The sequence below is a fragment of the Streptomyces sp. 378 genome (assembly GCF_030124145.1).
Classification (GTDB): Bacteria; Actinomycetota; Actinomycetes; order Streptomycetales; family Streptomycetaceae; genus Streptomyces.
Map to the genome: position 1 here is coordinate 57,672 of NZ_JASKMS010000008.1, position 57,671 is coordinate 115,342.

The following is a 57,671-nucleotide window of genomic DNA, read 5'->3' on the forward strand; positions in this document are numbered from 1 at the left end:
AGGGCCGACTCGGCCTGCGCGCCTGGTTCTACGAGGTGCACACCGGAATCGTGCGCGAACACCGTGCGGACACCGACTCCTTCGAGAAGTTGTGAGGAACTCCATGACCAAGTTCCCGCATCTCAGGCAGGATTTCACCGCTTCGCTCGTCGTGTTCCTGGTCGCGCTCCCGCTGTGCGTGGGCGTGGCCGTCGCCTCCGGTGTCCCGGCCGAACTCGGCCTGGTCACCGGCATCGTGGGCGGCCTGGTCACCGGACTCCTGCCGGGCAGCAGCCTTCAGGTGTCCGGGCCGGCCGCCGGTCTGACCGTGCTCGTCTTCGAGGCCGTCCAGGAGTACGGACTGCCCGCGCTCGGCATCATCGTGCTGGCGGCCGGCCTGCTCCAGCTGATCATGGGCGCGCTGAAGCTCGGCCGCTGGTTCCGCGCGATATCCGTCTCGGTCGTCGAGGGCATGCTGGCCGGAATCGGTCTGGTACTCATCGCCGGTCAGCTGTACGCGACGGCCGGGCTGAAGGCACCCGCCTCCGGCATCGACAAGATCCTCGGCCTGCCCGGTGCCGCCGTCGACGCGGTCGGCAGCACGGCGGCGCTCACCTCCCTCGCGCTCGGCACGGCCACCATCGCGGTGATGGTGCTGTGGAAGAAGCTGCCCCAGCGGGCGCAGGCCGTTCCCGGCGCGCTCGCCGCGGTGATCCTGGCCATCGCGGCCACCGCCCTGTTCGACCTGCCGGTCGCCACCGTGGAGGTGAAGGGCCTGCTGGGCTCCATCCAGCCGCCCGGCCTGGACACCTTCGGCGGCGTCGGCATCGGCATCATCGGCACGATCATCGCCTTCACCCTGATCGCGTCCGCCGAGAGCCTCTTCAGCGCCGCGGCGGTGGACCGGCTGCACGACGGCCCGCGCACGCGGTACGACAAGGAACTGATGGCGCAGGGCGCGGGCAACACGCTCTGCGGTGTGCTCGGCGCTCTGCCGATGACCGCGGTCATCGTCCGCAGCTCCGCCAACGTCAGCGCTGGCGCGAAGACCAAGGCGTCCCGGGTGCTGCACGGGGTGTGGCTGCTGCTGTTCGCCGCGCTGCTGCCGGGCACGCTGGCCCTGATCCCGCTGCCCGCGCTCGCCGGCATCCTGGTCCACGCGGGCTTCAAGCTGATCCCCTTCCAGAAGATGGTCCCGCTGTGGAAGGAGCACCGGGGTGAGGCGCTCATCCTGGTCGTCACCGCGGTGTCGATCGTCGCGGTGAACATGTTCGAGGGTGTGCTCATCGGTCTGGCCCTGTCGGTCGTGAAGACCGCCTGGGAGGCCTCGCACATCAAGCTCGAGATCATCGACAAGGGCGCCGGCCCGATCCAGGCGTACCTGTCCGGCAACGCGACGTTCCTGCGGCTGCCGAAGATCCTCGGCGACCTGGAGGGCCTGCCGCAGGACCGCCCGGTCGAGCTGGACCTCTCGGGTCTGCACCACCTCGACCACGCCTGCCGAACGGCCCTGGAGAACTGGGCCGCACGCCACAGCGCGACGGGTATCGAGCCGGTGAAGGTCACGGAGGCCGTCGGGGCCCCGGCGGAGAAGCTCACCGCCGCCTGACGGGCGTCCGACCCACCCGTCCCTGGTCCGGGGCGCGCCGGCTGCGCGCCCCGGACCACTCGCGTCCGCCCCCGCCCCGCCCCGGCCCGCAGGGCGTGGCCCCGCACCGCTTTCCGGGCATATCGTGACAGAAGGCGAAGATTTCGGACCTCTGGACGGGGAGGTCGGCATGGTCGAAGAGCTGGTCGGTGCGGTGGCCGCGGTCGGAGCCGGGGCACTGGTCTATCTGGCCTCCGCGGCGCGGGTCGTCAAGCAGTACGAGCGCGGCGTCGTCTTCCGGCTCGGACGGCTGCACGGGCAGGCGCGAAGGCCCGGGTTCACCCTCGTCGTCCCCGCGGTGGACCGGATGCGCAAGGTCAACCTGCAGATCGTGACCATGCCGATCCCCGCCCAGGAAGGCATCACCCGCGACAACGTGACCGTGCGGGTCGACGCGGTGGTGTACTTCAAGGTCGTGGACCCGGCGGCCGCGATCGTCAACGTCGAGGACTACCGCTTCGCCGTCTCGCAGATGGCGCAGACCTCGCTGCGCTCGATCATCGGCAAGAGCGAGCTGGACGATCTGCTGTCCAACCGCGAGAAGCTCAACCAGGGCCTGGAGCTGATGATCGACAGCCCGGCCGTGGAGTGGGGTGTGACCATCGACCGCGTGGAGATCAAGGACGTCTCCCTGCCGGACACCATGAAGCGTTCCATGGCCCGGCAGGCGGAGGCCGACCGGGAGCGGCGGGCCCGGCTGATCAACGCCGACGCCGAGTACCAGGCCTCGAAGAAGCTGTCCCAGGCCGCCCAGCAGATGGCCGACACGCCCTCGGCGCTCCAGCTCCGGTTGCTGCAGACCGTCATGGCGGTGGCGGCGGAGAAGAACTCCACGCTGGTTCTGCCCATTCCGGTGGAACTGCTGCGGTTCCTGGAACGGGGCGGTGGGCAGCCCTCCGCGACGGCCGCGGAGCACGCCGACGAGGCGGTGGACCGGGCGGAGCCGGCGGAGCTGGCGGAGGGCGCTGCCGACCGCGTGGAAGAGGCCGAAGACGCCATGGAGCGGCTGCGGCGCGCGGTCGAGCAGTGACCCGTGCTACGCGCGTGGTTCCCGCCGCCCGCACCAAGTGATAGACACAGCGGGATCACAGTTCCTGTCCGCCAGCAGGAAGGTTTCCCCATGACCGCGTCCGGTCGCTCCGCCACACGACGTCAGATGCTCGCCGGAACGGGCGCCCTGGGCGTCGGAATCGCGTTCTCCGGCGCCCTGTCCGAACTCTTCACCGGCACCGCCGCCGCACAGGGCCTCGGCCGCACCGGCTACGGCCCGCTCGTCCCCGACCCCGAGGGCGTACTCGACCTGCCGGAGGGCTTCGGCTACCGGATCCTCTCCCGCGAGGGAGACGAACTCCGCTCCGGCGAGGGCGAGGTCCCCTCCAACCACGACGGCATGTCGGCCTTCCCCGGCAAGGGCGGCCGCGTCCACCTGGTCCGCAACCACGAGAACCGCGCCAACAGCAGGGTGCCGGTCCCGACGGCCGAGGGTCTCACCTACGACCCGGCCGCCGAGGGCGGCTGTACGGCGCTGACGCTGGACTCCCACGACCGGGTCCGGTCGGAACGCGTCGCGATCGCCGGTACGGCCGTGAACTGCGCCGGTGGTCCCACCCCGTGGAACACCTGGCTGACCTGCGAGGAGACCGAGGACAAGGCCGGTGACAACGGTTACACCAAGGACCACGGCTTCATCTTCGAGGTCGATCCGGCCGACCCGCACCGCACCGGGGCCGTGCCGCTGACCGCGATGGGCCGCTTCGCGCACGAGGCGATCGCCGTCGATCCCCGACGGGGCGTGGTGTACGAGACCGAGGACGCCTTCGAGAAGCCCTTCGGCCTCTTCTACCGCTTCCTGCCACAACGCCCGCTGGGCGGACGGGGTTCGCTGCGCGCGGGCGGCCGGCTCCAGGCCATGCGCGTGCCGGGGGTGCCGGACCTGTCCTCCGTCCAGGACGTCGGCGCCGAGTTCGACCGCGTCGAGTGGGTGGACGTCCCGGACCCGCAGGCCGCGCGTACGCCGATCCGGTTCCAGGACTTCGGCCGCGGGGGCATCACACACGCGCAGAAACTGGAGGGCTGCTACTGGGGCGGCCGGTCGGTGTACTTCGTGTCGTCCTTCGCCCGCCGCTCGGACGGTTCGGCCGCCGACCACTTCGGGCAGGTCTGGCGCTACGACCCGGAGTGCCGCCGGCTCACCCTGGTGATCGTGTTCGGCCCGGACACCGATGTGCGGTTGCCGGGCGAGTCGCCGGACAACATCTGCCTGGCGCCCAGCGGCGGACTCATGGTGTGCGAGGACGGCAACGGCGCCCAGCACGTCTACGGCGTCACCAGGCGGGGCGAGGTCTACGCGATGGCCCGCAACCGGCAGAACATCGGCACCGAGCAGGAGCCCGAGTGGGGCGAGTTCGCCGGGGTGTGCTTCTCGCCCGACGGCGACACGATGTACGTCAACTGCTACACGCCCGGCACCACGTTCGCGGTGACGGGCCCCTGGCGCCGCTAGCCGGGGCCCGGTTGCCGGACGGGGCGCCGGCGAGACCCGTCGTCCCGCTTGACCGGCCAGGCACAAGGACCGCGAGGGGGTCCCATGACACACGAGGACAGCACCCCGCTGCGGGACCGGCTCCGCCTCCCGCCGGGGGAGCCGGTCGACCTGCCCCGTTACGACGCCGCCGCCACCCCCGCCGGACCGGACGGCAAGGCGGCGGGCAGGGCCGCCATGGCCCGCGTCGGCGAGCGGCTGGCCGTCCTCCAGGAGCGGCTGTGGGCGTCGAGCACCAAGGGCGACCGGCGCCGGGTCCTGCTGGTCCTGCAAGGCATGGACACCAGCGGCAAGGGCGGCACGGTCAAGCACGTCATCGGCCTGCTCAACCCGTCCGGCTGCCGGATCACCGCGTTCAAGGCGCCCACCGTCGAGGAGCGCGCGCACCCCTTCCTGTGGCGGGTGGAGCAGGCGCTCCCGGCCCACGGCGAGCTGGGCATCTTCGACCGCTCCCACTACGAGGACGTGCTGATCGCGCGCGTCCGGGAGCTCGCACCCGCCACCGAGCTGGCCCGGCGCTACGAGCAGATCAACCGCTTCGAGCGGTCTCTCGCCGACGACGGCGTCACCCTGGTCAAGTGCTTCCTGCACCTCTCCTACGGCGAGCAGCGCCGCCGGCTGCTCAAACGTCTCGACAGGCCGGAGAAGCGCTGGAAGTTCGCCCCTTCCGACATCGACGACCGTGCCCTGTGGCCCGTGTTCCAGAAGGCCTACGAGATCGCCCTGGGGCGCTGCGGCACCTCGTACGCGCCCTGGTACCTGATCCCTGCCGATCACAAGTGGTACCGCAACTGGGCGGTCAGCACCCTGCTCCTGGAGCACCTCGAGGAGCTGGATCCGCGGTACCCGAAGGCGGACTTCGACGTGGACGAGTGCCGCAGACGGCTGCTGGAGCAGACCTGACCCCTCCGGTCAGGCGGCGAGCAGGGCCTCGATCTGGCCGACGGCCTCCTTCAGGCCCTCCTCCATGCCCATGGTGACCATCTGGTCCATCTGCTCGCGGGAGTCGAACAGGGAGCGCATCTCCATGCGGGTGCCGCCCGCGTGCTCGCTGAGCCGCACCCGCACGGAGATGGTCGGCATGTCGTCCTTGGGCTTGCCGTCGTCGTCGGCGAAGCCGTCGGTGAACTCCAGGGCGGTCGGCTCGCTGACCGAGGTGATACGCCACCAGCCGCGATGCCGGTCGCCCTCCGGGCCGGTCATGAAGTAGGCGACCTCTCCGCCGGGGGTCAGGTCGTGCTCCTCCACGGTCGCCGGGTAGGTCGGCGGGCCCCACCAGCGCTCCAGCTGCCGGGGGTCGGCCCACAGCCGCCACACCCGCTCGACCGGGGCGGCGAAGTCGGCGATCAGGGTGAGGGTGAGGTGGTCGAGGTCCTTGTCGACTCGGGTGACGCTCATCGTCCGGGTCCTTCCGTCGGATCGTTCTCTTCGGTTCCGGTGTCCTCGGCGAGCAGCCGGGCCATGCGGTCGACCCGCCCGCGCCACGCCGACTCGAGTGCGTCCAGGGCCTGTCGCGCGCGGCCCACCGCGTCGGGGTCGGTGCGCACGAGCTGCTCCCGTCCGCTGCGCTGCTTGGTGACCAGACCCGCCCGTTCCAGCACCGCGACGTGCTTCTGCACGGCGGCGAAGCTCATCGGGTAGGACGCGGCCAGCCGGGACACCGACAGCTCGCCGCGCACGCAGCGGCGCAGTATGTCCCGGCGCGTGGTGTCGGCCAGGGCGTGGAACAGCCGGTCCACCGTCTCGTCGCTCAGCTCATCTACAACCATTTGGTTGTACGTTAGTCCTGCTCGTCCCTTCTGTGAAGCGACCCGCCCGACACTGAAGCGGACGCACGGGGGTACTCGCTGCTCCATGGGCGAAAAGCGACAGGTCAGCAGCTCGTACTGGCTCGAGACCGCGCCGGACGGTCACCACCCGCCGCTGACGGAGGACCTGGACGTCGACGTGGCGGTGATCGGTGCCGGGATCGCCGGGCTGTCAACGGCGTGGGAGCTGACACGGGCCGGGCGCAGCGTGGCCGTGCTGGAGGCCGGCCGGGTCGCGGCCGGCGTCACCGGGCACACCACCGCCAAGGTCACGGCGCTGCACACACTCGTCTACGACAAGCTGCGGCGCACCCGGGGCCCCGAGGGCGCGCGGCTGTACGCGCGGTCCCAGTCCGAGGCCATCGAGCACGCGGCCCGGACCGCCCGGGAACTGGGCGTCGACTGCGAGTGGGAGACGAGGACCGCCTACACCTACGCCCGCGACGCGAGCCGAGTCGAGGAGCTGCGCGCGGAGGCCCGGGCCGCGGCCGAGGCCGGGCTGCCCGCCTCGTTCGTCACGGAGACCGGGCTGCCCTTCCCGGTGGCGGGCGCGGTCCAGGTCACCGGACAGGCCCAGTTCCACCCGCGCAAGTACCTGCTGGCCCTCGCCGCCGACCTGGTCGAGCACGGCGGACGGATCTACGAGGACACCACCGTTCTCGGCCTGGACGAGGGTGAGCCGTGCCGGGTGTCCACCGCGACGGGGGCGACCGTGCGGGCCCGGGACGTCGTCGTCGCGACGCACTACCCGATCTTCGACCGGGCCCTGCTCTTCGCGCGCCTCTCCACGCGCCGTGAGCTGGTGGTCGCCGGGACGATCCCCGCGGAGCAGGACCCGGACGGCATGTTCATCACCCCCGACGAGGAGACCCGCTCGGTGCGCACCGCGCCCTACGAGGGCGACCGTCGGCTGCTCATCGTCACGGGTGAGCACTTCACACCGGGCACGGGCGACCCGCGGGCCCGTTTCGAACGCCTCACCGCCTGGGCCACCGGCCACTTCCCGGACCTGGAGGTCACCCACCGCTGGGCCACCCAGGACACCGAACCCACGGACACCGTGCCGATGGTCGGCCCGCTGCACCAGGGGGCCCGGCACACCTATGTGGCCACCGGCTTCGGCGGCTGGGGCATGACCGGCGGCATCATGGCGGGGCGGCTGCTGACCGCGCAGATCACGGGCGAGGAGTGCGCGTGGAGCGCGCTGTACGACCCGCGCCGGGTGAAGGCCGCGGTGCGCGAGGCGCCGACGTTCCTCAAGACCCAGGCCAAGGTCGCCGGGCACTTCGTGGGCGACCGGCTGCGACCTTCGCCGCCGGTGGAGTCCCTGCCGCCCGGCGAGGGCGCCGTGGTCCGCGCCGACGGCGGGCGACTCGCGGTGTACCGGGACGACGACGGCCGGCTCCACGCCGTCTCCGCCCGCTGCACCCACCTGGGGTGCCTGGTCGACTTCAACGCAGCCGAACGCGCCTGGGAGTGCCCCTGCCACGGCTCCCGTTTCGACACGGACGGCAAGGTGATCCAGGGACCGGCGACCAAGCCGTTGGAGCAGCGCGACCTCTGACGACACCCGGGCCTACGCTGGGCGTATGAGCGAGGACGACTACTGCCTGATCGACGCGACCAGGCCGCCCCGGGCGGACGGGCCGCCGTACGCGGACTGCGTGCTGTGCCGGGAGCCGACGGAGTACCCCGAGTCGTACAAGGGCATCACGCTCTGCCCCGTCTGCGAGTGGCAGGAGGCGCAGCGCACCGCCTGCTCAGGGTGATCTGCGGGAGGCGAGCGCACCGGCGAGGGCCAGCGCCGCGGCAGCGATCAGGGCCGCCGCGGTCAGGGGCAGCAGCGGCAACGGTACGGTGCCCCGCCGCGAGCCGGTCACCAGGTCCCGCACGGCCGCCTGGGCCGGTGAGCCGGTGGCGACCAGCGACAGCAGCGCCGCGAGCAGCAGGGCGAGGACGGCCCGGCCCGGCGACCGCAGCAGGGGCCGGCTGGTGAGCGCGCCGACGGCCGTGCCGAGCAGGGCGCAGGCCAGGGCGGCGAGCAGCCCGGCCCCGCAGGCGGCGGCGAGCGGCACCCGGGTGCGGTGGTCGGAGGCGACCGGATCGCTGAGCAGCGTCACCGCGAGGACCGCGAGCGTGCCGAGCGCCGTCGCGCCGGCCAGGGCCACCAGCAGACAGGCCACATGAGCCCGCGCGGGTCCGGCGGCCGCCGCCACACAGCCCCGCGCCGCGTCCGGTTCGCCCGTGACGCAGATCCGGGCCAGCCAGGCGGCCACGGGCAGCGACGCGGCGGCCGTGCAGCCGAGCGAGTCGAGCACGGGCTGCCCGGCCTGGATGCTGACCGCCAGGAAGGCCGCGTACAGCAGGAACGGTGGCAGCCAGCGCTGCGAGCGCATCAGCAGGGCGGCGTGGTAGCGCATCAGGGCGCTCACCCCTGCCTCCCCGGAGCCGTCGTCCGCGGGGACACGCTCACCACGTGCCAGGGCGGGCGGGCCGTCAGCAGGGTGCGGAGCAGGACGTCGGAGTGCGGGGCGGGGACGGTGAGGCGGTAACGGCCCCGGGCGGTCGCGTCGGCGGAGGTGACGATCCGTCGTATGTCGCCGGGGAGCCGTCCGTCCGGCGGGCCCTGTACGTCCACGGTGACCTGCGGGCCGGAGGGGCCCGGCTCCGGTGACGCGTCCTCGACGAGGCGGCCGTCGCGCACGGCGTACGTCGCGTCCGGCAGGCCCGCCAGGCGGCGCGGGTCGTGGTCGACGAAGACCACGGACGCACCGGCCGCCGTGCGTGCGGCGACCGCGCGCTCCAACTCGGCGCGGGCCTCGGTGTCCAGCCCGGTCCACGCCTCGTCCAGCACCAGCAGCTCCGGCTCCGCCACCAGGGCCTGCGCGACCGCGAGCTTCTGGCTGCTGCCCTTCGACAGCCGGGCCATCGGCGTCCCGGCGTACGCGGCGGCGCCGAGGCGCTCCAGCCACTCCCCGGCGGCCCGAGCGGCAGCCGAGCGGGTCAGGCCGTGCACGGCGCCGAGGTGGGTGAGATAGCCGGCGGCGGTGAAGGGCAGGGCCGGCGGGAACCGCTCGGGGACGTACGCGGTGCGCGGCCGGCCGGTGACGCGGCCCTCGCTGGGGGCGTCGATGCCGGCGAGCAGCCGCAGCAGCGTGGACTTGCCGCTGCCGTTGGCGCCCTCGACACGGACGAGCCGGCCCGGGGCCACCGTCAGGTCGACACCGCGCAACACCCAGGGGCCGCGCAGACCGTACCGTCGGCCCGCGTTCCGCAGGCACAGGTCGGGGCGCATGGGCCCATCCTGCACGATCTTCGGACTGGCACACTGGGTTTCGTGAGTGAAGACCCGACGCCCGTGAGCGACAGTCCCTTCCGGTCCGAGCCCTCTTCGCGCGACGAGGCACCGCAGTTCGTGCTGCCCCTGGTCGTGCGGATCGAGCGGGCGGACCCGCCGGCGCGCACGGACGCGCTGGAGACGGCCGCGCGAGCCGTGCTGACGATCCTGGCCGACGAGCGGTCAACCGGCGAGGGCGAGTGGGCCGGGGTGATGCGGGACTGGCAGGACGCCCGGATCCGCAAGGTGGTGCGGCGGGCGCGCGGCGCGGAGTGGCGGCGGGCCGAGGCGCTGGACGGCATCACGGTCACCGGCAAGTCGGCCCAGGTGCGGGTCTTCCCGCCCGTCCCCCTGGACGGCTGGCCCAAGGACCTGGCCAGGCTCCAGGTGTCCGGCACCGACCTGGACGACCCGGAGCCGCCGGTGGACGCGGACCCGGCCGCTCCCGTGCTGTGGCTGAACCCGGATCTAGGCATGTCGGCCGGGAAGGCGATGGCGCAGGCGGGCCACGCCGCCCAACTGGCCTGGTGGGAGTTGTCCGACGGGGAGCGGACGGCCTGGCGGGACGCGGGTTTCCCGCTCGCCGTCCGTACGGCCGACGCGGACCGCTGGCCCGGACTGACCGGCAGCGGGCTGCCGTTGGTGCGCGACGCGGGATTCACGGAGATCGCGCCCGGCTCGTGCACGGTGGTGGCGGACCACCCGGCGCTGCGCGGGGAGCCGCGCGGGACGGGCGGTCTGGCGTCCACCCGTTCGGAGTAGCCGCGGACGCGGCGGCCGTGGACGAGTGCTCCAGTGGAGTTACCACTCGACCCGACCCAGGAGGCAGCCATGTCCAGCGCCGCGCCCCCTCCCCCCGCCCCGCCCGCCTCCGACGACCGGATGCCCGGCGGCCCCGGCCCGGGCGACTCCGGTGACCCGTGGGCGGCGGGGGGTCTCGCTCTCGGCGGCATCCTGATGGTCGTCTACGGCCTCTTCGCGGTACTCCAGGGCATCGCGGCGATCGCCGGCGACGAGGTGTACACGAGCTTCGGCCAGTACTCCTTCGCGTTCGACCTGACCGCGTGGGGCTGGATCCATCTGATCGTCGGTGTGCTCGTGGTGGCCGCCGGGTGCGGCCTGTTCACCGGGGCCGCCTGGGCGCGGGTCGTGAGCGCGGTCGTGGTCGGTCTGGCGCTGATCGCGAACTTCCTCTGGCTGCCGTACCAGCCCTTCTGGTCGATCATCATGATCGTGACCGGCCTGTTCGTCCTGTGGTCGGTGTTCAACTACCGCTCCTCCCGCCCGCCGGTGTAGGGCCCCGGTCAGGAAGAAGGCGGCGGGCGCCGCTCGCGCTCCGCGACCACCGCGTGCATCCGGCGGGACAGCGCGGTGGCCGCCGCCGTGAGGAAGACGAACGTGTAGACGATCTGCACGACGGCCACCAGGCGGGCCTCCTGCCCGCGCGGGGTGATGTCGCCGTAGCCGACGGTCGCGAGCGTGACGACGGTGAAGTACAGCGCGTCGACGCGGGTGCGCAGACCGGTGAACTGGCCCGGCTGCTGGGCGAGGGCGTAGTACCCGGACGAGAAGACCAGCACGGCCAGGCACATCAGCAGCGAGATCATGATGCCCGACCGGGCCTGCGGCCTCTCCAGCACGATGTCGCGCACATGGCGCAGCAGCAGTGTGGCGACGAGCGTCAGGCACAGCACGAACAGCGACCCGCCCAGCCAGGGGCGGTCGGCGCCGAGCCCTTCCAACGGCAGCAGGAAGTAGGCCGTGCCGACTGCCAGGAGCAGGGCTCCGGCCCCGATCCTCAGCCGGCGGACGGCGGCCGCCCCGGACTCCGGTTCGTGCCGACGCGCGGGGCGCTGCGGCTGCTCGCGGCCTTCGGACATGGCTCCGGTCTACGACCTGTCAGCGGGTGGCGCGATCCTTGCGCCTCCGTCAGGGGCGAGGAGGAGGCGCCGAACCTCAAATGTTGCTCTGAAGGCGGGCCCGGTGGGGTTCGGGCGCGGACGGCTGGGCCATACCCCCCTCACGTTCGAGGAACGGGCCGGGTGGAGGAGGGGACGATGGAGCGACTGGGGACGGGCATCGGGTGGCGGCCGGAGATCGCGGACGCCGTGGAGCGGATGCCGGGGATCGACTGGGTCGAGGCCGTGGCCGAGAACGTCTGCCCCGGGCACCTGCCCGACTCGCTGCGGCGGCTGCGCCAGCGCGGCGTCACCGTGGTGCCGCACGGCGTCTCCCTCGGCCTCGGGGGCGCCAACCGGCCCGACGCGGGCCGGCTGACCGCACTGGCCGAGCGTGCGGAGGCGCTGGGCTCGCCGCTGGTCACCGAGCACGTCGCGTTCGTACGGGCGGGCGGATCGCTGACGGCGTCCCCGCACCTGGAGGCGGGCCACCTGCTGCCCGTCCCGCGGACCCGGGACGCCCTGGACGTGCTCTGCGAGAACGTGCGCATCGCGCAGGACGCACTGCCGGTGCCGCTGGCGGTGGAGAACATCGCCGCGCTGATCCGCTGGCCGGGCGAGGAGATGACGGAGGGCCAGTTCCTCTACGACCTCGCCGACCGCACCGGCGTCCGTCTCCTGATCGACGTGGCCAACCTGCACACCAACCACGTCAACCGCGGTGAGGACCCGGCCGAGGCCCTCGCCGAGCTCCCCCTGGAGGCCATCGCCTACGTCCACGTCGCCGGTGGTTTCGCACGCGACGGCGTCTGGCACGACAGCCACGCCCATCCCGTTCCCCGGCCGGTCCTCGACATCCTCACGGACCTCGCCTCCCGCGTCCGTCCTCCGGGTGTCCTCCTGGAACGGGACGAGAACTTCCCGGAACCGGCGGAACTGGAAGGCGAGTTGACCTCGATCCGCCGGGCGCTGGACGCAGGGGCCGTCGAGCTCGTGAAGACGCAGTTCCGCGCGACGGTCCTGGCGACCGCGGGGCGGGCGGAGGCCGGACCGCGCGACGGGACACCGGTGCGAGCCGGCTCCGGGCGGCGTGACGAGGCACTGGTGGGAGCCGGCTCCGGGAAGCGCGAGGAAGCCGGGCGCGTCGACGGTGGTCTGCCCGCAGCCGCCGACGCCGGACCGCGGGAAGGGACCCGGGGCGACGGCGCCGGACCGCGGGCCCATGAGACCGGGGCGGCCGAGGCGACACGGGGCGCCTTCGGCCTGCCCCACCAACAGGGCGTCGGCGGCGCTCGGCAGCGGCTCGGGCTGGCGCAGGCGGCGCTGCTGTCGGCGCTGGTCGCGGGAACGCCCGTGCCCGAGGGGTTCGACCGGCCGCGGATCGGCGTACAGGCGCGGGCGCTCGCCGCGAAGCGAGCGGATGTCGTGGCGCACGTCGCTCCGGAGTTGCCGGCGATCCTCGGGGGCGAGTACCGCACGGCGTTCCTCGGCTACGCCCAGACCCGCCCGATGACCGCCGGCTACCGGCGCGACGCCCTCACCTTCGCCGAGCACCTGCTGTCCACCGGGCGGCCCGGGGACGTGCGGGCGCGGCGAGAACTGCGGGAGTGGTGGCTCGAGAGGTCGGGGCCCAGGCCGCGCTCCCGCCGCCCGGCCCACCGGCTCGCTCGCGCCACGCGCAGCGTCCTGCTGCGGCGCTGAGCGGAGCACACCCGGCCCGCGCCCTCGACTCGACTTCAACGCCGTCGCCCGCGATCCGGTCGGCGACAGCGCTCCCCCGGCCGCCGCCCCCGGGCGGGCCGTACCGCCGTCCGCGTCCCCGTCGCCGGGCCACACGCTCCCGCCCCCGCCCACGGCCCGCCTCGGGACCAAAACGGAACGTCACGTACCGACAACACTCCGTCCGGATCGTGAACGAGGCATGGTGCCCCGGGACCGTGTCACATACAAACAACATATGCTCTGGGTTCTTTTCCTGCTGGCGGCCTGGGCCGTGGCCGGCACGGCGTGCACGCGTCTGTGCCTGGCCGCCGTGCGCGCCGCGGCCGTGGACACGGACACCGGCCGGGGGCGTGAACTCACGCTGTACGAGGCCGCGTTCCTCTCCGGCGGCCCCCGGCGGGTCGCCGACGTCACCCTGGTCGCCATGGCTCGCCAGCGCCGTCTGCTCCTCGCCCACACCGGCTGGGCCACGGTCGTCGACCCACGGGGGCGGGACGAGATGGAGCGGTCGGTGATAGGGGCCATCGGCCCCGAGGGGCAGTCCCGCATCGCGCCGGTGCGGGCCACGGCCGCTACGGCGGACGCGGTGCGCGGAATCGCCGAAGGGCTGGTGCGGGCGGGGCTCGCGGTGCCGGACAGCGCCCGCACCACCGTCGCGAGCGCCGTCCGGCGGGTGCGCGGGGCAGCCGCCGCCGTCCTCGGACTGGGCGTGGCCGCACTGCTGACACCCGCCCCGCCGGATATGCCGCGGCACCTGGTCGCCCTGTGGTTCGCGCTGCCGCTCGCCCTGACCCTGAGCTGCCTGGCCGTCGCGCGGGTCGAGATCCACCCCTACTCGCGCTGGGCCTCCCCGGCCGGTCAGCGGCTGCTCGGCGCGCTGACCCGGACCGCGGACGGCGCCGCCGACGACCGTACGTACCTCACCTCGGTGGCCGTACGCGGCGTCCGCGCGATCGGCGAACCGGACCTGCGGGCCGCGTTCACGCACCGCGAGTCGCACGACTGACCGACCGGGGGCGCACACGGGGCATTGGGCCCGACACCGGCGGACAGTGCTTGCCTTCCCGCCGCTCCGAACGAAACATCCCTCTCGTCGCCACCGTGCACCGAAGGGATACGCGATGAGAGCCGCCCTCGTCTGCTCGGCCGCCGGGTCCTTGCTGCTGAGCACCCTCACCGCGGCCCCGGCCACCGAGGACCGGACGGGGGCGGCCGAGATGCGGGGCACCGCCGTGGCCGCCGCCCGCGCGAAGGCGGCCGGTGTCGACTTCGGCCCGTGCCCCGACGCGCAGGACCTGCCCGGCAGCATGCAGTGCGGCACGGTGAGCGTCCCGCTGGACTACGCCCGCCCGGACGGCGAGCGGATCGAACTCTCCGTCAGCAGGGCCCGTGCCACACGGAAGGACCCGCACCACGGCACGCACACGGTCCGCAGGCAGGGCGCCCTGCTCCACAACCCGGGCGGGCCGGGCGCCACCGGCCTGTACTTCCCGCTCATCGGCCTGCTCCCCGAGTGGAAGCGGATCGCGGCCGCCTATGACCTCGTCGGCTACGCCCCGCGCGGGGTCGGCTCTTCGGCGCCGCTGTCGTGCGAGGACCCGAAGCAGTTCCTCAAGGGGCCCTCGCAGGCGCCGACGCACCCCTCGGAGTCGTACAAGCGGGAGCGCGTCGCGCAGGCGAAGGCGTACGCGCGCGGCTGCGCCGAGCGGTCCGGCGACGCCCTGCGGCACTACCACTCACTGAACAACGCCCGGGACCTCGACGTGCTGCGCGCCGCGCTCGGCGAGGAACGGCTGACGTTCATGGGCTCCTCGTACGGCACCTATTTCGGTGCCCTGTACGCGACGCTGTTCCCGGCGCACGTACGGCGGATGGTGTTCGACTCGGTGGTCCACCCCGGCCCGGCGCGGATCTGGTACCGCAACAGCCTCGTCCAGTCGGCGGCGTTCGAGCGTCGCTGGGCGGACTTCCGGGCGTGGATCGCCCGGCACGACGACGTGTACGGGCTGGGCGGGACGGCTCGGGAGGTGCTGCGCGGCTACGAGCGGGCGAGCGCGAGGCTGGCCGCCGAGCCGGCGGGCGGGAAGGTCGGACCGGGTCAGCTGCAGGGCGCGTTCCTCCAGGCCGGGTACTACGACGACCAGTGGCCGCACCGCGCGCACGCGCTCTCCGCCTATCTCAAGGGCGATGCGAAGCCGCTGGTCGAGCAGATGGAGCAACACCCGCAGGCAGCCGCCGAGGCGGAGAACTCGCGCGCGGTCTACCTGGCCGTCGAGTGCAACGACGCTCCCTGGCCCACCGACTTCAGGGTGTGGGACCGGGACAACACCCGGCTCGCGCGGGTGGCGCCCTTCGAGACCTGGCACAACGTGTGGACGAACCTGCCGTGCGCGTACTGGCGGGCACCCCGGCAGCAGCCGCTCGATGTGGCGGCCGGGCCGGGCGAACTGCCCCCGACGCTGATCCTGGCCGCCGAGCGGGACGCCGCCACGCCCTACGACGGCGCCCTCGAACTCCACGACCGCCTCGCGGGTTCGGTCCTGGTGACGGAGCGGGACGCCGGCGCCCACGGCCTGGCCGGCGGCCCGAACGCCTGCGTCAACGGGCACATGGAGGCGTATCTGCTCGAGGGCCGGCTGCCGGGACGGCGCGCGGAGTGCGCCCCGCACGCCGAGCCGAAGCCGACGGCCCCGGACCGCAGGGCCGTCGGGCGCAGCCGCTGATCAGGCCAGACCGGCGACCAGCTCGGCGATGTCCTTGCGGCGGCCCGTGTAGAACGGCACCTCCTCGCGGACGTGCATACGGGCCTCTGAGGCGCGCAGGTGACGCATGAGGTCGACGATGCGGTACAGCTCGTCGGCCTCGAAGGCGAGGATCCACTCGTAGTCGCCGAGGGAGAACGAGGCGACGGTGTTGGCGCGGACGTCCGGGTAGCCGCGGGCCATCTTGCCGTGGTCGGCCAGCATGCGGCGGCGGTCCTCGTCGGGCAGCAGGTACCAGTCGTAGGAGCGCACGAAGGGGTAGACGCTCACGTAGTCGCGGGGCGTCTCGTCGGCGAGGAACGCCGGGATGTGCGCGCGGTTGAACTCGGCGGGGCGGTGCAGCGCCATGTTCGACCAGACGGGCTCCAGGGCGCGGCCCAGCTTCGTACGGCGGAAGAGGTTGTACGCCTCCTGCAACGCGTCGCTGGTCTCCGCGTGCCACCAGATCATGAGGTCGGCGTCGGCGCGCAGACCCGACACGTCGTAGGTGCCGCGGATCGTCACGTCCTTGGCGGCGAGCTGGTCGAACAGCTCCTGGACCTCGTCGGCGTACCCGGCGCGGTCCTCGGGGAGGACGTCCTTCAGCTTGAAGACGGACCAGAGCGTGTAGCGGATGACCTCGTTGAGGTCCTTGGCCAGCTTGCCCTTGTTCGGGATGCGCTCGGGCGCGGTGCTGGAGGCCGGGGTGGAGGCGTCGTCACTCATGCTCCTCATTCTCCCGCTCCGCCGTGCAGACTCTGCACCGGGTGGGCGGTGAGCTCCTGCACACCGCGCGGGTCACCGTGGATCCCGTCGACGGCGGCGTACGCACCGGCGATGCACGCCGGGATGCCGACGCCGTCGTACGCGGCGCCGCAGACGGCGAGGCCGGGGAGGCGGGCGATGTGCTCGCGGACGCGGGCCACGCGCGCGTGGTGGCCGACGGGGTACTGGGGCAGGCCGTCGTCCCAGCGGGTGACGAGGGCGGCGACGGGTGCGGCGTCGAGGCCGGTGGCGGCCTTCAGGTCGTGCCGGGAGACGTCGACGAGTTCGCTGTCGTCGCGCCCGAGGATCTGCGTCTCGCCGTGGCGTCCGACGGAGGTGCGCAGGACGACCAGGTCCGGGTTCTCGTCGGCGATCCAGCCCCACTTCTGCGAGGCGAACGTGGACGCCTTGATGGTGTGCCCGTCGACGGGCGGCACGAGGAAGCCGCTGCCGTCGGGGAGGGCCGCCCCGTCGCGGCGGTAGGCGAGGGTGACCAGGGCCATGGAGGCGTACTCGACACCGTCGAGCTCCGCGGCGGCGCCGGGGGCCTCGGCGCGCAGCAGCCGGGCGGCGACGGGGGCGGGGGCGGCGACGACCACGGCGTCCGCGAGCCACTCGCGCCCGGCGGAGGCGATGTGCCAGCGGCCCTCGGGGGTGCGACGCAGATCCGTCACCGGTGTCCGCGTGAGGATCTCGCCCCCGCGGGCCCTGACCGAGTCCGCCACCGCGAGGGGCAGGGTGCCGACGCCGCCCCGGATCCCCATGAAGACCGGGCCGGTCTGCCGGGCCGCGGCCGCCTTCGCCTGGAGCTCGCGGACCCCCGCCGTCAGGGAGGTGTGGCTGCGGGCCGCCTGGAAGAGCTGCGGGACGGCCGAGCGCATGGAGATGCGGTACGCGTCGCCCGCGTACACCCCGCCCAGCATGGGCTCCAGCAGGCGGTCGACGACCTCGCGGCCGAGGCGCTCCGCCACGTACTCCCCCACCGCCACGTCGTCGCCGACCTCGGTGCGGGGCAGCTCGGCGTCCCGCTCGATGCGGGCGAGGCCCTCCTCGGACACCACCCCGGCCAGGGCGGACGCGGTGCCGGGCACTCCCATCACATGCCCCTTGGGGAAGGGGCGCAGGGCGCCGCGGGTCCACAGTGAGGCCGTCGCGGTGGCCGGGGGCTGGAGGTTCTCGGCGAGGCCGACCTCGCGCGCGAGTGCCACCGCCTCGGGGCGGCGGGCCAGCATCGACTCGGCGCCCAGGTCCACGCGCGCGCCCGCGATCTCCCCGGGAAGCAGCTTGCCGCCGACCCGGCCGGACGCCTCCAGCACGGTCACCCGCGCCCCGCGCTCCAGCAGCCGGTGTGCGGCGGCCAGCCCCGCGATGCCCGCCCCGATGACGACGACCTGCCCTTGAACTTCGCGCATGCCCCCAGCCTCTCAGACCCCGCTGACACCGCCGCCGCGCCCCGGTGTCCGTCACGAGTCCCGACCGTGACCAAATCGGAACCGTCCCGGGCCAAACGGCCGACGCCGTCCGGGCGTCGAAGAAGCGTCAGCAGAATCGACCCCGGGGGATGCCCGCATGCGCACACGACGATCCGCCCGCCGACCCGCCCCGGCTCTCGCCGCGCTCCTGTTGGCCGCGGCCCTCGCGCTCACCGGGTGCAGCGGCGGAGGAGAGGACTCCGCCGGCAGCAGCGCCGCCGACCGGGGAGTCGCCGCCCCGCAAGCGGACGACAAGGGCGGCGCGAAGGAGGCCGCTCCCGGCGGCGTCGGAAGCGGAGCCAGGGCGACCGCGCCGCCGAAGCTCCCCACGAGCCACATCATCCGCACGGCCTCGCTGACCGTGCGGGTCAAGGACGTCCCGAAGGCCCTGGAGCAGGCCCGCACCGGCACCGAGAACGCGGGCGGCTACGTCGGCAACGAGACCACCACCCGGGACGCCGAGGGCCGCGAGCGCACCCAGGTCGTGCTGCGCGTGCCCGTCGAGAGGTACGACGGAGTCCTCGCCGAGCTGGAGGGCACCGGCAAGCTCCTCGACCGCAGCGCGAAGGCCGAGGACGTCACCGACCAGGTCGTGGACGTGGACAGCCGCATCAAGACGCAGCGCGCCAGCGTGGCCCGGATCCGCGAGCTGATGGACCGGGCCGGCAAGCTCAGCGACGTGGTGACCCTGGAGGGCGAACTGAGCAGCCGCCAGGCCGACCTGGAGGCGCTGCTCGCCCGGCAGGAGTCCCTGAAGGACCGCACCAGTCTGGCCACCATCACCCTGTCGCTGTCCGAGACCCCGGTGAAGAAGGAGGCCAAGGAGGACGACGACCCTGGGTTCGTGGACGCGCTCGCGGGCGGCTGGAACGCCTTCGTGACGATGCTGCGCTGGCTCGCGGTGGCCTTCGGCGCCGTCCTGCCGTTCGCGGCGGTGGCCGCGCTGATCGTCCTGCTGTGGCTGCGGGTCGTACGCCCCCGCCTGTCGCGCCGCCCCGCGCCGGCGTCCGCGACGACCGCCCCGGACCCGTTGCCGACGGCCCGTCCGGCGCCGGAGTCCACGCAGCCGCGAACCCCCGGCGAGCGGGACTGAACTGCCCTGCTCCCGTAGCGTGTCCGCATGAACATGAGCCGCACACGGGAGCGACTGGTCGTCATCGGCGGCGACGCCGCGGGCATGTCCGCGGCGTCGCAGGCGCGCCGTCTGAAGGGCCCCGAGGAACTGGAGATCGTGGCGTTCGAACGGGGCCACTTCACGTCGTACTCGGCGTGCGGCATCCCCTACTGGGTCGGCGGCGACGTCACCGACCGGGACCGGCTCATCGCCCGCACCCCCGAGGAACACCGCGCGCGCGACATCGACCTGCGGCTGCGCACCGAGGTCACGGAACTCGACCTCGACGGGCGGCGGGTACGCGCGCGTGACGTCGACTCCGGCGAGGAGTCCTGGACGTCGTACGACAAGCTCGTGATCGCGACCGGCGCCCGGCCGATCCGGCCCGACATGCCCGGGGCCGACGCGGCCGGGGTGCACGGCGTGCAGACGCTGGACGACGGCCAGGCCCTGCTCGACACGCTGGAACGCACGCGTGGCCGACGCGCGGTGGTCGTCGGGGCGGGCTACATCGGCGTGGAGATGGCCGAGGCGCTCATCAACCGCGGCTACGAGGTGACGGTCGTCAACCGCGGCAGCGAACCCATGTCGACCCTCGACCCGGACATGGGCTGCCTGGTGCACGAGGCCATGGAGGGCCTGGGCATCACGATGGTGAACGATGCCGAGGTCACCAAGATCCTGACCGACGACGACGCGGCCGTGCGGGCGGTGGTCACGCAGGACCGCGAGTTCCCGGCGGACGTCGTCGTGCTCGGTATCGGCGTCCGCCCCGAGACGACCCTCGCGAAGGCCGCAGGACTCCCCCTGGGCCCGCACGGCGGTCTCCTCACGGACCGCTCGATGCGGGTGCGCGGCCACGAGAACGTCTGGGCCGGCGGCGACTGCGTCGAGGTCCTGGACCTGGTCTCCGGCCAGGAGCGGCACATCCCGCTCGGCACCCACGCCAACAAGCACGGCCAGATCATCGGCACCAACGTCGGCGGCGGGTACGCGACCTTCCCGGGCGTGGTCGGCACCGCGGTCAGCAAGGTCTGCGACCTGGAGATCGCCCGCACGGGCCTGCGCGAGAAGGACGCCCACCGCGCCGGGCTGCGCTTCCACTCGGTGACCATCGAATCGACCAGCCGCGCGGGCTACTACCCGAACGCCTCCCCCATGACGGTCAAGATGCTCGCCGAGCACCGCACGGGCCGCCTCCTCGGCGTGCAGATCGTCGGCCGGGAGGGCGCGGGCAAGCGGGTCGACATCGCGGCGGTCGCCCTGACCGCGGGAATGACGGCGGAACAGATGACCATGCTGGACCTCGGATACGCCCCGCCGTTCTCCCCGGTCTGGGACCCGGTCCTGGTAGCGGCCCGCAAGGCGGCGGCAAAGGTGCGCAGTTCGGCATAAGGGACGGTAGGGCTGGAGGGGCGCGGGCCGTGGCGATGTGCGGCTCCGCCGCGTGGGCGCGACCAGCCACGACAAACCCGCACCCGGCGGCGAACCCGCACCCCTACGGCCAAGCGCCTACGCAGTCCCTGCCGTCCCATTGATCCGGTCGATCGCCTGGCGCGCCTGCTCCGCCGGCGGCCGGGACGGCAGGGAGGACACCGACGCCGAAGCCGTCACCGCCGGCGGCTGCTCCCCGGCCGGCTTCGCGTGCGAGGCCACCCGGGTCGACCGCAACCGGTGGCTCACCGCCTCCTCCAGTGTCACGGGCCGCCGCAACTGGGTGGCCAGCCGCCCGGCGTCCTGGCCGAGGCGGGCCACGTCCTCCCAGGGCAGCCGCACCACCAGCGTCAGCTCCGCCTCGCCGTCGGGCAGCGCGTGCATCGCGGGGGTAACTCGGTCGTTCATCGCCTGTTCCTCACGTCGGCCCCGCGACCCGCCTTCCCCGCGCCGCGAGCGGTTGCCGACACATACGCACGCCCGTGCGGCCGCGTTCACCGGTCCGGCCGATCGGGTTTTCGGCTCAGCGCAGGGTCCGCGTGTGCACGTGCTCCACGAGCCGGGTCAGCGCGTCCGGGTCCGTGGACGGCATGACGCCGTGGCCGAGGTTGAAGATGTGCCCGTCGAGGTCCTTCGCCGCATCCAGGACGTCGAGGGTCTTGGCCTCGACGGCCTCCGTCGGGGCGAACAGCACGGTCGGGTCGAGGTTGCCCTGGAGTGCCTTGCCGGGGCCGACCCGGCGGGCGGCCTCGTCCATCGGGACCCGCCAGTCGACGCCGACGACGTCCGCGCCGGCCTCGCTCATGAGACCCAGCAGCTCGCCGGTGCCGACGCCGAAGTGGATGCGCGGCACGCCGTAGCCGGCCACGGCCTCGAAGACCTTCGCCGACGCGGGCAGCACGGAGCGGCGGTAGTCGACGGGGGCGAGCGCTCCGGCCCAGGAGTCGAACAGCTGGACCGCCGAGGCGCCCGCCTCGATCTGCACCTTCAGGAACGCGGCGGTGATGTCCGCGAGGCGATCGAGCAGGTCGGCCCACAGCTCGGGGTCGCCGTACATCATCGCCTTGGCGTTCTCGTAGGTGCGGGACGGGCCGCCCTCGACGAGGTAGCTGGCGAGGGTGAAGGGGGCGCCGGCGAAGCCGATGAGGGGGGTGGCGCCGAGCTCACGGGTGAGCATGCCGATGGCCTCGGTGACGTAGGAGACGTCCTCGGGGGCCAGGTCGCGCAGCTGCGCGAGGTCCGCGCGGGTGCGGATCGGGTGCTCGACGACCGGGCCGACGCCGGGCTTGATGTCGAGGTCGATGCCGATGGCCTTGAGCGGGACGACGATGTCGCTGAAGTAGATCGCCGCGTCGACGCCGTGCCGGCGCACCGGCTGGAGGGTGATCTCGGTGACCAGTTCGGGCCGCATGCAGGACTCGAGCATGCCGATGCCCTCGCGCACCTTGCGGTACTCCGGCAGTGAGCGCCCGGCCTGCCGCATGAACCACACCGGTGTGTGCGGCACGGGCTCGCGCCGGCAGGCCTTGAGGAAGGCGGATGCGTACGGGGCGGACGGCTGCTGGGCCCGAGGGGCGTGGTTGGCACTCACGGGGCCAAGTTTCGCACGCTGCCGTACCGCGCGATTCAGCCCCTGGACGGGCGCGGGGTGTCTAGCCCGGCACCCGGGCTCCGGTCCCCGTAATCTTCCCGCATGGCTGCGGCTCAGGGACGACTGTCGGACGGCGCTGGCGGAATGGACGAAGCGAAGGACACCGAGAACGACCGGCGGGAGGCGGACTCCGCCCCGCTCCCCTTCCGGGCCGCCGTCGACGCGCTGAGGGCGGCGCGGCTGCGGCCCCAGATCGAGGTCGAGCCGACGCCCCCGCCGAAGCGGCTCGCCCCCTACTCCTACGCGCTGGAGGCCGCGGTCGTCGACGGCGACCAGGACCTGGCCGACGGCCGCCTGGTGCTGCTGCACGACCCGGCCGGGCACGATGCCTGGCGGGGCACGTTCCGGCTGGTGACGCTGGTGCGCGCGGAGCTGGAGCCGGAGATGGCGGCGGATCCGCTGCTGCCGGAGGTGTGCTGGTCCTGGCTGACCGGCGCGCTCCAGACGCGCGGACTGACGTACGGGGAGCCGAGCGGCACGGTCACGCGCGCCAGCTCCCACTACTTCGGCGGGTTGTCCGCGCGGCCGGCCGCCTCGCAGATCGAGATCCGTGCGTCGTGGACGCCGCGCGAGGGCCTGGGCGGGGTTCCGGACACGGCCGCCCATCTCGCGTCCTGGTGCGATCTGCTCGCCCAGATCGCCGGGCTGCCCCCGGCCGGGCCCGGGGACGCGTCGATCGTGACGCTGCCCCAGCGGCGAGGGTCACAGTCCCGCTGATCCACCCCTGACCGCCCCGCACTGATCGATCTTGTGCGGGGCGGTCAACCATGTCGTGCCGACGATCACACCTGCGTCCCCCTCTTGGCCGAATCACTTTGTCGATACGGCCACTTTCGACCGCGTAGCGACGCAGAGCGAAACCGTTCGACCTTCGAATGATCGACCGCGTGTCCGAATTGCACGGATTGTTATCACCGAATCGTGATCATTCTCTAAAGGCGGACGGGTTCGGTGCCGAAGACGACTGTGACCTTGAAAGCACGGTTCGTCCCGGCTTCACCCCCACGAGCCGGCCCCGTCCCGCACCCCAGGAGGCCTGGTGTCCGTTCTCCTCGAGCAGCCCGCAAGCCTGGTCGCCTACCGCCCGAACAAGCCGACCGCCATGGTGGTCGTGGCCGACCCGCGCGTCCGCTCCACCGTCACCCGCCATCTGTGGGCGCTCGGTGTGCGCGATGTCATCGAGGCCTCGTCCATCGCGGAGGCTCGTCCCCGCATCGGCAACCCCCGCGACATCTGTGTCGCCGACGTCCACCTGCCGGATGGCTCCGGCCTCACCCTGCTGTCGGAGACCCGCGCCGCGGGCTGGCCCAACGGGCTCGCCCTCTCCGCCGCCGACGACATCGGCGCCGTGCGCAACGCACTCGCCGGCGGGGTGAAGGGTTACGTCGTCACCGGCACCCGCACCAACGTCGGACTCCCCACCCGCCCGGGCGCCGCCCCCATCGGCGCCGCCGCCGCCCGTCTGCACCGCCGCCCCCCGGGTGCCCCGAGCCACCCGGGCGGTTACCGCGAACTGTCCGGCCGTGAGGTCGAGGTGCTGCGGCTGGTCGCCGAAGGCCAGTCGAACAAGGCGATCGGCGTCTCGATGGGGCTGTCCGCCCTGACCGTCAAGAGCCACCTCGCCCGCATCGCCCGCAAGCTCGGCACGGGCGACCGCGCCGGCATGGTCGCGGTGGCGCTGCGGACCGGGATCATCCACTGACCCGCGCCGCCGTGACCTCCCATGATCATTCGTCCACGTGAACGGGATCGGGCTCCGGCCCTGTTCACGTCACACACGGTTCGCGAACCCGCCGCTTCCCCGACATGACTGGTTTGCGACCCTGGGCCGCCCGCCGACGGAACGTTACGTCGGCGGGCGCTGTCCATACATGGATACCCTTGACATGTGACCGACGCCCACGACACCGCAGCAGACAGCCCACTGCGAACCACCGGAGGCGCTCCTCCGGACGACGGCGGATCTTCTGCTACGGAGGCGCCGACCCCTTTGCTGGAGCCGCGTGAGGGCATTCCGCCCGTCATCGCGGACGAGACCGCCCTGGCCCGGGTGATCGCCGCCTTCGAGGCGGGATCCGGGCCCGTCGCCGTCGACGCCGAGCGCGCGTCCGGCTACCGCTACGGGCAGCGCGCCTACCTCGTGCAGTTGCGCCGCGAGGGCGCCGGAACGGCCCTGATCGACCCCGTGGCCTGCCCCGACCTCTCCGCCCTCGGAGACGCCCTGTCCGGCGTCGAGTGGGTGCTGCACGCCGCCACCCAGGACCTGCCCTGCCTGCGCGAGATAGGCATGGTGCCGACGCGGCTGTTCGACACGGAGCTGGCCGGGCGGCTCGCCGGGTTCCCCCGGGTCGGTCTCGGCGCGATGGTCGAGAGCGTGCTGGGCTTCGTCCTGGAGAAGGGCCACTCCGCCGTCGACTGGTCGACCCGGCCCCTGCCCGAGCCCTGGCTGCGGTACGCGGCGCTGGACGTCGAGCTGCTCGTCGACCTGCGTGACGCGCTGGAGAAGGAGCTGGACCGGCAGGGCAAGCTGGAGTGGGCCCGCCAGGAGTTCGACGCGATCGCCTCGGCTCCGCCGCCCGAGCCCCGCAAGGACCCGTGGCGGCGTACGTCCGGTATGCACAAGGTGCGGCGACGACGGCAGCTGGCCGTCGTACGGGAGCTGTGGCAGACCCGGGACCGGATCGCGCAGCGGCGGGACGTGTCGCCGGGCAAGGTGCTCGGGGACGCGGCCATCGTGGAGGCCGCGCTGGCCCTTCCGGCGAGTGTGCAGGCGCTGGCCGCGCTGAACGGTTTCGGCCACCGCGTGGGCAAGCGGCAGCTGGAGCAGTGGCAGGCTGCGGTGGACCGGGCGAAGGCGCTGAGCGAGGCGCAGCTGCCGCAGCCGGGGTTGTCCGTGACCGGGCCTCCGCCGCCGCGGGCCTGGGCCGACAAGGACCCGGCGGCCGCGGCGCGGTTGTCCGCGGCCCGGGCCGGGGTGTCGGCGCTGGCCGAGCAGCTCGCCATGCCGCAGGAGAACCTGATCACGCCGGACACGGTGCGGCGGGTGTGCTGGGAGCCGCCGGCGGTGGTGGACGCCGGGTCGGTGGCGGCCGCCCTGGCCGGACATGGTGCGCGGCCGTGGCAGGTGGAGCAGGTGACGCCGGTGCTGGTGGAGGCCCTGTCCCCGAAGGAGGCCTGAGGAAGGCCGCTACTTCGTGGCCCCCCGGGTGAAACCGTTGTAGATGAACCGCTGGAGGAACAGAAAGACGATCAGAGTGGGGACGATGACGAGGATCGCTCCCGCCGAGATCGTCTCCCAGTGGGCGCCGAACGGGCCCTTGAAGCGGAACAGCGACGTCGAGATCACGCCAAGATCTTCGGAGGGCAGGTAGAGGAAGGGGATGTAGAAGTCGTTGTAGACGGTGATCCCCTTCACGATCACGACCGTCGCGATCGCCGGTTTCAGCAGCGGGAAGATGACCTTGCGGTAGACCGTGAAGGCGTTGGCCCCGTCGATGCGGGCCGACTCGTCCAGGGAGATCGGGATCGACCGGACGAACTGCAGGAAGATGTAGATCGAGACGATGTCCGTGCCCATGTAGAGGGCGATCGGCGCCCAGAGGCTGTCGAACATGCCGAAGCTGTTCACGATCTGGAAGGTGGCCACCTGGGTGGTCACTCCGGGGACCAGGGCGGCGACGAGGAACAGGGCCAGGACCGACGTACGGAAGCGGAACCGGAAGCGGTCGATGGCGTAGGCCGTCATCGACCCGATGAGGACGGTGCCGCCGATGGCCACGACCAGGATGATCGCGGTGTTGGCGAACGCCGAGAGCATCCGGCCGTCCTGGAACGCCGTCACGTAGTTGTGGAAGTTGAACGGGTCGTCGGGCAGCGTGAGCGCTCCGCTGCCGTCCGCCATCTCCCGCTCGGACTTGAGGGAGGTCAGCAGCACGGCGGCCAGCGGGAGCAGGACCACCGCGGTCGCGGCGATCAGCGACAGGTACACGAGGAGACGGCTCACCGCGCGGCGTGTCATACGAGGTCCACCTTGTCGTCGGGGGCGAGGCGCCGCTGCACCCAGGTCACCGCCAGGACGATCAGCAGCAGCACGACCGCGGCCGCCGAGGCGAGGCCCGTCTTGTTGAACTGGAAGGCGAGCTTCACGGTCTGGATCACGAACGTCTCGGTGCCGGTCGCGCCGCCGGTCATGATGTACGGGATCTCGAAGACCGACAGGGAGCCCGAGATCGACAGGATCACCGTCAGGGACAGGACCGGCTTGATGCCCGGCGCGATGATGTGGCGGAACTGGTGCCAGCGGTTCGCGCCGTCCAGCTCGGCCGCCTCGTACAGCTCCCCGGGGACCGACTGGATCGCCCCCAGGAAGAGGACGAAGTTCAGGCCCAGGTAGCGCCAGACGGAGACCGCCGCGAGGGACGTGTTCGCCGAGGTGGGGCTCCCCAGCCACGCTCGGTCCGTCTCCACTCCGAGCAGGCCCAGCATCGAGTCGAGGGTGCCGCCGTCCTGGAAGAAGTAGAGGAAGACGAACCCGATCGCCACGCCGTTGATCAGGTACGGGAAGAACAGCACGCCCTTGAAGAAGTTCCGGAAGCGGACGTTGAAGCTGAGGATCGTGGCGAAGTAGAGCGCGGCGACGATCTGGATCACGGAGGCCGCCAGGTAGTAGCCGCTGACCCAGAAGACCTCGAACAGCTCGGAGCGGGTGAAGAGTTCGGCGTAGTTCTCGGTGCCCGTGTAGTGCAGTTCGGGGCTCACTCCGTCCCAGTCGGTGAAGCTGTACGCGACCATGTTGGCGATCGGCGCGTAGGTGAAGACGATCAGCAGGGCGAGTGGGGCGAGCAGGAAGAGCCAGGGGGTGGCCCCGCGCCACCGACGGACCCGGCGCGGGGCGGGGGCCGGGGCGGTGGCCGCCCCCGCGGCGGCCGTGACGGCCGCCGTCTCGGTCGTGCCCGTCATCAGTACCCCAGCGACTTCTGGGTCTCGGTCCACTTCTCACCGAGGCCGTCCAGGTAGTCGTCCGGGTCGCCCTTCCTGGCACCGCGGGCCATGTCCACGAGTTCCTGGCGGTAGTCGGGCTTGTTGATGCCGACCTCGGACTGGTTTTCGATGGTCTTCACCTCGGCGCCCTTGCTGTCGTCGAGTTCGAGGAGCTTGACGCCCGCCTGCTCGTACGGCTTCAGGACGTCGGGCAGCGGGGCGTCCTTCAGCGGGGAGAGCGCCAGGTTGTCCCCGGCGTAGCCGGATTTCTCGGTGAACCAGTCGATCCAGGCCCGGGCGGCTTGCTTGTGCTCGGAGTGGATGTTGACGGCCTGGTTGTAGTCGGGTGACGTGACCGCGCAGAAGCTGCCGTCCTTCTGTGCGGGGAAGGGCATGAACCCGATGTCGTCCGGGTCGGTGCCGGCCTGCTTCGCCGCGCCGCGCATCTGGATGACCGCCCAGGAGCCGAGCCACATGGTGGCGATCTCGCCCTTGGCCAGCCGGGGCTTGGACGCCTCCCAGTTGGTGGTCGTCGGGTCCTTCTCGCTGAGCCCCTCGTGCACGATGTCGTACAGCAGGGTGTCGGCCACTCGCAGGTCGGCGCCCTCGGCCCAGGGATTGCCCTCGGCCAGCCTGGTGGTCGCCTGCTCGTCGCAGCTGACCGAGCCGTTCACCCCCGTCCACTGACTGAGCGGCCACTTGTCCTTGAAGTTGGTGTAGTAGGGGACCGCGTCGGTCTTCGACTTGATCGCCTTGAGCCCGGCGAGGAACTCATCCGGAGTGGTGGGCCAGTCGGTGACCCCCGCCTCGCTCCACACCCTCTTGTTGTAGATGAACCCGGGGACCGCGCCGAGCGGGCTCTGGCCGTAGACCTTGCCGCCGACGGCGGTGAAGTCCGTGAAGCGGTACTTCTTGCTCCGCTCCTCCCGGCTGCCCAGCGAGGCGAAGAACCGGGGGTAGTCCTTCTTCTGGATCACCGCGGGGATCATGAGGACGTCGCCGTAGTTCTCCGTGTTCATACGGATCTTGACTTCGCCCTCGTAGTCGGTGATGCCGTCGAACTCGACCTTCACCTTCGGGTACGTCCTGTTGAACTCGGCGGCGTACTTCTTCAGCGTCCCGTCCTGCACGAGGTCGGTCCGGTGGGTGAGCACGGTGATGGTCCCGTCGACCTGGGAGGGATCGTCGGGCGCCTCGGCGTCGGCGCCCTTCGAGGAGCCCCCGGTGCCGGTGCAGCCGGAGGCGAGCAGGGCGGCGCCCACGGCGAGGGCGAGGAGGGTACGGCGGTTCATGTGCGTCAGCTCCGTTCACGGAGGGGAACTCGGGACGGACGAGCACGTGCGGTATGGCTGATTCGGAACTCTGACAGCGTGTACTCAACCGGTAAAGTCCCAATCCCGCCAACGATGCGAAGCCGTCACTCGACTCTTCACTGAACCGGTTAAGGGAGTGGGCATGCTGGAGGTCACACCGCTCGGCGAGGGATGGATCCTGCGGCACGACTCGGACACGCTGCCGGCCACCGTGCCGGGCTGCGTGCACACCGATCTGATGGCGGCCGGGCGGATCCCGGACCCGTTCCTCGGCCGCAACGAGACCGAGGTGGCCTGGGTGGGGCGCCGCGACTGGACGTACGAGCGGGAGATCGGCGGCTCGTGGGGGCAGGAGCAGACCGACCTGGTCTTCGACGGGCTCGACACCGTCGCCGAGATCTCCCTGGACGGGCGCCTGCTGGGGAAGGTGCGCAACATGCACCGCTCGTACCGGTTCGACGTGACGGGCCTGTCCGGGCTGCTGTCCGTGCGGTTCGTCTCCGCCTACGCCGAGGCCGAGGCCGTGCGGAGCCGACTGGGCGAACGGCCCGCCGCCTACGCCGAGCCCTACCAGTACCTGCGCAAGATGGCCTGCTCCTTCGGCTGGGACTGGGGGCCGACCCTGGTGACGGCCGGGATCTGGCGGCCGGTGCGCCTGGAGCACTGGTCGACGGCCCGGATCGCCCGGGTGCGCCCGCTGGTCACCGTCGAGGAGGGCACGGGCGTCGTCGAGCTGGCCGTCGACGTCGAGCGGACCCGGGTGGAGGCGCCGCTCACCGTGGAGGCGACCGTCGCCGGGGTGCGGGCGCGGGCGGAGATCGACGGGGCGGGCGGGACCGTACGGCTGCGGGTGCCGGACGCGCGCCTGTGGTGGCCGCGCGGCTACGGGGAACAACCGCTCTACGACGTCGAGTTGAGGCTGCTGCACGGCGCGGACGAACTGGACGTGTGGCGGCGGCGCATCGGTTTCCGCAGCGTGGGACTGGACCGGCGGCCCGATGCGCACGGCACGGACTTCACCCTCGTCGTCAACGGCGAGCGGCTCTTCGCGCGGGGCGTCAACTGGATCCCGGACCACGTCTTCCCGTCCCGCATCACCCGCGAGCGCTACCGGCGGCGGCTGGAGCAGGCGGCCGGTGCCGGTGTGGACCTCGTGCGGATCTGGGGCGGTGGGATCTACGAGAGCGAGGACTTCTACGACGCCTGCGACGAACTCGGCCTGCTGGTCTGGCAGGACTTCCCGTTCGCCTGCGCGGCCTACCCGGAGGAGCAACCGCTGCGCGGCGAGGTGGAGGCCGAGGCGCGGGAGAACGTCGTACGGCTGATGCCGCATCCCTCGCTCGTGCTGTGGAACGGCAACAACGAGAACCTGTGGGGCTTCCGGGACTGGGAGTGGGAGCCGCGGCTGGCCGGGGACTCCTGGGGCGAGGGCTACTACCTGGGCCTCCTGCCGCGGGTGGTGGCCGAGTCGGACCCGACCCGGCCCTACACGGCGGGGAGCCCCTGGTCCGGTTCCTGGCGGCACCACCCGAACGACCCGGCGCACGGCACCCACCACTCGTGGGAGGTGTGGAACCGGGAGGACTACGCGGACTACCGGCTCAGCGTGCCCCGGTTCGTCGCGGAGTTCGGCTGGCAGGCGCCGCCCGCGTACGCCACCCTGCGCCGCGCCCTGCCCGGGGAGGAGCTCGCGCCGGACTCCCCCGGCATGCTGCACCACCAGAAAGCGGACGACGGCAACGGCAAGCTGGAGCGAGGGCTCCGGCGGCACTTCGCCCTGCCGGAGGGGGACTTCGACCGGTGGCACTACCTCACGCAGCTCAACCAGGCGCGGGCCGTCGCGGCCGGGATCGAGCACTGGCGCTCCCACTGGCCGGTGTGCGCGGGCACGATCGTCTGGCAGCTCAACGACTGCTGGCCGGTGACGTCCTGGGCGGCGATCGACGGGGACGGCCGGGAGAAGCCGCTGTACCACGAGCTGAAGCGGTTGTACGCGGACCGGCTGCTGACCATCCGGCCGGGGGACGGCGGGCTGGAGCTGGCCGCCGTCAACCAGGCAGCGGACGACTGGCGGGAAACGCTGACCCTGCGGCGGCTCTCCGTCGAGGGCGAGGTGCTGGGGCGGGCGGATGTCGAACTGACGGCCGCCAAGCGGACCGTGGCGCGTGTCGACGTACCGCGCGAGCTGGCGCCCGACGGGCCGAAGGAGTTCCTGGTCGCCGATGCGGGCAGGCTGCGGGCGGTGCACTTTCCCGTGCCCGACCGCGACGTCCCCTATCCCGCCCCGCGGTTCGACGTCGCCCTCACTCCGGACGGCATCACCGTGACCGCCCGCACCCTGGTCCGGGACCTGCTCCTGCAGGCCGACCGGCTGGAGCCCGGGGCGCGCGCCGACCGGGGCCTGGTCACGCTGCTGCCGGGCGAAGAGGTGACCATCGGCGTGCGCGGCTGGAAGACTCCGGACCCGGAGACCGCTCGTTCTGCCCTGTACTGCGTGGAGCCCACCCGATGACGGCAACGCCGACCCCTCGCGTCACCATCAAGGACGTCGCCGCGCGCGCCGGTGTGTCCAAGGGCGCGGTGTCCCTCGCCTTCAACCACAAGCCCGGTCTGTCGGAGGCCACCCGGGACCGGATCTTCCTCGCGGCCCGGGAGCTGGGCTGGGCGCCGAGCCTCACGGCGCGGACGCTGGCCGGATCGCGGGTGGACGTGGTCGGTCTCGCCGTGTGCCGGCCGGCGCGGGTGCTCGGCCTGGAGCCCTGGTACATGGAGTTCGTCTCGGGCGTGCAGAGCGTGCTGACCGAGCACTCCAGTTCGCTGCTGCTGCGACTCGTGCGGAACATGGACGAGGAGGTGGCCGTCCAGGGGGCGTGGTGGCGGGGTCGGCAGATCGGCGGGTCGATCCTCGTCGACTTCCGGGCCGACGACCCCCGTCCGGCCCTGGCGGAGCGCCTGGGGATGCCGGTGGTCGCCGTCGGGCACCCCTCGCTGACCGGGGGGCTCACCTCGGTGTGGACGGACGACGCCACGGCCGTGACGGAGGCGGTGCGGTATCTGGCCGCGCTCGGGCACCGGCGGGTCGCCCGGGTGGGCGGGGCGGCGGAGCTCGGGCACACGGCGATCCGGACGGCCGCGTTCGACGAGGCGGCCGGGGCACTGGCACTGGCCGGGGCGTGGCAGGTCGCGACGGACTTCTCGGGGGACGCGGGGGCGCGGGCGACCCGGTCGCTGCTGACCGCCGCGCCGGGCGACCGGCCGACGGCGATCGTGTACGACAACGACATCATGGCGGTGGCGGGGCTGTCGGTGGCGGCGGAGATGGGGCTGCGGGTGCCTCAGGACGTGTCGCTGCTGGCCTGGGACGACTCGCAGTTGTGCCGACTGACGCACCCGACCCTGTCGGCGATGAGCCATGACGTGCACGGGTTCGGGGCGGAGGTGGCCCGGACGCTGTTCTCGGTGCTCACCGGGGGTGAGGCCGGGTCGCATCCGGTGCCCACTCCCGTGCTGACTCCCCGGGGCTCCACGGCACCGCCGAAGGTGTGACCTTCACCGCTCCCCCTGTCAGGACTGTGCAGCTACGTTACTCATAAGTAGCATGGAGTCTGAGCGCGCGCTCAGCGCATCGCAGCAGCAATGCAGATCCTGACCCTGGAGGAGAGCCATCGTGCCTCGTACCGTCAGGGACGTCGTCTTCGTCGACGGCGTCCGCACCCCGTTCGGCAAGGCGGGCCCGAAGGGCATCTACCACGAGACCCGTGCCGACGACCTCGTCGTGAAGGCGATCCGGGAGCTGCTGCGCCGCAACCCCGGACTCGACCCGAAGAAGATCGACGAGGTCGCCATCGCCGCGACCACGCAGATCGGTGACCAGGGCCTGACCATCGGCCGCACCGCCGGGATCCTCGCCGGTCTCCCGCAGTCCGTGCCGGGCTACTCCATCGACCGCATGTGTGCCGGCGCCCTGACGGCCGTCACCTCGGTCGCCGGTTCCGTCGCCTTCGGCGCCTACGACATCGCCGTCGCGGGCGGTGTCGAGCACATGGGCCGCCACCCGATGGGTGAGGGCGTGGACCCGAACCCGCGGTTCGTCTCCGAGAAGCTGGTCGACGAGTCGGCCCTGTTCATGGGCATGACCGCGGAGAACCTGCACGACCGTTACCCCCAGATCACCAAGCTGCGCGCCGACGAGTACGCCGTGCGCTCCCAGGAGAAGGCCGCCAAGGCGTACGCCAACGGCAAGATCCAGGCCGACCTGGTGCCGATCTCGGTCCGCCGCACCTCCCCCGAGGCCGGTGAGACGGGCTGGGGCCTGGTCACCGCCGACGAGCCGATGCGACCGGGCACGACCCTGGAGAACCTCTCCGGCCTGAAGACCCCGTTCCGCGTCCACGGCCGGGTCACCGCGGGCAACGCGGCCGGTCTGAACGACGGCGCCACCGCCTCGCTCATCGCCTCCGAGGAGTTCGCGCGGGAGCACGACCTCCCCGTGAAGATGCGCCTGGTCTCCTACTCCTTCGCGGGCGTCGAGCCGGAGGTCATGGGCTACGGCCCGATCCCGGCGACGGAGAAGGCGCTGGCCCAGGCCGGACTGTCGATCTCCGACATCGGCCTGTTCGAGATCAACGAGGCCTTCGCCGTCCAGGTGCTGGCCTTCCTCGACCACTACGGCATCGCCGACGACGACGAGCGCGTCAACCAGTACGGCGGCGCCATCGCCTTCGGCCACCCGCTGGCCTCCTCCGGCGTCCGCCTGATGACGCAGCTGGCCCGCCAGTTCGAGGAGCAGCCGCACGTCCGCTACGGCCTGACCACCATGTGCGTCGGCTTCGGCATGGGCGCGACGGTCATCTGGGAGAACCCGCATTTCGAGGGGGACAAGTGAGCACCACCGCCGAGCTTTTGAAGCAGGCTTCCGAGCTGTTCCCGGACGAGGTCGTCACGAGTGCGCACGTACGCCACTTCGACCTCCCCCTGGGCGCTGGCCGCTTCGCCCTGATCACCCTGGACAACGGCCACGACCACACCAAGCCGACCACCTTCGGCCCGGCCTCGCTGGCGAACCTGAACACCGCCATCGACCAGGTGGAGAAGGAGGCGGCGGACGGCGAGGTCATCGGCGTCGGCATCACCGGCAAGCCGTTCATCTTCGCGGTCGGCGCCGACCTCAAGGGCGTGGAGATCCTCAAGGAGCACGAGCACGCGCTCGCCATCGGCAAGGGCGGCCACGAGGTCTTCAAGCGGCTGTCGAAGCTGGCCGTGCCGACCTTCGCGTACTACAACGGCGCCGCGATGGGCGGCGGTGTCGAGGTCGGCCTGCACTGCACCTACCGCACCGTCTCCGCGGCCGTGCCGGCGTTCTCCCTGCCCGAGGTCTTCCTCGGCCTGGTGCCCGGCTGGGGCGGCTGCACGCTGCTGCCGAACCTGATCGGCCCCGAGAAGGCCGTCTCGGTGATCATCGAGAACAGCCTCAACCAGAACAAGCAGCTCAAGGGCAAGCAGGTCTACGAGCTCGGGATCGCCGACGCGATCTTCGAGGGCGCGGACTTCCTGGAGCAGTCGCTGATCTGGACCGCCGCCGTCCTCAAGGGCGAGCTGGAGATCGAGCGCCCGGTGATCGACCGCGGCGAGGCCTGGGACCAGGCCGTCGCCAAGGGCCGCTTCATCGCGGACTCCAAGGTGCACGGCGCCGCCCCGGCCGCCTACCGCGCCCTGGACATCATCGCCGCCGCCAAGAACGGCGACCTGCAGCAGGGCTACGACGCCGAGGACCAGGCCCTCGCCGACCTCATCATGGGCGGTGAACTGCGCGCCGGCATCTACGCCTTCAACCTGGTGCAGAAGCGCGGCAAGCGCCCGGCCGGCGCCCCGGACAAGTCCCTGGCCCGCCCGGTCACCAAGGTCGGTGTCGTCGGCGCCGGTCTGATGGCCTCCCAGCTCGCGCTGCTGTTCCTGCGCCGCCTGGAGGTGCCGGTCGTGCTGACCGACATCGACCAGGAGCGCGTCGACAAGGGTGTGGGCTACGTCCACGCCGAGATCGACAAGCTGCTCGGCAAGGGCCGTATCAACCAGGACAAGGCCAACCGCCTCAAGGCGCTGGTGTCCGGTGTGCTGGACAAGGCCGAGGGCTTCGCGGACGCGGACTTCATCATCGAGGCCGTGTTCGAGGAGATGGGCGTCAAGCAGACGGTGTTCGCGGAGGTCGAGGCCGTCGCCCCGGCGCACGCGATTTTCGCCACCAACACCTCCTCGCTGTCGGTGTCGGAGATGGCGTCGAAGCTGAAGCACCCCGAGCGGGTCGTCGGCTTCCACTTCTTCAACCCGGTCGCGGTGCTGCCGCTGCTGGAGATCGTGCGCGGCGAGCAGACCGACGACGCCTCCCTGGCCACGGCGTTCGGTGTCGCCAAGAAGCTGAAGAAGACCGCGGTCCTCACCAAGGACGCCCCGGCGTTCGTCGTGAACCGCATCCTGACCCGCTTCATGGGCGAGATCCAGAACGTCATCGACGAGGGCACCCCCGTCGAGGTCGCCGAGAAGGCCGTAGAGCCGCTCGGTCTGCCGATGTCGCCGCTGGTCCTGCTGGAGCTGGTCGGCCCGGCGATCGGCCTGCACGTGTCCGAGACGCTCAACAAGGCGTTCCCGGACCGCTTCACGGTCTCCCCGAACCTCAAGGCGGTCGTCGAGGCGGGCAAGCGCGGCTTCTACGTCTACGACAGCGGCAAGCCCGAGCTCGACCCCGAGGTCGCCGCGCTCCTGAAGCAGGGCGACACCGTCCTGACGGAGGAGCAGGTCCGCGACCGGGTCCTGGACGCGGTGGCGCAGGAGATCGGCATCATGCTCGACGAGGGCGTCGTCGCCGAGGCCCAGGACATCGACCTCTGCCTCATCACGGGCGCCGGCTGGCCCTTCCACCTGGGCGGCATCACGCCGTACCTGGACCGCGAGGGTGTCTCCGAGCGCGTGAACGGCAAGACGTTCCTGGCCCAGGGCGTCGCGAGCGTCCCGGCGTAACGCGTTACCCCTGAGGGGGGTGGGGCGTACGGTGACAATCCGTGCACCCGCCCCCCTTTGTGCATGCCGCCGCAGACAGGATCCGCACACCATCCTGTTTCGGCTGCCCGAGGGGGTTTGTAGCTGCTGCCGCTGAAGTGTGTTCAAGAGTGTTCTGGTGAGCGGGAGTGAGCGTTGGTGGTCTGTGTCGTGCTGTGAGCCGCACGGGTGGCGCCGGCTTTCCGTCGGGAACTGACGTTCTCGCCCCGAATGCGTGACCTTCTACGGGAACTGCTCGTTGGGCGCGGTGACGGGTTCTTCGGGTGGGGTCGGGGCGGGGGTGACGGGTGGGTGGGCTGACGAGTGTGGCGCCGTCGTTCGTCGCGTCCGGTCCCAGTGGTGTGGCCATCCGGACCCGCCTCAAGGACTTGGCACCAGACGATGAGAAGGTGCTGCGGCTGGTGGGTGCGCATCTGGGGTCGCTGGCTTCGAAGGACCTCAAAGCCCGCTGCCGGGACGGCGTGGAGCATTCCGCTGAGACGTGGGCGGTGCGCAAGCGGGAGCTGACGCCGGTTTCGTCGTCGCGCTGGGCCGGGGCGATCACCAAGGCGTCGCACGACCAGTGGGCGCTGGCCCGCCGCTGCCAGCTGGCCCACATTCAGAACCTGGAAGCCGGCATCCGCACCATCGGGCACCGGCTGTCCCAGCCGATCGGACAGAAGGCAACCAAGCATGCCCCGGGCGGTTACCGGTCGAGGCGGGAGTGGCACGCGAAGTCCCGGCGGCTGCAGGTGCTTGAGGACCGGCTGGCCGCCGCGCGGGCCGACCGCGAGGCCGGACTCGTGCACGTCGTGCGCGGAGGCAAGAGCCTGGCCTGCACCCGGCACCACCTGGAGGCTGCCGGGCTCGCAAAGTCCGCGTGGCGCCGGGGTTGGGAGGCCGAGCGCTGGTTCTGCCAGGCGGACGGTGAGTCCGGCAAGCGGCACGGCAACGAGACGATCCGCGTAAGCCCCGACGGCGAAGTGAGCATCAAACTCCCCGCGCCACTGGCGCATCTGGCGAACGCCCCGCACGGCCGCTACCTCCTGGCCTGCCGGGTCGCGTTCGCGCACCGGGGCACCGAGTGGGCCGACCGCGTCGCAGCCAACCGGGCGATCGCTTACCGCATCCACCTGGATACGGGTCGGGACCGCTGGTATGTGACCGCCTCCTGGCAGCTCCCGCCCACCCCCACCCTCCCCATGGGGGCGGCGCTCGCCCAGGGCGTGATCGGTGTCGACATGAACGCCGACCACCTCGCTGCCTGGCGTCTGGACGTGCACGGCAACCCGATTGACGCCCCGCGCCGCTTCTTCTACGACCTGACTGGCACCGCCGAGCACCGCGACGCCCAGGTCCGCCACGCCCTCACCCGCCTCCTGCACTGGGCGAAGACCTGCGGCGTCCGGGCCATCGCGGTTGAGGACCTGGACTTCGGTGCGGAGAAGACCCGGGAGAAACACGGCCGCCAGAAACGCTTCCGGCGACTGATCTCCGGCATGCCCACCGGGAAGCTCCGTGCCCGGCTGACCTCGATGGCCGACTCCACGGGCATCGCGGTCATCGCCGTGGACCCTGCCTACACCAGCCGATGGGGCGCCCAGCACTGGCAGAAACCCCTCACCACGACAACCCGCAAAACCACTCGCCATGACGCGGCCGCCGTGGCGATCGGAAGGCGCGCCCAGGGACACCCGATCCGGCGACGGACGACACCGCCCTCTGCTCACCGGAGTGATGAGCAGGGGCATCGGAGCGTCCAGGCCCGACCAGGAGTCCTCGGGCGTGAGGGAACCCGCCCCCGCATCCCCGGACCACGGACAAGATCCCTGCCGCCCGGACGCGGAGCGAACTCGGGCAACCAGAACGCCCAACACCGTTCGGGGCGTTCGGCTGAGCATGGGTTCTGGCAACAGGACTCACTCCCGCTCAGTCTCTAGGAACGGTCAGAGCTCCCTCCAGGCCTCCAGCGCGAGCCCCGGCTCGTCCTTGCGGCGGGTGAGCAGCACGGTCCCCGTCGAGGGCGAGAGGGAGGCGGCGACGACCTCGTCGTGCTCGTCGAGCGCCACCGACACCATGGCGTCGGCGGGCAGCCGAGGGCCGGACTCGGTCCACCAGGCACCGGCCGACTCCTGCTCGGTCGGATACGCGGCGAAGGCGACCCGTCCGGTCGCCGACCGCTGCGCGAGCACGGTGCAGTCGTGCCCCTCGATCTCACACCGCACCGCGGAGACCGGGCCGGGGCCGGCGGCCGTCAGGAGGGTCACCGGCTTCTCACCGGGGCGCCAGGCGCACAGGTCCCCCGAGTCGTCGGTGAAGAAGAGGGTGGTCCGGTCGGCGGACGTGGCGAGCGCACGGAGGGTCCCGGGACGGACGGGGACGTCGACGCCCTCGGCCGGCACCGGCTTCTTGCCGTCCCCCTCCTGCCGCCAGCGCAGGATCCCGCCGGGCACGCAGGCGTAGACCTCGACGAACCCCGACTCCCCCGTCACGGCGGCCAATTCCCCCTCGACGTCCTGCCCTCCGAGGTTCAGCCAGCCTCCCCAGCCGCCCTTGACCTTTTGGTTGCGCAGGCTCACCCCGCCGCCCTGGTTCCGGACGAAGACATAACCGCGTCCCGCACCGTCGACGGCGACGGCCGGCGGGCCCGTCCGCTCGCCCTTCTGGTCCGGGTGCCCGATCGGAATCCAGTCCAGGGGCGCGAGACCCGGCCGGAAGTGCGTGGAGTGCACGAGTCCGGACTCCCCCGGCACGGTGGGCCGCCAGGCGGCCAGGTGGGCGTACCCGTCGGTGCCCTGGCCGACCGCCGCGCCCGGGTGCAGCTTCTGGCCGCCGCCGACGGTGCGTGGAGCGTCCTCCCAGAGGCCGGCGGGGCCTCGTTCCGCACGGCACAGGACGGCGTCGCCGGAGGGCAGATAGACAGTGAGGCGGCCGTCGCGGCCGCGGATGAGCCAGTCGCCGTTCACCTGTTCACTTTATGCGGCCGACGGGGCCCGGTGCGCCCGCCGGCCCCTGCCTCGGGTCCATCCGCCGTGCGACCCTGGCCACATGAACGTCAACGCGCCTGTCCTCGTGGTCGTCGACGCCGCGAACGTCGTCGGATCGGTGCCGGACGGGTGGTGGCGGGACCGTCGGGGCGCGGCGGAACGGCTGCGGGACCGGCTGGCGTCCGAGGGGGTTCCCGCTGTCCCCGGCCCGGCGGAGATCGTCCTGGTGGTGGAGGGAGCGGCGCGGGGGGTGGAGTCCGTGCCGGGGGTGCGGGTGTCGTCGGCGCCGGGCGACGGGGACGACCACGTCGTCGAGGTGGTGGCGTCGGCCGGTGACCGTTCCGTCCTGGTGATCACGGCGGACCGCGAACTGCGGAGGCGGGTCGGGGAACTGGGGGCGGAGGTGGCGGGGCCGCGGTCCGTCCGCCCGTGACCGCTGGACGTCGATGCCGGGGCGGGGTGAGTGCCACCCCCGGCGCCGCGCGGTGCCACCCGAGCTCTTGTACCGCCGGCGCCCTGGCGGCACGCAGGCCCGCAGGCCGAACTGACCGGCACCCGCGTTATCGGGGGTCCGCCCGCAGGTCGGCGCGTCAACGGGGGTCGGTACGCGACCCCATCGAGCCGTCCCGAGGTCGGACACCCCCGAGGCGGCCCCGACCCCGTCGCGGCGCGAAGGCGAAGCGGCCCGGTGGAGGCTACGGCGCGCCGTCGCCCACGCTCGGCTCTTCCTCCCCCGCCCCGCTGCGGGCGAGGCGGCTGTGGCCGCGGCCGTACACGAAGTAGACGAGGAAGCCGGCGGCCATCCAGATGGCGAAGCGGACCCACGTCTCGGCGGGAAGGTTGATCATCAGCCACAGCGAGGCGCACACCGACAGGATCGGGATGACCGGCACCCACGGGGTGCGGAAGGCCCGGGGCAGGTCGGGGCGGCTCTTGCGGAGGATGATCACACCGATGGCGACGACCACGAAGGCGAACAGCGTGCCGATGTTGACCAGCGCGGCCAGCTCCGTCAGCGGCGTGAACCCGGCGAGGACGGCGATGATCACACCGAGCAGGATCGTCGGCCGGTGCGGTGTCTTGAACCGCGGGTGGACGCGCGAGAAGAAGCGCGGCAGCAGGCCGTCGCGGCTCATAGCGAAGAACACACGCGTCTGACCGAGCAGCAGGATCATGCACACGGTCGTCAGGCCGACCGCGGCGCCGAAGCTGATGAAGCCCGCGTACCAGGGATGCCCGGTGGCCTTGAACGCGTCGGCGAGGGGGGCGTCGACGGACAGTTGGCTGTAGTGCTGCATGCCGGTGACGACGATCGAGACGAGGACGTACAGCGTCGTGCAGATGACGAGGGAGCCGAGGATGCCGCGCGGCATGTCGCGCTGCGGGTTCTTGGTCTCCTCGGCGGCCGTGGCCACGACGTCGAAGCCGATGAAGGCGAAGAACACGACCGAGGCGGCGGTGAAGATGCCCATCACGCCGAAGTTGGAGGGCGCCCAGCCGAACATCAGCTGGATCAGCGGGGAGTCGAGACTCGCCCCGGCCTCCACGGGCTGCGCCTTCGGGATGAACGGGTCGTAGTTGTCGGCCTTGATGAGGAACGCGCCCGCGATGATGACGACGAGGACGACCGTCACCTTGATGGCGACGACGATCGACGTGATCCGCGCGGACAGCTTCATGCCGACCACGAGGATGCCGGTGAGGACCAGGACCAGCGCGGCGGCGAGGATGTCGAAACCGAAGGTGTCGGCGCCCTCCCTGCTGCCCAGGGCCGCGGGCATCACCCAGCCCGCGTTGTCCATGAGCGACTGGATGTAGCCGGACCAGCCGACGGCCACCACCGCCGTGCCGAGTGCGAACTCCAGAACCAGGTCCCAGCCGATGATCCAGGCGGGCAGTTCACCGAGGGAGGCGTACGAGAACGTGTAGGCGGACCCGGCGACCGGGACCGTGGAGGCGAACTCGGCGTAACAGAGGGCGGCCAGGGCGCAGGCGACGCCGGCCACCACGAACGCCAGAGCCGTGGCCGGCCCGGCGTTGTTCTTGGCGACTGTGCCGGTGAGAACGAAGATGCCCGTACCGATGATCACACCGACGCCGAAGACGGTCAGATCCAGCGCGGACAAGGACTTCTTGAGCGCGTGTTCTGGCTCCTCGGTGTCAAGGATGGACTCCTCGACCTTCTTCGTCCGGAAGAGGGTACTGCTCACGGGGTTACCTCCCACGCTCGTCGTCCTCGCCATGATCGAGAGGTGGCATCACCCGTATGCCCCGGCACGGACGAATTCACGCCAATGGGCCGGTTCCACCACCTTCTTGGTGGGGAAACCGGCCCATCCGGTACTCGTTCGGCCGCATCGGCCCCGTCGGCCGGGGTCAGTCGCGCGCGCTCTCCACGGCGTCCGCGGCACTGCGGCCGGTGGGGAGTCCGTCCAGCTTGGCGACCAGGCCGGTCACCTGCCGGGCGATGTCCGGCGCGGTCAGACCGATCTCGGCCAGGACCTCGGCGCGGGAGGCGTGGTCGAGGAAGCGCGGCGGGATGCCGAAGTCCCGCAGCGGCACGTCCACGCCCGCGTCGCGCAGCGCCTGGGCGATCGTCGAACCGACGCCACCGACCCGGCTGTTGTCCTCGACGGTGACGACCACGCGGTGCTGTTCGGCGAGCGGCGCCATGGCCTCGTCGACGGGTTTGACCCAGCGCGGGTCGACGACGGTCGTGGAGATGCCCTGCTTGTCGAGCAGACCGGCGATCTCCAGGCACATCGGCGCGAGGGCACCGACGGAGACCAGCAGCACGTCCGGCCGGTCGGTGCCGGGCTCCCGCAGGACGTCCATGCCGCCGACGCGCCGCACGGCGGGCACGGCGGGGCCGACGGCGCCCTTGGAGAAGCGGACCACGGTCGGCGCGTCGTCGACGGCGACGGCCTCGCGCAGTTGGGCGCGCACCTGGTCGGCGTCGCGCGGCGCGGCCAGCCGCAGCCCCGGGACGACCTGAAGGATCGACATGTCCCACATGCCGTTGTGGGAGGCCCCGTCGGTGCCGGTGACACCGGCCCGGTCGAGCACGAAGGTGACGCCGCACTTGTGCAGGGCCACGTCCATCAGCACCTGGTCGAAGGCGCGGTTGAGGAACGTGGCGTACACGGCGAACACCGGGTGCACGCCGCCCGTGGCCAGACCGGCCGCGGAGACGGCGCCGTGCTGCTCGGCGATGCCGACGTCGTAGACGCGCTTGGGGAAGCGCTTGGCGAACTTGTCCAGGCCCACCGGCTGGAGCATGGCCGCCGTGATGGCGACGATGTCCTCGCGCTCCTCGCCGAGTTTGACCATCTCCTCGCCGAAGACGGACGTCCAGTCGGCTCCGGCGCTGGCGATCGGCAGGCCGGTGTCGGGGTGGATCTTGCCGACGGCGTGGAAACGGTCCGCCTCGTCCTGGAGGGCGGGCTGGTAGCCGCGGCCCTTCTCGGTGAGGCAGTGCACGATGACCGGCCCGCCGAACCGCTTGGCCTTGGCGAGCGCCGACTCCAGAGCCTCCAGGTCGTGCCCGTCGATCGGGCCGACGTACTTCAGGCCGAGGTCCTCGAACATGCCCTGCGGGGCGATGAAGTCCTTCAGCCCCTTCTTGGCGCCGTGCAGGGTGTCGTAGAGCGGCCGTCCGACGACGGGCGTGCGCTCCAGGACCTCCCTGGTGCGGGCCAGGAACCGCTCGTAGCCGTCGGTGGTGCGCAGGGTCGCCAGGTGGTTGGCGAGGCCGCCGATGGTCGGCGCGTAGGAGCGCTCGTTGTCGTTGACGACGATGACGAGCGGGCGGTCCTTGGCGTCGGCGATGTTGTTCAGCGCCTCCCAGGCCATGCCGCCGGTCAGCGCCCCGTCACCGATCACGGCCACGACGTGGTCGTCGCGCTCCAGGATCTGGTTGGCCTTGGCGATGCCATCGGCCCAGCCGAGGACGGTCGAGGCGTGCGAGTTCTCGATGACGTCGTGCTCGGACTCGGCCTGCGAGGGGTAACCCGACAGGCCGCCCTTCATCTTCAGCTTCGAGAAGTCCTGACGGCCGGTGAGCAGCTTGTGGACGTAGGACTGGTGGCCGGTGTCCCAGAGCACCTTGTCCTTGGGCGAGTCGAAGACCCGGTGCAGGGCGATGGTGAGCTCCACCACGCCGAGGTTGGGGCCGAGGTGTCCGCCGGTCTTGGAGACCGCTTCCACAAGGAAGGTCCGGATCTCCTCCGCCAGCTGGTTCAGCTCCTCCAGGTTGAGCCGGTCCAGATCGCGCGGTCCCCTGATGCGGGTCAGCAGCGGCACCCGTGCCTCCTTGCAGTAGAGCTGTTGCCGGGCTTGTCGAGTCTAATGTTCCGCCGCGGCGGAAGGCGTCCGGGCGGTGCGTCGTACGTCACCCGATGTGCCGTACCCGGTTACGGCCCGCTCCATGACACGGCTGTGCCCGGCACCCCTGGGGTGCCGGGCACGGCTTCCGGACGGCCGTCGGCGGCGTTACGCGCGACCCGCCGTCCGCTGGGTCTTGCGGGTGACCGAGTCGATGACCACGGTCGCCAGCAGCACGCCACCGGTGATCATGTACTGGACCGGCGCTCCGGTGCCCTGGAGGGCCAGGCCGTACTGGATCGAGGTGATCACCATGACACCGAGCAGGGCGTTCCAGATGCGGCCGCGGCCGCCGAAGAGGCTGGTGCCGCCGATGACGGCCGCCGCGATGACGTTCATCAGCAGGTCACCGGCGCCGGCGCTCTGGTTTGCGGCCGCGATCTTGGAAGCCCAGAAGAGGCCGCCGATCGCGGCGAACAGGCCCGCGAGGGCGAACACCGAGACACGGACCGCGACGACGTTGATGCCCGCGCGGCGGGACGCCTCGACGCTGCCGCCGAGCGCGAACACCTTGCGGCCGTACGAGGTGCGGCGCACCAGGAAGTCCATGCCGACCAGGACGACGAGGAACAGCAGCAGGGCCAGGGGCAGGCCCTTGTACTGGTTGAACATGACCGCGGCGGCGTAGGCGACGACGGCCAGCAGACCGGTGCGCAGCAGAATGTCGCTCAGCGGCCGGGACGGGACCCCGGCGGCCTCCCGGCGGCGGCTGTCGAAGAAGGCGGAGAGGAAGTAGGCCGCGACGGCGAGCGTGGCCAGGCCGTACGCGGCGGCGACGTCGGAGAAGTAGTACGTGGTCAGCTGCCCGACCACGCCCTCGCTGTCGAGGTTGATGGTGCCGTTCTGGCCCAGCAGCTGGAGCATGAAGCCGTTCCAGAACAGCAACCCCGCCAGGGTGACCGCGAAGGCCGGTGCCCCGATCCTGGCGAAGAAGAAGCCGTGCAGGGCGCCGATCGCCGCGCCGCCGACGACGGCGATCACCAGGGCGAGCCATTCGTTCACGCCGTGGGTGATGGAGAGGACGGCGAAGACGGCACCGGAGACACCGCTGACCGAGCCGACCGACAGGTCGATCTCCCCGAGCAGCAGCACGAAGATGATGCCGACCGACATCATGCCGGTCGCGACCATGGCGACGGAGATGTCGTTGAGGTTCTTCGCGGACAGGAAGGCCGAGTTCAGACTCTGGAACGTGACGCAGATGACGACCAGGCCGACGACGACCGGGATGGAGCCCAGGTCACCGCCGCGGATCTTGCGCTTGAACTCGGTGAGGTAGCCGGCGAAGCCCTGCTCCCGAACGAGCAGCCGGGGGTCGACGGCGGTGTCGGAGCCGGGGGCGGCCTCGGGGTTCTCCACGACGTGCCCGTCGGTGGGCGTGGAGGTCTTTTCGATGCTCACTTCTGAGCCTCCCCGTTGGTGCGCGCCGCACGGCGGGTCACGGCGTTGTCCGTGGCACCGGTGATGGCGGAGATGATCTCTTCCTGTGAGGTCGACTTGACCTCGAAGACACCGTTGTTGCGCCCGAGGCGCAGCACGGCGACCTTGTCCGCGACCGCCTTCACGTCGGCCATGTTGTGGCTGATGAGCACCACGGCGTGGCCGCGCTCACGGAGCCGCTCGACCAGGTCGAGGACCTGTGCGGTCTGCTCCACGCCGAGCGCCGCGGTCGGCTCGTCGAGGATGACCAGCTTCGGCTCGCCGAGCATGGAGCGGGCGATGGCCACGGTCTGGCGCTGACCGCCGGAGAGCGAGGCGATCGGGATGCGGACGCTGGGGATGCGGATCGACAGCGTGTCGAGCAGCTCGCGCGAGCGGCGCTCCATCTCGACCTCGTCGAGGACGCCGCGGCGGCGCAGTTCCCGGCCCAGGAACAGGTTGCCGACGACGTCGATGTTGTCGCACAGCGCGAGGTCCTGGTAGACGGTCGCGATGCCCAGGTTCTGGGCGTCGTGCGGCTTGTTGATCGATACGGCCTTGCCCTCCCACTCGATGACGCCGTCATCGATGGGGTGCACGCCGGCGATCGTCTTGACCAGCGTGGACTTTCCGGCGCCGTTGTCGCCGACCAGGGCGACCACTTCACCGGCATGGACCTCAAGCTCTACGTCGGTGAGCGCCTGGACGGCACCGAATCGCTTGGAGACCCCGCGCAACGCCAGCACGGGCGTAGCGGACACGTGAATCATCTCCTTCGCCGCCTGACCCGGCGGAAGGTAGTGCAGAAGAGTTGGGGGTTCCGTCCGGCGCCCCGCCTAGCTTGCGGGGCTGGTGTGTGCGGGGCGCCGGAGGAGCTGTGCGCGGTCGTCCCGCAGGCCTGGTGACCTGCGGGACGACCGTCGGACCGTTTAGTTGAGGCCGATCTTGTCGCAGGCGGCCTTGTACTTGGCGGTGCAGATCTCGTTGACGGTGTAGACGCCGTCCTTGATGACGGTGTCCTTGATGTTGTCCTGGGTCAGCGAGACGACCGGGACGAGCACGGAGGGGACGCCCTTGGTGGTGGGGCTGTCGACCTTGTCCTTGGCGACGGAGTCGAGCGACTCGCCGTGGGCCAGCGCGACCGCCATCTTGGCGGCGGCCTCGGCCTCGGGGGCGTACGGCTTGTAGACGCTCATGTACTGCTCGCCGGCGACGATGCGCTGCACACCGGCGAGTTCGGCGTCCTGGCCGGTCACGGGCGGCAGCTTGTCGAAGCCGCCGGCCTTGAGCGCGGTGATGATACCGCCGGCCATGCCGTCGTTGGCGGAGTAGACGCCGACGATCTTGTCCTTGCCGAGGGCGGAGATGGCGCCCTCCATGTTCTTGTTGGCGTTCTCCGGCTTCCACTCCTTGGTGTCGTACTCCTTGCCGATCTTCACCTTGCCGTCGAGGACGGAGTGGGCGCCCTTCTTGAACAGGGCGGCGTTCGGGTCGGTGATCGACCCGTTCATCATGACGATCTGCCCGTCCTCGGCCTTGTCGCCCAGGGCCTTGAGCAGGGCCTCGCCCTGGGTCTTGCCGACCTGCTCGTTGTCGAACGAGGTGTAGGCGTCGATCGGGCCCTCGGCCAGGCGGTCGTAGGCGACGACCGGGATGCCGGCGTCCTTGGCCTTCTTCACCGAGTTGGCGATGGCCTTGGCATCCACGGCGTCCAGGATGAGCACGTCCACCTTGTTGGTGATCATGGTCTCGACCTGCTGGTTCTGGGTCGTGGCGTCCTGCTTGGCGTTGGCGTAGACGACCTCGCCCTTGTTGTTCGTCAGCTCCTTGATCTGCTTCTCGATCAGGGGCCGGTCGAACTTCTCGTAACGCGCGGTCTGGTTCTCCGGGAGCAGGAGACCGACCTTGATGTTGTCGCCCTTCTTGGCGGCCGCGTCCGACGAGGAGTCACTGCCACCGTCGGCCTCCTTGGCGCTGCCACAGGCGGCGAGGGAAACGGCCATGGCCGTGGCGGCAACGGCGAAGACGGTGCGGCGCATACGGGTGTTCACTTCTAGAAACCTCCCTGACGAGGCCGCGACATTGCGACCGAGGTGGCTGGAAGTCAACTCGGCCACACGTGCGACGTCAAGAAGTAAATCCTTAACGAGATGGCAACGGTGCCATCCGTTCTCTAAGTGAAGGCAGGGGTAGCGGCCTTCAAGGGGCCCGTGGCAGTCCCGTCCAAAAGGGTCGAATCGCCCATCTCGCTGAGAGCGAGAGCGAGCGCTCCGAGCACCTCCGCACGGCCGCCGAGGGCACCGGGGAGAACGGACAACTGGCGTGCCGCACTGGGGATCGCGTAGCGGCCGACAGACTCCCGGATCGGCCCGAGCACCAGCTCACCGGCCTCGGCGAGATCACCGCCGAGGACCACCCGGCTCGGGTTCAGCAGGTTGCAGAGATTGGCCACCCCACTGCCGATGTGGCGGCCGACGTCGGCGATCACCCGACGACAGCCCGGGTCTCCGTCCCGAGCGAGCCGTACGACGCCCTCCATGGTCAGATCGGTGCCGTGACTGGACTGGAGGAGCGGGAGCACGTACCGCGCGGCCGCGAAGGTCTCCAGGCAGCCGCGGTTGCCGCAACGGCACACCGGGCCGGATTCATCGAGTGTAATATGTCCTATTTCTCCAGCGGTGCCGCCGGGGCCGCGATAAATCCTGCCGTCGATCACCAGGCCGGCGCCGACACCGCTCGCGACCTTGATGTAGGCCAGGTCGCGGACGCCCCGGCCGCTGCCCCAGACCATTTCGCCGAGGGCGCCGAGGTTGGCGTCGTTGTCCACGTGCACGGGGACGCCGAGGCGTCCGCGCAGCTCCTCGGCGGGGTTGGTACCGGTCCAGCCGGGGAGGATGGCGGTCGAACCGAGGGTGCCGGACTCGACGTCGATGGGGCCCGGGACGCCGAGACCGACTCCGGCGATTTTGGAGCGGTCGACGCCGGTGGCTTCGATCAGGCGGCTGACCAGCTGTTCCGCGCGGTCGAAGCCCTGCGTGGACGAGGCGTCCACGTCCAGCGGCTCGGACTCCTCGGCGAGAACCTGGTGGGCGAGGTTGCCGATGGCGACGCGCAGGTGCGTGTGTCCGAAGTCGACGCCTATGACGATGCCGGCGTCGCCGCTCAGCGACACACTACGGGCCCTGCGGCCGCCGGCGGAGGTCGGAGTGACCTCGACGGTGCCGCCGTCCTTCAACTCCCGGACGATGTTGGAGACCGTCGCCGCGGACAGACCTGTCGTCCGCGCGATCTCGGCCTGGGTGAGGGAGCCCGCCAGGCGCACGGCTCGTACGACCCGCTCCAGGTTGGCTCGGTGCAGCGACGACTGCGACCCCGGAGTCTCCACGACGACCTCCTGCGCACGGGGCCGCATCGATGAGACCCCGTCTATGTCCAACTAGTGAACTCTAAGCTGAGCCGTTCGGGTCGCCTCCCGTCAAGAGGTTGAACTGATTCCGGGGTGTACGCGGGTCGTCGCGGAGCGCTATGTGGGGGTACGCGCTTTCTGCTGGGGTGGTGGCTGTGCGGCTGTTCCGGGGTGTTTCGGGGTGGGCCTCTTCGCCGTGTGCCGGTGGGCGTCTTCGGCGTGGTGCGGTGGTGGGTCCGGGTCGGGGGTGCGCGTCTTCGCCGGGCGCCGGGTGGTGGGTCGGGGCCGCGCCGGGGGGTGTCCGTCCTCGGAACGGCGCGATGGGGTTGCGTGCCGACCGACTGTTCGTTGACGCGCCAACCGCTGCGGGCGGACACCCCCCGACACGGCCCCTCGCGTACGACGGCGCGTGCGGGAGCGTTGTGGTGCGCGCCCGTCTCGCCCAGGCTGCGGGCAAGGCGACAACGCCGGGCACCTCCCGCCGCTCAGGGCTACTTCAGCGCGCCGGCCGTCAGGCCTTGCACCACCTGCCGCTGGAAGATGATGTACGCGGCGAGGACCGGCAGCATCGCCATCACCAGGCCCGCGAAGAGGCCCGACCAGTCGCCCTTGTAGCCCTGGCTGACCGCCAGCTGGACCAGGCCCTGGGTGAGGACACGCTTGTCCGGGTCGGTGTTGAGGACCGTGGGGAGCATGTACTGGTTCCACTGGCCCAGGAAGTTGAAGATGCCGACGCTGATCAGGCCGGGCTTGGCCATGGGGAGCATGATCTGGAAGAAGGTGCGGCTGTGCGACGCGCCGTCGACGAAGGCCGCTTCGGCGATCGACGTCGGCAGCGTGCGGAAGAACGCTGTCAGGAAGAACACCGTGAACGGCAGCGAGTAGGCGATGTAGACCAGGATCAGGCCGTGGATGCTGTTCAGCAGGCCCATGTTGTTCACCACGTAGAACAGCGGGACCAGCGCGAGCATGATCGGGAAGCTCATGCCGCCGATGAACAGGTAGTAGATGAAGCGGTTGCCCGGGAAGTCGAAGCGGGCCAGGACGTAGGCCGCCATCGAGCCGAGGACCAGCGTGCCGATGAGCGAACCACCCACCACCAGGACGGTGTTGAGGAAGTAGTCGCTCATGTTGGCCTGGGTCCACGCCCGTGACCAGTTGTCGAAGTGCAGGGAGTCCGGGAGCGACCAGGGGGAGCTGAAGATGGAACGGTCGTCCTTGAAGGACGTCATGACCGCCCAGAGCAGCGGCATGACCACCATGAACGCCCAGATGACCAGGACGCCGTGGGAGAAGACGTTGAGGAGCGTGCCCTCCTTCTTCTCCTTCGGGGGTGCGGGGGGCGGGGTGTCCGTCTTGGCGATCGGCGCGCCGGACTCGGCCGGGAGGGGAGCGGAGGTTTCGGTCGTCTTCATCGGTCAGTACTCCAGCCGCTCGCGACGGCCCAGCCGCATCACCACGGCGGCGAAGGCCAGCGTGACGACGAGCAGGGCGACACCGATGGTGGTGGCGTAGGCGGCCTGCCCGTCACGGAACGCCTTCTGGTACACGTACAGGACCATGACGGTGGTCGAGTAGTCGGGACCGCCCGGTCCGGTCGTCATGATCTGCACGACCGCGAACGACTCGGCGCCCAGGGCGAGGATGCCCATGTAGACCCAGCCGGACTGCACCGTGTCCCAGAGGAGGGGCAGGGTGACCCGGAAGAACGTGGTGACGCGGTTCGCGCCGTCCAGGAGCGCCGCCTCGTACATCTCCGCCGGGATGGAGGCCATGCCTGCGGAGAAGAGGACCACGAAGAAGCCGACCGTGGACCAGACGAGAACCGCCATGACGGCCCACAGCGCCAGGTCGGGGTCGCCGAGCCACAGGGGCTGGATGTCGTCGAGGCCGATCCCGCGCAGGAGCGAGTTGATCGCGCCGCTGTCCGGGTTGTACGCGAACGCGAACAGCAGCGCGACGATGGCGATCGAGAGGACCTGCGGGAAGAAGTAGACGATCTTGTAGAACGAGGAGCCTCGGACGCCGGTGATCACCGGGCCGTTCCTTCTCTTTCTGCCGCCCACGTTGATCATGAAGGCGAAGAACAACGCGAGACCGATCGTCACCACCGGCAGCAGGAGGGCGAACAGCAGGCTGTGCTGCAACGACTTCCAGAAGATGTCGTCATCGAGCATGCGGCTGTAGTTGTCGAAACCGACCATCTTGAATTCGGGGCTCAGGCCGGTCCAGTCCGTGAACGAGTAATAGATGGACTGGATGAACGGCCAGACCACGAAGAGCGCGTACAGGCCGAGGGGCAACGCGAGGAAGCCCACGATGAACCGGTACTTGCCGTGCTGCATCGCCACTCCGGTGCCGTTGCGGGAATTGGGTTTCCGGTGCCGTTACTGGTGCTTGTAGTGCTTGATGGAGTCGTCCTTGGCGGCCTCGTCGGCGAAGGCCTGGATCTTTTTGATGGCCTCGGCCGGGGTGAGGCGGCCGGCCATCATCTCGCCCAGACCGGACACACCGATCTTCTCCTTCTGCAACTGCACATACCAGTCCTGGAGACGGGGATTCACCACGTTCTCCCCGGCCTTGTCCAGCGCCGCGACACCCGACTTCAGACCGGGGGTGAGGGCGACGCCGTCGGTGCCGCCGTTGTACGCGGTCAGCGATTTCACCTTGCCGGTGAAGTTCTTCGAGGAGGCCTCGCTGAGCATGATGCGGAGCTGTTCCATACCGCCGGCGGTGTTCTTCGCCTTGGCCGGGACGATGAAGGGCTCTCCGCCGGAGGCCCAGATGGTGCCGAAGGGCATCTTGTCGGAGGAGTCGAGGCCGGTGGGCGCGGAGACGGCCAGGTCGAAGTCCTCCGGGATGACGTTGGCGGACTCGTTCTCCACCCAGGAGCCGTTCGGGATGAACAGCGCCTTGCCCTCGGCCCAGGCGGTCTGCGACTGGATGTGGTCCAGGCCCGGCGTGCCCTTGAGGACGTAGCCCTTCTTGTGGAGCTCGTAGTACGCCTCGAAGCAGGCCTTGACGGCCGGGTGCTTCCAGGCGTTCGGCTCCAGGTTGTCGATCGCGTCGAGGACTTCACGGCCGCCGACCTTGCCGATCATCGGGTAGAGCGAGAAGGGGAGGTAGTACGGGTATTTGCCCGCGTACGTCCAGCCCGCCATGCCCTTCTTCTTGGCCTTCGCGCAGACCGCGAGCATCTGGTCCCAGGTCTCGGGGTACTGCTCGTCGAGCGAGTCCAGGGCCTTCTGCGAGTACCAGACGCCGTACACCGTGTAGGCGTAGTACAGGATCCAGACCTTCTCGCCGTCGAACTGGCCCATCTCCACGATGCCGGGGCGCAGCGTGTCGCGGACCTTCTTGTCCGGGTCGTCGTAGGAGGGCGCGTCCAGCAGCGGGGTGAGGTCGGTGAGCTGGTTCTTGCCGACCAGGACGCCCATGTCCATCTGCTCGGCGCCGGAGTTGTCGATGAGGTCCGGCGGGGTGCCCTGGTTGAAGCGGGGCTGGAGGGTGGACTGGATCTTCTGGGTGGCGGAGAACTTCACCTGAACCTTGGGGAAGTTCTTCTCGTAGATCTTCACGGCGTCCTCGGCGTACTCCTTGCCGAAACCACCGTCGAACAGGACGAATTCCATGCCGGCCGTGTCATTGACGGCGAGCGGGTTCTTCGCGGTCTTCTTTCCGGCCTTGGCCTTGTCTCCGCTGTCGCCGCCGCCGCTGCTGGCGCAGGCCGACAGGAAGCTCATGGTGGGGACGGAGATCAGACCGAGCGCGGCAGACCTCTTGATCAGATCGCGGCGGCCGACACCTTCGGTGCCGTGGTTCTCGGCGGAAGTGGATCCCATGCTCAAGTCCTCGCCTTCTCCAGGACTCAGGCGGTGAACCGGATCCTCCGGCACCGCGATCGGGTCAAGCTGGGTCGTGCAGGGAAGTGCGGGTGGTGACGTGCGGATCGTGTGAATGCCCGACAGGTATAGTCCACTTCCCGTCAGCGGATCAAGATCGAGCACAAGGTTGGCCACGGGTCTTATCCGAGTTGAGACCTCACGGAAGTATGAGCGGCCTGCGGGTGCTCCGCCGGAAATATCCCGGACACCACGCCCTGATGCCACAGCAACACCCTTGACACTCTCCGCCACTTGGGCAACTACTGGTCCTTGCGCATCGAAGGTGACAACGTTGTCCACTGCGCAGGGAGGGTACCCGTTGATGCAGCGGAAAGCTCGGCACAGATGGGGTTCGGCGGTCGTGTCGGCGACCGCCTTGGCTTTGACCCTGGCTTCACAGGGCGTTGCGATCGCACTGCCCCAGGCCCCCGAGAGACCCGATCGCGAGTTCAGGTCCTCCTTCGAGGCGGACGACCCGCTTCCGGACTGGACGAACACGGTCGACACCGGTCCCGGCGGCGGCAAGCGCGCCTCCGGAGTGAACGGCGGCTACAGCAGCGGCATACCGGGCAATGTGACCGACCGGGTCACCGACGTCCGGGCCAGTGCCGAGAACACCGGCGGTGGCGAGGTGAAGGAGAACCTCGTCGACGGCGAGCCGAGCACCAAGTGGCTGGCCTTCGAGCCCACCGGCTGGGTGGAGTTCGACCTGGATGAATCGGTCAAGACAGTTCGCTACGCACTGACGTCGGCCAATGACGCCGATGAACGCGACCCCGAGGACTGGACCCTGAAGGGCTCGGCCGACGGCACGGAGTGGACGACGCTCGACACCCGGGCCGGCGAGTCCTTCACCGAGCGGTTCCAGACGAAGACCTACGACCTGGCCGAACCCGCCGAGTACCGGCACTTCCGGCTGGAGGTCACCCGGAACAACGGCGGCGGCATCCTGCAGCTCGCCGACCTCCAGCTGTCCACGGGCGGCGGCGACGGACCGGTCCCGCCGGACATGCTCTCGCTGGTCGACCGGGGACCGAGCGGCTCCCCCACCGCCAAGGCGGGCGCCGGGTTCACGGGCAAGCGTGCGCTGCGCTACGCCGGCCGGCACACCGCCGAGGGGCGGGCGTACTCGTACAACAAGGTCTTCGACGTGAACGTCGCCGTCGGCCGGAACACGCGGCTGGCGTACCGGATCTTCCCGTCGATGGCCGACGGCGACCTCGACTACGACGCGACGAACGTCTCCGTCGACCTGGCCTTCACCGACGGCACCCACCTGAGCGACCTGCGCGCCACCGACCAGCACGGCTTCCCGCTGACCCCGCGGGGGCAGGGCGCCTCCAAGATCCTCTATGTCAACCAGTGGAACGACGTGGCCTCACGGATCGGCTCGGTCGCGGCCGGGAAGACCGTGGACCGGATCCTGGTGGCCTACGACTCCCCCAAGGGCCCGGCGAAGTTCCGCGGCTGGCTGGACGACGTGAGCATCGCCTCCGTCGCCCCCGAGCGGCCGAAGGCGCATCTGTCGGACTACGCGGTGACCACCCGCGGCACCAACTCCAGCGGCGGCTTCTCGCGGGGCAACAACTTCCCGGCGACGGCGGTGCCGCACGGCTTCAACTTCTGGACGCCGGTGACCAACGCCGGTTCGCTGAGCTGGCTGTACGACTACGCGCGGGGGAACAACGCGGACAACCTGCCGACGATCCAGGCGTTCAGCGCGAGCCACGAGCCGAGTCCCTGGATGGGCGACCGGCAGACCTTCCAGGTGATGCCGTCGCTCGCCGCCGGTACTCCGGACCTCGGCCGGGAAGCGCGCGAGTTGGCCTTCCGGCACGAGAACGAGACCGCGCGGCCGTACTACTACGGGGTGCGGTTCGAGAACGGGCTGAAGGCCGAGATGGCGCCGACGGATCACGCGGCGGCACTGCGCTTCACCTACCCGGGTGACGACGCGAGCGTCCTGTTCGACAACGTGACGGACCAGGCGGGGCTCACGCTCGACAAGGACAAGGGGGTCGTCACCGGCTACTCGGACGTGAAGTCCGGGCTGTCGACGGGCGCGACCCGGCTGTTCGTCTACGGCGAGTTCGACCAGCCGGTGGCCGAGGGCGATTCCAGCGGCGTCAAGGGCTACCTCCGCTTCAAGGCCGACGACCGGACGGTCACCCTGCGCCTGGCGACCTCGCTCATCAGCCTCGACCAGGCCAGGGACAACCTCCGTCAGGAGATCCCCGAGGGCAGGTCCTTCGAAGCGGTGAAGAAGAGCGCCCAGCGGCAGTGGGACCGGCTGCTCGGCAAGGTCGAGGTGGAGGGCGCGACCCCCGACCAGCTGACGACGCTGTACTCCAACCTGTACCGGCTGTACCTGTACCCGAACTCCGGCTTCGAGAAGGTCGACGGGAAGTACCGGTACGCCTCGCCCTTCTCCCCCATGCCGAACCCGGACACCCCGACGCACACCGGCGCGGAAATCGTCGACGGCAAGGTGTACGTCAACAACGGCTTCTGGGACACCTACCGCACGACCTGGCCGGCGTACTCGCTCCTCACGCCGGGCAAGGCGGGTGAGCTGGTCGACGGGTTCGTGCAGCAGTACAAGGACGGCGGCTGGACCTCGCGCTGGTCCTCCCCCGGCTACGCGGACCTCATGACGGGCACCTCGTCGGACGTGGCGTTCGCGGACGCGTACGTCAAGGGCGTCGACTTCGACGCCAAGGCGGCGTACGAGGCGGCCGTGAAGAACGCGACGGTCGTCCCGCCGAACTCGGGCGTCGGCCGCAAGGGCATGGCCACCTCCCCCTTCCTCGGCTACACGAGCACCGAGACCCATGAGGGCCTGTCCTGGGCGCTGGAGGGCTACCTCAACGACTACGGCATCTCCCGCATGGGCCGAAAGCTCTACGAGGAGACCGGCGAGCGGCGCTACAAGGAGGAGTCGGAGTACTTCCTGAACCGCGCCCGGGACTATGTGAACCTCTTCGATCGGAAGGCCGGGTTCTTCCAGGGCCGGAACGCCAAGGGCGACTGGCGGGTCGCGTCCTCGACGTACGACCCGCGGGTGTGGGGCCACGACTACACCGAGACCAACGGCTGGGGGTACGCCTTCACCGCCCCGCAGGACAGCCGGGGCCTGGCCAACCTGTACGGCGGGCGCAAGGGCCTCGCCGACAAGCTGGACGCGTACCTGTCCACCCCCGAGACGGCCTCCCCCGAGTTCGTCGGCTCCTACGGCGGTGTCATCCACGAGATGACCGAGGCCCGGGACGTGCGGATGGGCATGTACGGGCACTCCAACCAGGTCGCCCACCACGCCCTGTACATGTACGCCGCGGCCGGGCAGCCCTGGAAGACGCAGCAGAACGTGCGTGAGGTGCTGTCCCGGCTGTACACGGGCAGCGAGATCGGGCAGGGCTACCACGGAGACGAGGACAACGGCGAGCAGTCGGCCTGGTACTTGTTCTCCGCGCTCGGCTTCTACCCCCTGGTGATGGGCAGCGGCGAGTATGCGATCGGCTCGCCCCTGTTCAAGAAGGCGACCGTGCACCTGGAGAACGGGCGCGAGCTGGTGGTGAAGGCGCCCCGGAACAGCGCGAAGAACGTCTACGTCCAGGGGCTGAAGGTCAATGGCCGCACCTGGTCGAAGACCTCGCTGCCGCACTCGGTGGTCGCCAAGGGCGGTGTCCTGGAGTTCGACATGGGCTCGCGGCCGTCGTCGTGGGGCACGGGCAAGGACGCGGCACCCGTGTCGATCACCCAGGACGACGAGGTGCCCACGCCCCGGGCGGACCTGCTGAAGGGCGACGGCGCCCTGTTCGACGACACGTCGGCGACCGACGCCGCGGTGACCTCCGTGGACCTGCCGGTGCGCGAGGGCGCCGAGGCCCTGCAGTACACCCTGACGTCGTCGACGGACCGGGCGAAGGCACCGGCCGGCTGGACGCTCCAGGGCTCCCCGGACGGCGAGACGTGGCAGACGCTGGACCGGCGCTCCGGGGAATCCTTCGCCTGGGACCGGCAGACCCGCGCGTTCTCGGTGACGTCACCGGGTACGTACGGGAAGTACCGCCTGGTCCTCGACGGCGAGGCGACGCTGGCGGAGGTCGAACTGCTGCGCTGAAAAGACGAGTTGGGGGTCTCATGCCGCTTCCCGTGCCCGTCCTGCCCGACGGTGTCGACCCGGCCTGGCTGCCGCCCGCGGCCTTCCGGGCGATCGGTGGCCGCCGGACGCTGATCCGAGGATCGGGTGTGCTGGTGGAGACGGTGCACGGGGAGGTGGCGGAGGTCTGCCGGAGGTTCGGGGGCCGGGTCGTGCGGGACGCGTCGGACGACGGCCCGTACGACCTGGTCCTCGGCCTCGGTGCCGACGGCCTCGGCGACGACGGCCTCGGCGACGAGGGCCTCGGCGACGAGGGCTTCGCCACCGCGCGCGAGGGAGGCACGACGACCGTCACCGCCTCCGGCGGTCGCGGGCTGCTGTACGGGCTGTTCCACGTCGTGCGCCTCGGGGAGGCGGCCTTCACCGGCACGTGGGCGCGGGAGATCCGTCGTCCCGCCCTCGCGCCGCGCATGCTCGACCACTGGGACAACGTGGCCGTGCACCCGGTCATGGGCCAGGTGGAGCGCGGGTACGCGGGCGGCTCCCTGTTCTGGGAGGACGGCAGGGCACGAGGCGAACCCGGCCGGGTGCGGGCCTACGGCAGGCTGCTGGCGGCGTGCGGGATCAACGCACTCTCCGTGAACAACGTCAACGTGCACGCCACAGAGGCGCGCCTGCTGACCGACCGGATCGGTGAAGTGGCCGCCATCGCCGAGGCGTTGCGGCCCTACGGCATCCGCACCCACCTGTCGGTCTCCTTCGCCGCCCCGATCACGCTCGGCGGACTCCCCACGGCCGACCCGCTGGACGAGGCCGTGCGCTCCTGGTGGGCCGGGGTGACCCGGCGGGTGTACGAGGCGATACCCGACTTCGGCGGGTACGCCGTGAAGGCCGACTCGGAGGGGCAGCCGGGCCCGGCCGCCTACGGCCGCGGTCACGCCGAGGGCGCGAACCTGCTGGCGGCGGCGCTGGAGCCGTTCGGCGGCACGGTGCACTGGCGGGCCTTCGTCTACGACCACCGCCAGGACTGGCGGGACCGGACGACCGACCGGGCCCGGGCCGCGTACGACCACTTCGTGCCCCTGGACGGCGCGTTCGCGGCGAACACCGTGCTCCAGGTGAAACACGGGCCGATGGACTTCCAGGTGCGTGAGCCGGTCTCGCCGCTCATCGGGGCGATGCCGCGCACCCGGCTGGCGGTGGAGCTGCAGGCCACCCAGGAGTACACCGGGCAGCAGCGGCACGTGTGCTGGCTGGGGCCCATGTGGAGCGAGGTGCTGCGATTCCGGCACGCACCCGAGTCCGCGGTCGGCGCGTCGGCGCGGGGCGGGCTCGTCGCCGTGTCGAACGCCGGTGACGACCCGTTCTGGACGGGGCATCCGCTGGCGCAGGCCAACCTGTACACCTTCGGGCGGCTGGCCTGGCAGCCGGACGCCGAGCCGCGCGCGGTGCTGGACGAGTGGATCGCGCTCAGCTTCCCGGACGCCCCCGCCCGGCTGGCCGACGGGCTGCACGCCGTGCTCGACGGTTCATGGCGGACGTACGAGAAGTACACCGCTCCCCTGGGCGTGGGCTTCATGGTGCAGCCGGGGCACCACTACGGGCCGAGCGTGGACGGGTACGAGTACAGCCCGTGGGGGACCTATCACTTCGCCGACCGGGACGGGATCGGCGTCGACCGCAGTGCGGCGACCGGCACGGGTTTCGCCGGGCAGTACGGCACGCCGTGGTCCGAGCTGTACGAGTCGCCGGAGACCTGCCCCGACGAGCTGCTGCTGTTCTTCCACCATGTGCCCTACGGGCATGTGCTCACGAGCGGGAAGACCGTCGTCCAGCACATCTACGACACGCACTTCGAGGGCGTCGAGGAGGTCGAGCAGGCCCGCCGGGTGTGGACGGGCCTCGCGGACCTCGTCGAGCCGGGGCGCCACGCGCGGGTGGCCGAGCGCTACGAGGAGCAGCTCCGCGGTGCCCGCGAGTGGCGCGACCAGATCAACAGCTACTTCCTCCGCAAGTCCGGGGTGCCGGACGCGCGGGGGCGACGGATCTACTGAAGGACC

At 71.1% G+C, this 57,671-nt stretch carries 46 protein-coding genes and 2 pseudogenes (2 of these 48 cut by a window edge); 25 read left to right on the forward strand and 23 right to left on the reverse strand.

Going from position 1 to position 57,671, the window contains the following annotated elements; all coding sequences use genetic code 11:
• The 5 genes from QNO09_RS13640 to QNO09_RS13660 all read left to right on the forward strand — a co-directional run.
• Positions 1-95 carry the final stretch of a carbonic anhydrase gene (locus QNO09_RS13640; RefSeq protein ID WP_283970414.1) on the forward strand. Its footprint begins 487 nt before the window's first position, so 95 of the gene's 582 nt are visible here — the last part of the coding sequence; its start codon lies beyond the left edge, outside the window; it ends in the stop codon at positions 93-95.
• An 8-nt stretch (positions 96-103) separates the two neighbouring features.
• Complete coding sequence (locus tag QNO09_RS13645) at positions 104-1,588, forward strand: SulP family inorganic anion transporter (RefSeq protein ID WP_283970415.1); 1,485 nt, start codon at positions 104-106, stop codon at positions 1,586-1,588.
• 169 nt (positions 1,589-1,757) lie between these two features.
• On the forward strand, positions 1,758-2,657 hold the full coding sequence (locus tag QNO09_RS13650; RefSeq protein ID WP_283970416.1) for a slipin family protein: 900 nt from the start codon (positions 1,758-1,760) through the stop codon (positions 2,655-2,657).
• Positions 2,658-2,747: 90 nt separating this feature from the next.
• Positions 2,748-4,130 (forward strand): PhoX family protein, encoded by a 1,383-nt coding sequence (locus QNO09_RS13655; RefSeq protein ID WP_283970417.1) that lies wholly within the window; start codon positions 2,748-2,750, stop codon positions 4,128-4,130.
• An 84-nt stretch (positions 4,131-4,214) separates the two neighbouring features.
• Positions 4,215-5,072 carry a PPK2 family polyphosphate kinase gene (locus QNO09_RS13660; protein ID WP_283970418.1) on the forward strand — a complete coding sequence of 286 codons (858 nt, stop codon included), beginning with the start codon at positions 4,215-4,217 and terminating at the stop codon, positions 5,070-5,072.
• A 9-nt stretch (positions 5,073-5,081) separates the two neighbouring features.
• Here QNO09_RS13660 and QNO09_RS13665 read toward each other — a convergent pair whose 3' ends face one another.
• Positions 5,082-5,567, reverse strand: a complete 486-nt coding sequence (locus QNO09_RS13665) for an SRPBCC family protein (RefSeq protein ID WP_283970419.1) — start codon at positions 5,565-5,567, stop codon at positions 5,082-5,084.
• Positions 5,564-5,938, reverse strand: a complete 375-nt coding sequence (locus tag QNO09_RS13670; RefSeq protein WP_283970420.1) for an ArsR/SmtB family transcription factor — start codon at positions 5,936-5,938, stop codon at positions 5,564-5,566. Before QNO09_RS13670 ends, QNO09_RS13665 begins: the two co-directional genes overlap by 4 nt.
• A gap of 85 nt (positions 5,939-6,023) precedes the next feature.
• On the opposite strand from QNO09_RS13670, the gene QNO09_RS13675 reads away from it, so the two are divergent.
• Entirely contained in the window at positions 6,024-7,541 is a 1,518-nt protein-coding gene (locus tag QNO09_RS13675; protein ID WP_283970421.1) for an FAD-dependent oxidoreductase, read from the forward strand.
• Positions 7,542-7,566: 25 nt separating this feature from the next.
• Complete coding sequence (locus tag QNO09_RS13680; protein ID WP_283970422.1) at positions 7,567-7,746, forward strand: hypothetical protein; 180 nt, start codon at positions 7,567-7,569, stop codon at positions 7,744-7,746.
• Here the strand turns inward: QNO09_RS13680 and QNO09_RS13685 are convergent.
• Positions 7,738-8,409, reverse strand: a complete 672-nt coding sequence (locus tag QNO09_RS13685) for an ABC transporter (RefSeq protein ID WP_283970423.1) — start codon at positions 8,407-8,409, stop codon at positions 7,738-7,740. The genes QNO09_RS13680 and QNO09_RS13685 overlap by 9 nt on opposite strands.
• The gene (locus tag QNO09_RS13690) at positions 8,406-9,272 is read right to left on the reverse strand and encodes an ABC transporter ATP-binding protein (protein WP_283970424.1); all 867 of its coding nucleotides are present in this window, start codon (positions 9,270-9,272) and stop codon (positions 8,406-8,408) included. Before QNO09_RS13690 ends, QNO09_RS13685 begins: the two co-directional genes overlap by 4 nt.
• Positions 9,273-9,314: 42 nt before the next feature.
• On the opposite strand from QNO09_RS13690, the gene QNO09_RS13695 reads away from it, so the two are divergent.
• Positions 9,315-10,076: an aminoacyl-tRNA hydrolase gene (locus tag QNO09_RS13695; RefSeq protein ID WP_283970425.1), complete on the forward strand. Its 762-nt coding sequence runs from the start codon at positions 9,315-9,317 to the stop codon at positions 10,074-10,076.
• Positions 10,077-10,145: 69 nt separating this feature from the next.
• Positions 10,146-10,610 (forward strand): DUF7144 family membrane protein, encoded by a 465-nt coding sequence (locus QNO09_RS13700; protein WP_283970426.1) that lies wholly within the window; start codon positions 10,146-10,148, stop codon positions 10,608-10,610.
• Between the two features lie 8 nt (positions 10,611-10,618).
• On the opposite strand, the gene QNO09_RS13705 is transcribed toward QNO09_RS13700, so the two are convergent.
• Entirely contained in the window at positions 10,619-11,194 is a 576-nt protein-coding gene (locus QNO09_RS13705; RefSeq protein WP_283970427.1) for a potassium channel family protein, read from the reverse strand.
• A 177-nt stretch (positions 11,195-11,371) separates the two neighbouring features.
• Between QNO09_RS13705 and QNO09_RS13710 the strand changes: the two genes are divergently transcribed.
• From QNO09_RS13710 to QNO09_RS13720, 3 genes are all read left to right on the forward strand, one after another.
• Entirely contained in the window at positions 11,372-12,913 is a 1,542-nt protein-coding gene (locus QNO09_RS13710) for an MbnB/TglH/ChrH family RiPP precursor modification enzyme (RefSeq protein WP_283970428.1), read from the forward strand.
• Between the two features lie 256 nt (positions 12,914-13,169).
• On the forward strand, positions 13,170-13,940 hold the full coding sequence (locus QNO09_RS13715) for a TIGR04222 domain-containing membrane protein (protein WP_283970429.1): 771 nt from the start codon (positions 13,170-13,172) through the stop codon (positions 13,938-13,940).
• 115 nt (positions 13,941-14,055) lie between these two features.
• On the forward strand, positions 14,056-15,657 hold the full coding sequence (locus QNO09_RS13720) for an alpha/beta hydrolase (protein WP_283970430.1): 1,602 nt from the start codon (positions 14,056-14,058) through the stop codon (positions 15,655-15,657).
• Here QNO09_RS13720 and hemQ read toward each other — a convergent pair whose 3' ends face one another.
• Entirely contained in the window at positions 15,658-16,401 is a 744-nt protein-coding gene (gene hemQ, locus QNO09_RS13725) for a hydrogen peroxide-dependent heme synthase (RefSeq protein ID WP_283970431.1), read from the reverse strand.
• Positions 16,402-16,406: 5 nt separating this feature from the next.
• The gene (gene hemG, locus QNO09_RS13730; protein ID WP_283970432.1) at positions 16,407-17,852 is read right to left on the reverse strand and encodes a protoporphyrinogen oxidase; all 1,446 of its coding nucleotides are present in this window, start codon (positions 17,850-17,852) and stop codon (positions 16,407-16,409) included.
• A gap of 157 nt (positions 17,853-18,009) precedes the next feature.
• Here hemG and QNO09_RS13735 point away from each other — a divergent pair, with 157 nt between their 5' ends.
• Positions 18,010-19,005 carry a DUF4349 domain-containing protein gene (locus tag QNO09_RS13735; protein WP_283970433.1) on the forward strand — a complete coding sequence of 332 codons (996 nt, stop codon included), beginning with the start codon at positions 18,010-18,012 and terminating at the stop codon, positions 19,003-19,005.
• Between the two features lie 27 nt (positions 19,006-19,032).
• Positions 19,033-20,421 carry an FAD-dependent oxidoreductase gene (locus tag QNO09_RS13740; protein WP_283970434.1) on the forward strand — a complete coding sequence of 463 codons (1,389 nt, stop codon included), beginning with the start codon at positions 19,033-19,035 and terminating at the stop codon, positions 20,419-20,421.
• 117 nt (positions 20,422-20,538) lie between these two features.
• On the opposite strand, the gene QNO09_RS13745 is transcribed toward QNO09_RS13740, so the two are convergent.
• The gene (locus QNO09_RS13745; RefSeq protein WP_031134473.1) at positions 20,539-20,868 is read right to left on the reverse strand and encodes a hypothetical protein; all 330 of its coding nucleotides are present in this window, start codon (positions 20,866-20,868) and stop codon (positions 20,539-20,541) included.
• A 115-nt stretch (positions 20,869-20,983) separates the two neighbouring features.
• Positions 20,984-22,051 (reverse strand): uroporphyrinogen decarboxylase, encoded by a 1,068-nt coding sequence (gene hemE, locus QNO09_RS13750; protein ID WP_283970435.1) that lies wholly within the window; start codon positions 22,049-22,051, stop codon positions 20,984-20,986.
• A gap of 102 nt (positions 22,052-22,153) precedes the next feature.
• On the opposite strand from hemE, the gene QNO09_RS13755 reads away from it, so the two are divergent.
• From QNO09_RS13755 to QNO09_RS13765, 3 genes are all read left to right on the forward strand, one after another.
• A complete protein-coding gene (locus QNO09_RS13755) occupies positions 22,154-22,828 on the forward strand; it encodes a DUF3000 domain-containing protein (RefSeq protein ID WP_283970436.1) in 675 nt (224 codons plus the stop codon).
• Positions 22,829-23,150: 322 nt separating this feature from the next.
• The gene (locus QNO09_RS13760) at positions 23,151-23,813 is read left to right on the forward strand and encodes a response regulator transcription factor (RefSeq protein WP_003993737.1); all 663 of its coding nucleotides are present in this window, start codon (positions 23,151-23,153) and stop codon (positions 23,811-23,813) included.
• A 186-nt stretch (positions 23,814-23,999) separates the two neighbouring features.
• Positions 24,000-25,289 (forward strand): ribonuclease D, encoded by a 1,290-nt coding sequence (locus QNO09_RS13765; RefSeq protein ID WP_283970437.1) that lies wholly within the window; start codon positions 24,000-24,002, stop codon positions 25,287-25,289.
• Positions 25,290-25,298: 9 nt separating this feature from the next.
• Here QNO09_RS13765 and QNO09_RS13770 read toward each other — a convergent pair whose 3' ends face one another.
• Genes QNO09_RS13770 through QNO09_RS13780 form a run of 3 tightly spaced genes read right to left on the reverse strand, consistent with a single transcriptional unit; the run spans position 25,299 to position 28,383 of the window.
• Positions 25,299-26,129, reverse strand: a complete 831-nt coding sequence (locus QNO09_RS13770; RefSeq protein WP_283970438.1) for a carbohydrate ABC transporter permease — start codon at positions 26,127-26,129, stop codon at positions 25,299-25,301.
• Entirely contained in the window at positions 26,126-27,070 is a 945-nt protein-coding gene (locus QNO09_RS13775) for a carbohydrate ABC transporter permease (protein ID WP_283970439.1), read from the reverse strand. Before QNO09_RS13775 ends, QNO09_RS13770 begins: the two co-directional genes overlap by 4 nt.
• Positions 27,070-28,383: an ABC transporter substrate-binding protein gene (locus QNO09_RS13780; protein WP_283970440.1), complete on the reverse strand. Its 1,314-nt coding sequence runs from the start codon at positions 28,381-28,383 to the stop codon at positions 27,070-27,072. The genes QNO09_RS13775 and QNO09_RS13780 overlap by 1 nt, the downstream gene beginning before the upstream one ends.
• A gap of 163 nt (positions 28,384-28,546) precedes the next feature.
• On the opposite strand from QNO09_RS13780, the gene QNO09_RS13785 reads away from it, so the two are divergent.
• The 5 genes and pseudogenes from QNO09_RS13785 to QNO09_RS13805 all read left to right on the forward strand — a co-directional run bounded on the left by QNO09_RS13785 (position 28,547) and on the right by QNO09_RS13805 (position 37,373).
• Positions 28,547-30,916 (forward strand): glycoside hydrolase family 2 protein, encoded by a 2,370-nt coding sequence (locus tag QNO09_RS13785; protein ID WP_283970441.1) that lies wholly within the window; start codon positions 28,547-28,549, stop codon positions 30,914-30,916.
• Positions 30,913-31,950 carry a LacI family DNA-binding transcriptional regulator gene (locus QNO09_RS13790; protein WP_283970442.1) on the forward strand — a complete coding sequence of 346 codons (1,038 nt, stop codon included), beginning with the start codon at positions 30,913-30,915 and terminating at the stop codon, positions 31,948-31,950. The genes QNO09_RS13785 and QNO09_RS13790 overlap by 4 nt, the downstream gene beginning before the upstream one ends.
• Before the next feature lie 121 nt (positions 31,951-32,071).
• On the forward strand, positions 32,072-33,289 hold the full coding sequence (locus QNO09_RS13795; protein ID WP_283970443.1) for a thiolase family protein: 1,218 nt from the start codon (positions 32,072-32,074) through the stop codon (positions 33,287-33,289).
• Positions 33,286-35,415 carry a 3-hydroxyacyl-CoA dehydrogenase NAD-binding domain-containing protein gene (locus QNO09_RS13800; RefSeq protein ID WP_283970444.1) on the forward strand — a complete coding sequence of 710 codons (2,130 nt, stop codon included), beginning with the start codon at positions 33,286-33,288 and terminating at the stop codon, positions 35,413-35,415. Before QNO09_RS13795 ends, QNO09_RS13800 begins: the two co-directional genes overlap by 4 nt.
• A gap of 326 nt (positions 35,416-35,741) precedes the next feature.
• Positions 35,742-37,373: pseudogene (locus QNO09_RS13805) on the forward strand (nuclease/transposase family protein).
• A 6-nt stretch (positions 37,374-37,379) separates the two neighbouring features.
• On the opposite strand, the gene QNO09_RS13810 reads toward QNO09_RS13805, so the two are convergent.
• A complete protein-coding gene (locus tag QNO09_RS13810; RefSeq protein WP_283970446.1) occupies positions 37,380-38,399 on the reverse strand; it encodes a hypothetical protein in 1,020 nt (339 codons plus the stop codon).
• Between the two features lie 82 nt (positions 38,400-38,481).
• Between QNO09_RS13810 and QNO09_RS13815 the strand changes: the two genes are divergently transcribed.
• On the forward strand, positions 38,482-38,853 hold the full coding sequence (locus tag QNO09_RS13815) for a PIN domain-containing protein (protein WP_283970447.1): 372 nt from the start codon (positions 38,482-38,484) through the stop codon (positions 38,851-38,853).
• 262 nt (positions 38,854-39,115) lie between these two features.
• On the opposite strand, the gene QNO09_RS13820 is transcribed toward QNO09_RS13815, so the two are convergent.
• The 9 genes from QNO09_RS13820 to ngcE form a co-directional block, all read right to left on the reverse strand.
• Complete coding sequence (locus QNO09_RS13820) at positions 39,116-40,630, reverse strand: amino acid permease (protein ID WP_283970448.1); 1,515 nt, start codon at positions 40,628-40,630, stop codon at positions 39,116-39,118.
• 166 nt (positions 40,631-40,796) lie between these two features.
• The gene (gene dxs, locus QNO09_RS13825) at positions 40,797-42,722 is read right to left on the reverse strand and encodes a 1-deoxy-D-xylulose-5-phosphate synthase (RefSeq protein ID WP_283970449.1); all 1,926 of its coding nucleotides are present in this window, start codon (positions 42,720-42,722) and stop codon (positions 40,797-40,799) included.
• A 189-nt stretch (positions 42,723-42,911) separates the two neighbouring features.
• Positions 42,912-44,204, reverse strand: coding sequence for a sugar ABC transporter permease (locus tag QNO09_RS13830; protein WP_283970450.1), 1,293 nt, complete (start codon positions 44,202-44,204; stop codon positions 42,912-42,914).
• Entirely contained in the window at positions 44,201-44,992 is a 792-nt protein-coding gene (locus QNO09_RS13835; RefSeq protein ID WP_283970451.1) for an ATP-binding cassette domain-containing protein, read from the reverse strand. The genes QNO09_RS13830 and QNO09_RS13835 overlap by 4 nt, the downstream gene beginning before the upstream one ends.
• Positions 44,993-45,151: 159 nt before the next feature.
• On the reverse strand, positions 45,152-46,261 hold the full coding sequence (locus tag QNO09_RS13840) for a substrate-binding domain-containing protein (RefSeq protein ID WP_283970587.1): 1,110 nt from the start codon (positions 46,259-46,261) through the stop codon (positions 45,152-45,154).
• Positions 46,262-46,395: 134 nt separating this feature from the next.
• Positions 46,396-47,607 (reverse strand): ROK family transcriptional regulator, encoded by a 1,212-nt coding sequence (locus tag QNO09_RS13845; protein WP_283970452.1) that lies wholly within the window; start codon positions 47,605-47,607, stop codon positions 46,396-46,398.
• Positions 47,608-48,119: 512 nt separating this feature from the next.
• Complete coding sequence (locus QNO09_RS13850) at positions 48,120-49,043, reverse strand: carbohydrate ABC transporter permease (protein ID WP_283970453.1); 924 nt, start codon at positions 49,041-49,043, stop codon at positions 48,120-48,122.
• 3 nt (positions 49,044-49,046) lie between these two features.
• A complete protein-coding gene (locus QNO09_RS13855) occupies positions 49,047-49,973 on the reverse strand; it encodes a carbohydrate ABC transporter permease (RefSeq protein ID WP_283970454.1) in 927 nt (308 codons plus the stop codon).
• A gap of 42 nt (positions 49,974-50,015) precedes the next feature.
• The gene (ngcE, locus tag QNO09_RS13860) at positions 50,016-51,470 is read right to left on the reverse strand and encodes an N-acetylglucosamine/diacetylchitobiose ABC transporter substrate-binding protein (protein WP_283970455.1); all 1,455 of its coding nucleotides are present in this window, start codon (positions 51,468-51,470) and stop codon (positions 50,016-50,018) included.
• Between the two features lie 364 nt (positions 51,471-51,834).
• Between ngcE and QNO09_RS13865 the strand changes: the two genes are divergently transcribed.
• Positions 51,835-55,632, forward strand: a complete 3,798-nt coding sequence (locus QNO09_RS13865) for a GH92 family glycosyl hydrolase (protein ID WP_283970456.1) — start codon at positions 51,835-51,837, stop codon at positions 55,630-55,632.
• Positions 55,633-55,652: 20 nt separating this feature from the next.
• On the forward strand, positions 55,653-57,665 hold the full coding sequence (locus QNO09_RS13870; protein WP_283970457.1) for an alpha-glucuronidase: 2,013 nt from the start codon (positions 55,653-55,655) through the stop codon (positions 57,663-57,665).
• On the opposite strand, the pseudogene QNO09_RS13875 reads toward QNO09_RS13870, so the two are convergent.
• Positions 57,659-57,671, reverse strand: a pseudogene (locus QNO09_RS13875) (beta-galactosidase trimerization domain-containing protein) (its annotated part continues 416 nt past the right edge of the window); the annotation flags it as partial. The gene QNO09_RS13870 and the pseudogene QNO09_RS13875 sit on opposite strands and share 7 nt — an antisense overlap.

Bases quoted from the DNA above. Each gene is read 5' to 3' on its own strand.
- QNO09_RS13755 (WP_283970436.1), top strand. From the start codon at position 22,154: ATGGCTGCGGCTCAGGGACGACTGTCGGACGGCGCTGGCGGAATGGAC.
- QNO09_RS13770 (WP_283970438.1), bottom strand. From the start codon at position 26,129: ATGACACGCCGCGCGGTGAGCCGTCTCCTCGTGTACCTGTCGCTGATC.
- QNO09_RS13840 (WP_283970587.1), bottom strand. From the start codon at position 46,261: ATGCGCCGCACCGTCTTCGCCGTTGCCGCCACGGCCATGGCCGTTTCC.
- QNO09_RS13670 (WP_283970420.1), bottom strand. From the start codon at position 5,938: ATGGTTGTAGATGAGCTGAGCGACGAGACGGTGGACCGGCTGTTCCAC.
- ngcE (WP_283970455.1), bottom strand. From the start codon at position 51,470: ATGGGATCCACTTCCGCCGAGAACCACGGCACCGAAGGTGTCGGCCGC.
- QNO09_RS13790 (WP_283970442.1), top strand. From the start codon at position 30,913: ATGACGGCAACGCCGACCCCTCGCGTCACCATCAAGGACGTCGCCGCG.
- QNO09_RS13745 (WP_031134473.1), bottom strand. From the start codon at position 20,868: ATGAACGACCGAGTTACCCCCGCGATGCACGCGCTGCCCGACGGCGAG.
- hemG (WP_283970432.1), bottom strand. From the start codon at position 17,852: ATGCGCGAAGTTCAAGGGCAGGTCGTCGTCATCGGGGCGGGCATCGCG.
- QNO09_RS13850 (WP_283970453.1), bottom strand. From the start codon at position 49,043: ATGAAGACGACCGAAACCTCCGCTCCCCTCCCGGCCGAGTCCGGCGCG.
- QNO09_RS13775 (WP_283970439.1), bottom strand. From the start codon at position 27,070: ATGACGGGCACGACCGAGACGGCGGCCGTCACGGCCGCCGCGGGGGCG.
- QNO09_RS13675 (WP_283970421.1), top strand. From the start codon at position 6,024: ATGGGCGAAAAGCGACAGGTCAGCAGCTCGTACTGGCTCGAGACCGCG.
- QNO09_RS13645 (WP_283970415.1), top strand. From the start codon at position 104: ATGACCAAGTTCCCGCATCTCAGGCAGGATTTCACCGCTTCGCTCGTC.
- QNO09_RS13690 (WP_283970424.1), bottom strand. From the start codon at position 9,272: ATGCGCCCCGACCTGTGCCTGCGGAACGCGGGCCGACGGTACGGTCTG.
- hemQ (WP_283970431.1), bottom strand. From the start codon at position 16,401: ATGAGTGACGACGCCTCCACCCCGGCCTCCAGCACCGCGCCCGAGCGC.
- QNO09_RS13655 (WP_283970417.1), top strand. From the start codon at position 2,748: ATGACCGCGTCCGGTCGCTCCGCCACACGACGTCAGATGCTCGCCGGA.
- QNO09_RS13715 (WP_283970429.1), top strand. From the start codon at position 13,170: ATGCTCTGGGTTCTTTTCCTGCTGGCGGCCTGGGCCGTGGCCGGCACG.
- QNO09_RS13650 (WP_283970416.1), top strand. From the start codon at position 1,758: ATGGTCGAAGAGCTGGTCGGTGCGGTGGCCGCGGTCGGAGCCGGGGCA.
- QNO09_RS13815 (WP_283970447.1), top strand. From the start codon at position 38,482: ATGAACGTCAACGCGCCTGTCCTCGTGGTCGTCGACGCCGCGAACGTC.
- QNO09_RS13735 (WP_283970433.1), top strand. From the start codon at position 18,010: ATGCGCACACGACGATCCGCCCGCCGACCCGCCCCGGCTCTCGCCGCG.
- QNO09_RS13705 (WP_283970427.1), bottom strand. From the start codon at position 11,194: ATGTCCGAAGGCCGCGAGCAGCCGCAGCGCCCCGCGCGTCGGCACGAA.
- QNO09_RS13780 (WP_283970440.1), bottom strand. From the start codon at position 28,383: ATGAACCGCCGTACCCTCCTCGCCCTCGCCGTGGGCGCCGCCCTGCTC.
- QNO09_RS13835 (WP_283970451.1), bottom strand. From the start codon at position 44,992: ATGATTCACGTGTCCGCTACGCCCGTGCTGGCGTTGCGCGGGGTCTCC.
- QNO09_RS13740 (WP_283970434.1), top strand. From the start codon at position 19,033: ATGAACATGAGCCGCACACGGGAGCGACTGGTCGTCATCGGCGGCGAC.
- QNO09_RS13720 (WP_283970430.1), top strand. From the start codon at position 14,056: ATGAGAGCCGCCCTCGTCTGCTCGGCCGCCGGGTCCTTGCTGCTGAGC.
- QNO09_RS13680 (WP_283970422.1), top strand. From the start codon at position 7,567: ATGAGCGAGGACGACTACTGCCTGATCGACGCGACCAGGCCGCCCCGG.
- QNO09_RS13660 (WP_283970418.1), top strand. From the start codon at position 4,215: ATGACACACGAGGACAGCACCCCGCTGCGGGACCGGCTCCGCCTCCCG.
- QNO09_RS13700 (WP_283970426.1), top strand. From the start codon at position 10,146: ATGTCCAGCGCCGCGCCCCCTCCCCCCGCCCCGCCCGCCTCCGACGAC.
- QNO09_RS13865 (WP_283970456.1), top strand. From the start codon at position 51,835: ATGCAGCGGAAAGCTCGGCACAGATGGGGTTCGGCGGTCGTGTCGGCG.
- QNO09_RS13855 (WP_283970454.1), bottom strand. From the start codon at position 49,973: ATGCAGCACGGCAAGTACCGGTTCATCGTGGGCTTCCTCGCGTTGCCC.
- QNO09_RS13710 (WP_283970428.1), top strand. From the start codon at position 11,372: ATGGAGCGACTGGGGACGGGCATCGGGTGGCGGCCGGAGATCGCGGAC.
- QNO09_RS13785 (WP_283970441.1), top strand. From the start codon at position 28,547: ATGCTGGAGGTCACACCGCTCGGCGAGGGATGGATCCTGCGGCACGAC.
- QNO09_RS13870 (WP_283970457.1), top strand. From the start codon at position 55,653: ATGCCGCTTCCCGTGCCCGTCCTGCCCGACGGTGTCGACCCGGCCTGG.
- QNO09_RS13665 (WP_283970419.1), bottom strand. From the start codon at position 5,567: ATGAGCGTCACCCGAGTCGACAAGGACCTCGACCACCTCACCCTCACC.